Genomic DNA, 57,671 nt, shown 5'->3' with positions numbered 1-57,671 from the left:
CGTCCGGGTCATAGTGACGGAACGCCAGCGGGTTCCGACTGTCTACGCCTTCGTACCGGACCTTTTCGATACCCTCGAAGAAACCGCTTGTCATACCTGCCCCCTATTCCGAGTTTTGACCGGGCTGCTTGCCCAGAATAATCATCGACAGCAGATCGTCGTCGGTCACGTCCGCGATATCGACCGTGCCGACCAGCTTGCCGTTCTTCATGACCGAGGCCCGATCGCACAAATCCATGACCGCATGGACATCATGGTCGATCAGGAAAATTCCGATCCCCTGCGCCTTGAGCTGGTGGATCAGATCGGCCACCATCTGCGTCTCGTGCGGGCCCAAGGCGGCGGTCGGTTCGTCCATGATCAGGATGCGGGCGTTGAAATAGACAGCCCGCGCGATGGCCACCGACTGTCTCTGGCCACCTGACAGAGCCGAAACCGGATCGTTGAACTTCTGAAAGTTGGGGTTCAGCTGCGCCATGATTTTACGGCATTCGGCCTCCATTGCCGCGTCGTTGACCAGACCGAAAGGCGTAGTCATTTCGCGTCCCAGGAACAGGTTCGAGGTGGCGTCCAGATTGTCGGCCAAGGCCAAGGTCTGGTAGATTGTCTCGATATTGTTGGCCCGCGCGTCGCGCGGATTGTTGATCTCGACCGGTTTGCCGTCGATCAGGATCTGCCCGTGGTCCATCTGATAGGCTCCGGACAGGACCTTGATCAGCGTCGATTTGCCAGCCCCGTTGTGCCCAAGCAATCCCACCACCTCGCCGGGATACAGATCGACCGAGACCTGGTCGACGGCCTTGATCCCGCCGAACGAGATCGAAATGTCTCGCATCTCGACCAGAGGTGGTTGCCCGGATCCGCGACCGGATGCCGGCGGCGTTTTCTGAGTTTCCTGCGCTTGCGTCATTTTCCACCCAATCGCTTGCGATAGACGATGTCGATATAGACGGCCAGAACCAGCACGCTTCCGACGACGATGTTCTGGAACGGCGCATCCACGCCGACCATGGCCATGCCCGATTGCAGCGCCTGCATGATCAGCGCACCAAGGATCGCGCCATAGATGGTGCCGATCCCGCCGGACAGGGCGGTTCCACCAATGACCGCAGCCGCGATCACTCGCAGTTCGTCCAGTGTTCCGATGTCGTTGGAATGGTTGGCCAGCCGCGCCGAGGCGACCACTGCCGAAACCGCACACAGGAAGCCCATCAGCGCAAAGATCTTGACGGTCAGCAGGCGGGTATTGATACCCGACAGCTCGGCTGCGTCCGGGTTGCCGCCGGTCGCGAAGATATAGCGCCCAAAACGGGTTTTGCGGGCCACGACCGTCAGGGTCACAGCGACGATGATCAGGATCAGGACCGAGATCGGGATGCCGTACCCGACGATCAGGCCCTCGGGCATCGTCTCGCCGCGGGCTTCGAACATACGCTGCAACCGGCGCGTCGGAATGGCATAGCTGTTCAGGATGTACACATATCCCAGGATGCTTGCGGCAATGATACCGGCGAGCGTTGCCTCGGCCCAGACGGGTTTGACCGGGAAGCCATGCGCCGCCTTGGCCCGGCGGCTGCCCCACAGCGCCCAGATCGCAATGGCCGCCGCAAACAACCCGAACAGCCAGCTTGCCGTTGTTCCCAACGTTCCGTTCGTTCCCCCGAACATCATGAAATTACTGTCCAGCGGCCCGATTGTCTGCCCGCTTGTCAGATACCAGGCGACGTTGCGCCAGACCAGAAAGCCACCCAAAGTCACGATGAACGCCGGAATGGTCAGGTAGCCGACCATCCAGCCATGAAACGCTCCGATCAGCGTTCCGATGGCAAGACCGACCAGAATGGTGATGATCCAGGTGGCGGGATGGTCCAGACCCATCCCCAACACGCGCGGCAACAACTCGGTCTGCGTCATGGCCATTACCGCCGAGGTGGTCGCCAGCAAAGCGCCAACGGACAGGTCGATGTGCCGGGTTACGATGATGAACACCATACCGCAGGCCATGATCGCCACCGAAACCGATTGGATCGACAGGTTGAACAGGTTGCGGGGCGTCAGGAACCGCCCGTCAGTGACGATATTGAACCCGATGCACAGGATCACGAATGCGCCGATCATGCCCAAAAGCCGCATGTCCAGTTCCAGCTGCTGGAACAGGCTTGGCTTGGTTTTCTGAGGTATCGGCTGAGACGAAGTTTCGGTCATTTCCGATCTTTCATATTCAGCAAGGGTCCCCGGCCCGCCCATGCAGGCCGGGGACTTTGGAGTTTAGTTGCAGGGTGCGGGGCCGTTCTCGACGCCTTGGCACAGATCTTCCAGCGCGATCCATCCGGCATCCACAACAACCGACAGATTGTCCTTGGTGATCGGAACCGGAGCCAGGAAGACAGAATTCATCGTCGTTCCACCCGGCGAGGTCCAGCTGACCACTCCGTCGATTTCCGACGGGTCGGTGCCACTGCTGAGTGCGACGGCAATCTCGCCGGCGGCCTTGCCCAGTTCGCGTGCGTCCTTCCAGACGGAAACGGTCTGCGTACCCAAGGCTACGCGGTTCAGCGCGGCGTGATCGCCATCCTGACCCGACACTGGGATACCTTCCATGCCCTGCGCGGTCAGCGCCGCGACAACGCCACCTGCGGTCCCGTCATTCGACGCGACAACCGCATCGACCTTGTTTTCATTGGCGGTCAGGATCTGTTCCATGTTCCGCTGCGCATTGGCGGGCAACCAGCCATCGGTATAGGCTTCACCGACGATCACGATGTCACCGCTGTCCAGCGCCGCCTGAAGGATTTCCTGCTGACCACCGCGCAGGAAGTCCGCGTTCGGATCCGTAGGCGAACCCTTGATCATGACGTAGTTGCCCTTGGGCATCGCCTCGTACACGGCGCGCGCCTGCATGCGTCCCACTTCGACATTGTCGAAGGTCAGGTAGAAGGCGCGATCGTCCTCGATCAGGCGGTCGTAGGCGATGACGGGAATGCCCTCATCCGCGGCGGCCTGTACGGCCGGACCGATGGCCTGCGCGTCCTGCGCCAGAATGATCAGAGCGTCCACACCCTGTGCGATCAGGCTTTCGATGTCCGACAGCTGCTTGGCCGCGGACGACTGGGCGTCCGCCGAGATATATTCGGCCCCACCGGCCTCAAGCGCAGACTTGATTGCCGCTTCGTCCGTCTTCCAGCGCTCTTCCTGAAAGTTGGACCAGCTTACACCGACGACCGGCTCGGCAAAGACAGCCGAGCCAACCATGGCAACAGCAGCTGAAAAGCTGAGAATTCGTTTCATGATTTCCTCCCGTTGATGGGGCCATCGCGTCATGATTCGCGGCCCTCGTATTTCTGCGTATCATATTTATTTCAGCGGGTAAAATATTTACTCTGTTCGTGGACCTCAAATCCCAATAGATTGAGGCCAACAGAAGATTCGCGGAGACAAGATGCTGAAAAGCAAGGCTTCTCAAAACTCGCTGGACCAACGGAATGCCACGCGCCTGCGGGTGTTGGAGCATATCCGGACCAAGGGATCGATTTCGCGGATCGACATCGCATCGGCCCTGCAGACCAGCCCGGCGACCGTCACCGCTGCAACCGCTGACCTGATTTCCGCCGGCCTGGTCCGAGAGACCGAAGGCGAGGCGCATTCCAAATCTGCCAAACGCGGGCGGCCGCGGGTTCTTCTGCAACTGGACGGGCCCTCCTATCTTGTGGCGGGCCTCAAGGTCGCGCGCCAGGTCATCTCGGTCATCCTGGTCGATTTCGAAGGCAACGAAGTCACCTCGCACATGTACGCCTTGCAAGATGCCAGAATGTCTCCGCGCGATTTCGTCCGCACTGTGCGCCTTGCGCTTGAGGAGACCTGCGCAAAGATCGACCGTACGATCGACGGGCTTTCAGGTGTTTCCATAGGCATCGCCGGTTTGGTCGATGCCGAGAGGAATTTCGTGCATTGGTCATCTTCGATCACCGAGCGCAATGTGAACTTCGCCGCGTTTCTGGACGAAGGCCTGCCGTGCCCGGCCTTCATCGAAAACGATGCGAACCTGGTGGCCAAGGCCGAACAGCTGTTCGGGCTGGGCAAGGGCCTGTCGAACTTTCTTGTCGTCACGATCGAGCACGGTGTCGGACTGGGCATCGTTCTGGACGGCAAGCTGTTCCGGGGCAACCACGGCTGCGGGGCCGAATTCGGGCACGCCAAGGTCCAGTTGGACGGGGCGCTGTGCCAATGCGGGCAACGGGGATGCCTCGAGGCCTATGTCGGCGACTATGCTTTGATCCGAGAAATGACGGTCGCCGGGCAAAGCAGCGCGCTGGAAACCGTTTCCGACATTCACGACCGTGCGCACGCCGGAGACCAACGGGCGATTTCCGTTCTGGCCCGCGCCGGCCAGATGTTCGGCTTGGGCCTGTCCAACCTCATCAATCTGTTTGCCCCCGATTGCATCATTCTGTCCGGAGCCCAGGTCAGCTTTGAGCACCTATGTTCGGACGACGTGATGGCGCGCATTCGAAACGGAGTTGTGAATGTCGACACCGCCCTGCCCGAGATCAAGGTGCATCATTGGGGCGACCTCATGTGGGCCAAGGGCGCGGCGGCCTACGGGATCGAACAAGTGTCGATCCTAAAGGTGCAGGAGATCGCAGCCCATGCGAGCTGAACTCGCCTTGGTGGCGGCCCTCGCCACGACCGCCAGTGCCGATCCTGCCGTTCCCCGGTATCAACCGATCGACATTCCCTCTCATGTCTACGACGGCGGTTGGGAGCATTTCGTGGGTGGCGGCGTCGCGGTTTTCGACTGCAGCGGGGACGACTTGCCGGAACTCTTCCTTGCTGGTGGGGCGAACCCATCGCAGCTGTTCCGAAACACCTCTCGGGCGCAAATCTCCTTTCAGGCAAGCACGCCAGAGTCGCTGTCGCTGACAGGTGTGACCGGCGCCTACCCAATGGACATCGACGGCGACGCCATCTTGGACCTTGTGGTTCTGCGCGTTGGGGCGGACCTGTTGCTCAAAGGTGGGCCCGATTGCCAGTTCAGCCCATTCGCGGGGCTTGGGTTTGAGCCCGATGACCACTGGACCACAGCCTTCTCGGCCACGTGGGAACCCGGGCAGGCACTGCCCACTCTGGCCTTCGGAACCTATGTGGACCGCGACAATCCGAATGGCCCATTCGAGGCCTGCGGCCCCACTCTGCTGTACCGCCCCTTTGGTGAAACCTATGGCCCGCCCGTTCGGCTGGAACCCGGATACTGTGCGCTGTCGGCTTTGTTCTCGGATTGGGGCCGGACCGGGCGCGCGGATCTGCGGATCAGCAACGATCGGCACTACTATGTCCGTGACGGACAGGAACAGATGTGGGCGATGGAAGACACTCCGCGCCTGTATGATCAGGCCGAAGGCTGGTTGCCTTATTCGATCTGGGGCATGGGCATTGCGTCGCGTGATCTGACGGGGGATGGCTATCCCGATGTCTACCTGACCTCGATGGGAGATCAGAAATTCCAGATTTTCGACCCCGAGGCCGGCGGTCCCACATGGCGTGATGCGACCTATGACAAGGGCACGACCGCACATCGGCCGCACATCGGCGCGGACGGGCGACCATCGACCGGTTGGCACGCGCAATTCGCGGATGTGAACAACGATGGGCGTGACGACATTTTCGTCGCGAAGGGCAATGTCGAGCAGATGCCGGATGCGGCTCAGGACGATCCCAACAGCCTGTTGCTGCAGCTGGAATCCGGTCAGTTTTTCGAATCCGCGGCTGGGGTCGGTGTGGCATCGATGGCAAAATCTCGCGGCGCCGCGCTGCATGATCTGAACAATGACGGCTGGTTGGACTTGGTTGTGGTCAATCGCGGATCACCCGCCGAAATCTATCAGAACCAGCCCGCAACAGGGAACTGGGTCATGGTGGATCTGGGCCAGCTCGACGTCAATTCGCAGGCCATCGGCGCCTTTGTCGAAGTCCGGACCGCTGCCGGAATTCAGACCCGCGAGATCACGATCGGCGGAGGCCATGCCAGCGGGATGGCAGGGCCGCATCATTTCGGTCTGGGCGACGCCAGGACCGTGGACATTCGTGTCGTCTGGCCCGGCGGAGACCGCTCGGACTGGGAGACATACGACACCAACCGGATCATCCGACTGCGGCGCTGATCACTTGTCGACTGGCAGCCCACTGGGCACCCGCTCTGGTACACCCAGCCGTTCGGCGGGATCCTCCAGTGCAGCCAGAAAGCTCAGGATGTCGTCAATCTCTGCATCTGACAGGGCAATCGGTTGCAGTTCGTTGGCCGCGGCGATGGCATCGACCAAGGCCGGATCCTGTAGCGGCCGTTGATCATCGGCTCCGGGAAAGACAGGCAGCTCTGCCATTTCGATCGAGTAGCGCCGCAACGCGCCTTCGGGGTCAAGGTGGTGCCTAACCACGTCCTCGAGCCGAGCATAGGCGCCATCGTGGCCATAGGGCGCAGTCAGCGTCACATTGCGCAGCGACGGTGTCCGGAACGCAAACGCATCTTCGGCTGCTCCGGTTACGCGCAGTCGACCATCATCCCGGACGTGGTTTTCAAAACGAGCAGCTTTTCCCGGGCCGATCTGCGGCATCGCGATCGCATGAAACCCGTGGTCAGTCTGAAACCACCCCGAATGGCACGATCCGCAACCGGCCTTGCCGTAAAACAGCTGCATGCCGCGCGCCGCGTCGGGCGGCAGAGGTTCCTCTCCGCGCATCGCGCGATCAAAGGCGCTATTGTCGGCGCGCCATTCAAAGGCGATGAAATCGGCAATCGCGTTGGCGATGGCTACGAACGAGACCTCCTTTTCGGGGGTCACGTCGCGGAACATCCTTTGATAATCCGGAACCGCAGCCACACGACCGGCGATCAGGTCCCATGCACCACCCTGTTGCGTCAGAAAGCCCAGCCGTACCGCCTTGCTGATCGGGTTTTCCGAATAATGTCCGGCCATTTCATCCGGCGACAGAACCGGGAACATGGCCTGAGCCGCCAATGCCGAGCGGAACCCCGGCCGCATATGCTGCCCCAACGGTGTTCTGATGCCGAAAGGTTGCTCTGGATCATCCTCGAGCCTGCCGTCGTGAAAGAACGTCGTGAACTCGGTCGCGCCAAGGTTCCAGAGGGCCGGGGAATTGCGCGGGATGCGCTGTTCGGGCCGGTTGTCAGACCCAAGCCCGCGGGCGCTGCCCAGCCCAATCCCGCCTTCGCCGATGCCCAGCGACATCCCGTCCGAGGTCCCAAACCTTGGGTGGTGGCAGGTGGCGCAACTGATATTTTCGTTTCCCGACAGGATCGGGTCGTAGAACAGCATTTGGCCCAGTTCCACGATGGCAAGGTCGGGCTCGATGAACTCGGGAGCCGGGCCCAGGTTCTGGGCCGCTGTCCCGGTGGCAAAGCTGGCAAGAACAGCCAAGGCCGATAAGGAACGGAACACGCTCATGCCCCTGCCTCGGATATCTCAAGCATCAGCGTCTGGTGATACGGTTTTTCGGGCGTACATATGATCGATGGAAACGCGGGGACGTTCGGCGCATTCGGATAGCCCGATGGCTCGATACAGAGCCCGGCATGCGGTGCAAATGGCGCGGACAAATGGGCGGCAGAGTAGACCTGCGCCCCGGGCTGATCGGAATGGACCGTCATCGTCAGACCCGACGGCGCCGCAAAGGTGGCAACCGGTTGGGTCACCATGCCGCGGGTGCCGAACAGGAAGAAGTGATCGAGGTCCGTAGCGACCTGTCCGATCGGCTGGGGGGCCGCGAAATCCAGCCCGACCGATGCAGAGTCGACGATCCCGCCAGACGGTATCCCCTGATCGTCCAGCTCCAAGTGACGATCCGACACCAACTGCAATCGGTGCTCCGAGATGCCTAGAGCAGACTCCAACGTGTAGTAGTTGTGTTGCGCAATGCTGATCGGGGTCGGCCTGTCCGGCCAGGCAGAGATCGAATATGTCAGGCGAGGGAAATCCAACCGGACCCTGACCTCGAAGCGCACAGCCCCCGGAAATCCGCCCGCGCCGTGGGGCGAGACATGGACCAGCACCGCCTCGCACGGCGAAAGCTGCTCGACCTGCCAGAACTGGCGCGAGAGCCCTTCTGCCCCCCCATGCAGCGTATTCGACCCTTCGTTCGCAATCAGCGCATGATGGGTGCCGTCCAGATCGAACCCTGCGCCGCCGATCCGGTTGGCAACCCGCCCGACGAGCGCGCCCAGATAGAACGGGTCGTTCAGGTATTCGGTCGGGTCGTCATAGCCAAGGATCAGCGTTTGGCCCTTGTACCACCACCCTTGCGTGATCGCTCCATAGCCCAGCAATGACACCCGCATGTCCCCGTCTTGCAGGACGATAACCGGGATATCAGTGCAATCATTGCGACTTTTGTTCATCATCCAGCCAATGGCGCCAGCGCCTTGTAATACGCTCTGTATCGTCTGTAGGCGCTGTCATAGGCTTCGGTCAAATCACTCTGCGGCTCGATGACGGCGTCGATCTCTGGTGGGGTCATGACCTGTTCGGGTGTTGCGTCCCCGGCAGCGCACATGGCCAGCCGCGCGGCACCAGTCGCAGCCCCGAACGCGCTCCCCTTGGGCAGGGCCAGCGGCACATTCAGCGTGGTGGCGATGGTCTGAAGCCAATATCGGGACCGCGCACCGCCGCCTACGGCAATCAACTGCGACGGTTCGGTGCCTGTGCTCCTCAGAGCCTCAAGGCAATCCCGCATTGCAAAACCGACGCCCTCCATCACCGCCTGCACCAGATCCGCCGACCCCGAGGCGATGTCGAGGCCCAGAAAAGCCCCTCGGATGGCGCTGTCATTGTGCGGCGTCCGCTCGCCGGACAGGTAGGGCAGAAAGGTCAGCGCCGACGGCCCGCTTGGCTGGGCGGGAAGCGCCCCTGCCAGCGCCTCGACCGACTGGCCGAGGTTGCGCGACAGCCAGTTCAGGCTGTTGGTCGCCGACAGGATGACGCCCATCTGTATCCACCGGTGAGGCACCGCATGGCAAAAGCAATGAACCGCCGTCTCGGGTGCCGGTGCATAGCTGTTCCGGGCCATCAGCAGCACACCCGAGGTGCCAAGAGACAAAAACCCGGACCCTTCGTCGATGCTGCCGATACCGCAAGCGGCCGCGGCGTTGTCGCCAGCACTGCCAGCGACCACAACCGGGCCGGACAGCCCCCATTCCCGAAGCAGTTCCTCCCGCAGCTCGCCACCATGGTCAGTGCCCTCGACCAGTCGCGGCATCTGATCGGGCCTCATGTGACCCAACTCCAGCGCCCTGTCCGACCAGTCTCGCGCGCCGACATCCAGCCAGGACGTTCCCGCGCTGTCGGACATGTCACTGACATATTCCCCGGTCAGCCAGAACCGCAGAAAATCCTTCGGCAACAACACCATGGCCGTTCGGGCGAACAGGTCGGGTTCATGGGCACGGACCCATTCCAGCTTGGGCGCGGTGAACCCGGGGAACACGATATTGCCCGTGATCTCGCGCATCCCGGGGGTCTGGTCCAACTCTTTGGCCTCTTGCGCCGATCTGGTGTCATTCCACAGAATGCACGGCCGCAGGACGGTGCCGTCCCGATCCAACAGCGTTGCGCCGTGCATGTGGCCACTCAGTCCGATCGCCCGCAGTTGCGCCAGTGCATCGCCGTTCGTCTCACGCAGCCGGCCCATGACGGTCGCGCAGGCGTCGATCCAGTCCTGCGGGGCTTGTTCGGACCATCCCGATTGCGGGTTCGACGTAGCGATCTCAGCCTCAGCCTCGGCCAGAACCTGCCCGGCCTCGTCCACAAGAATTCCCCTGAGACCAGAGGTCCCCAGATCCAAACCCAGATACACGAGACGCGCCCTCACCAACATTATTTTAGTTGGTAAAATTATTAACCGAGATCAGAAAATGTCAACACCGGAATCCGCCGCGCAAATTCATACGAGACAAATAGGGCGGAACGTTCGGCCCCACCAGGCTTCTTTGATCGGCAGCGGATCAGCCAGTACTCTGCCAATAGGCTGTTTGCGCGCTGAAGACGTAGTTCGCTGTAGTTTGCCAACTCTTGCGCATGCTGCCCTATATCTCCGAGATCAAGGCGGGAGTCTCATTGCATGACGACCGCAGCATGGGGCATGGCTGCAATTCAACCTGCAGGGAAAACGCGCGCGTTCTTTGGGTTACCCCCATCAGGTTTGATGGATGGCGACATCCCTTTTCCGGCAAACGGGCCTCAGGGATCCGGGCGCAGGCACAGCCAGATCAGAAAGCCCAGGTACAGAAAGACGGTGACGTTCAAAACGGTATCCAGAAACTCACCTGTCATGGTCTTTCCTCTCGCGCCAGCACCCGGAACAGACAGACCACCAGAACCGGGACGATGAAAACAAAGGCGATCGCCGAAATTGCGATCACAGATCTCACCAGCCCGATATCTCCGACAAAGACCATGGCAAGCCCCAACGCACCCAGAATTGTCCCCCACACCGTGCGGATCCGGGGAGACGGGTTTTCATCACCACCGGTTCCGATCATCGCAAGGGTAAATCCGGCGCTGACAACGCTGGTGACCACAAACAGAAACGCCGCGACGATGGTCGCTGTCTGCGTTAGCCCCGACAGTGGAAACCGCTGAAGCAAAGCGAATGTGGTCGCATCCAGGTTCTGCTGATTGACCACGGACAGGGAGCCTTGCTGCCGCAGCGCATCAAAAAACCCAAGCCCGCCAAACACGCCAAACCAAAGGATCGAGAACAAGGTTGGTGCGACGATCACACCCAGAAGAAACGCCCGGATCGTTCGGCCCCGGGAAATCCGGGCGATGAAGATGCCGACGAACGGCGACCAGGCCAGCCACCAGATCATGTAGTTCAGAGTCCAATCCTGGAACCAGTTGACGAGATCGTCACCAAAGAACTCGGCCGTGGCAAACCCGGCTGGCAGAACGTGGAACACGTATCTCCCGAAGCCGCTCACGATACCGTTCATCAGGTATGAGGTGGGGCCAAGGATCAACAGATAGATCATCATTGCCACGGCAATCAGCATCGCAGCATTGGACAGTTTGGCCATGCCGTCCCCCAAATCCCGGCGCAGAGGGATGACAAAGGCCACACACATGGCGAAAAAGACCGGAAGCGTCAGAGCCCCCGAATCCGCCACGCCGAGCAATCCGGCCAGCCCGGTTTGAACCTGAAACACTCCCATTGCCAGCGAGCCAGCCAACCCCACGGCAATGGCAACGATTGACAGAAGATCAAAGCCCCAGCCCATCGCCCGAACCCACTGGGCCGACCCAAGAGCGTCGTTCAACGGCGCGCTCAGCAGCAGAGTGCCCCCACGGCGGAAGGCGAAATAGGCAATGATCAGACCGACCACCCCGTAGATTGCCCAGGCATGAAAGCCCCAATTCAGGTAGGTTACGAACAGAGCGTTTCCGGCGGCCCTCGGATCTGGCTCGTATTTTCTGAGCTCTTCGAAATGAGTCAGCGGCTCGGCCGCACCATAAAACAGCAGCCCAACCCCCATCCCGGCCGCAAACAGCATGGCGATCCATGCGGGGGTCGAAAACTCGGGCTCGGCACCATCCGGCCCCAACCGGATGCGCCCAAAGCGCGAAAAGGCCAGAAACAGCGCGACGAACAACAGGCCGCTGGCCTCGAGCATGATGAACCAACCCCGGCTTACGAACTGCGTCGCAACCGCGGCAGACGCCAACCGGCCCAGCCCCGCCGGGTCGACAAGGCCCCAAATCGCAATGCCTGCGCTGATCGCAAGCGCGATGACAAGCAGCGAATTGGTTGATGTGCGGCGCATGGGCTTTGGTCCTTGGATTTGATCCAAAGCCGAGCGTAGAGACCCGCTTGCAACCTGTCCAGAAATCAACTCTTTCGAGAATTTTGTTTGAGAACAGCCAAATATCTGTGCCTAATGGCGGAACCGACCAACGGTGGCGGGCCGCAATGGTGCTGAGCCCGCAGGAGACGTGCATGGCAACTCAACCCAAGGCCGACAACCAGCGCGTGGGCAAGCCTGGGCTGACCTTCTGGTATCAGCTGGTTGTTCTGCTGTTTCTGACCATCGCGTCATTGGTGCTGGCGTCCTCGGTTCTGATACCGCTTTCTTTCGCCATACTGTTGTTTGTGCTGCTTACTGCAACATCTGACCGGATCCACCGGATCGTCATTCTGGGCCATTCCGTACCGAAATGGATGGCGCATCTTGGGGCCTTGTGCCTGATCCTGTTTGGATTGCTGATCATCCTGTCGATCCTGTCCAGCCAGGCCGGTCTGGTGTCCGAGGCTTTCCCGAAATACGAAGAGCGCCTGTCCGGTATCCTGGCAAAACTTGTCGCCCTCGTCGGCAACGAGAACTATGCCGCGGCCCAGAAGGCGCTGAGCCAGATCAACCTGTCGGGTTTTGCCGGCAGCATCATCGGATCCGCTGGCGCCTTCCTCAGCGCCTTCTTCCTTGTGCTGCTCTACGTGCCGTTCATGCTGGTTGAACGCCTGCCGATGCAGACCAAGATTGACCTCGCGATCTCGGATCCAAGGCTTGCCAACAAAGTTCGCAACGTGCTGCACAGCACGTCCGCCAGCATCCAGCGCTATGTCGGGATCAAGACTTTCGTCAGCGCGCTAACCGGGTTCGGCAGCTTTCTTGTCATGTGGGCGGTTGGGTTGGATTTCGCCGAGACCTGGGCGGTTCTGGCCTTTCTGTTGAATTTCATCCCCACGGTCGGCTCGATCATCGGTGTCGCCCTGCCCTCTCTGGTCGCTCTTGTCCAGTTCGAGGAACTAAGCCCGTTCCTGATGGTGCTGTTGGGATGCGGGGCCGTGCAATTCTCGGTCGGAAATATTCTTGAGCCGACCTTGCTGGGCAAAAGTCTGAACTTGTCCCCTCTCATGGTCATACTGGCCCTGACATTCTGGACCGCGATCTGGGGCATTCCCGGTGCGCTGATGAGCGTGCCGATCACTGTCTGCATCATGATCATTCTGACCCACATTCCGGCCACGCGCCCCATCGCCATACTGATGTCGGGCGATGGCCGCGTGGGTCCCAAAGACTGATCTCGATGCCGCCAAACTGGATTATCGGCCCATCGCCCGCGCGACTGGCCGCTTCACGAAAGGACAACGCCAATGGTTACCAAAGCGGAACTTGAACAGCAGGTCGCTGAGTTGAAGCGGCAGCTTGAGGAGCAGGCCGAGGACAAAAAATCGGGCGCGCGCAAGGCGGGCGAAAAGGTGAAAGAGGCCGTCCAGGACATTCCCGATAAGTTGTCGGCCGAGTTCGAAGACTGGTCCGGTGAGATCGAGACCGCGCTGGCCGAGTTGGATGCCATGCCACACAAGAAAGCCATCCTGTTCGCCCTGGGCGTTTTTGCTCTGGGCTACGTGATCGGTCGGTCCAGGTAGGAGACAGTCAGATGAGCCGCATTTCCCGAAACATTTCCATCATCCTGCGCACCGAACGGCTGATCGCTCAGCGGAACATGACCGTCTTGGCCAAACGCGCAGGCTTTTTCGCCGCAGCCGGATTGGCGGGCGGGTTGGCCATCATCATGCTGAATGTCGCGGGCTATCTTGCTCTGGCGTCAGTGATGTCCAAGCCGTTGGCTGCACTGGTCATCGCCCTGATCAACCTGATCGTGGCGCTGATACTCGCGGCTATCGCCAACTCGGTCAGCGCCGAGGCCGACACTGCGCCAGTAGCAGAACTGCGCGACATGGCGATCGGCGATATCGAGGCCGAGGTTCAGGACATGATGTCAGAGGCTCGCGAGACGGTCCGCGACCTTAGAACCGTCTCACGCGACCCTCTGGGAACGCTTGCCCCCGGGGTGGTGACCATGATCGCAAGCGCCGTTCTGAAACACCTGAAGAACCGCAAAGAGTAAGCGGCGACTGTCGCCCTAGACGGTCGCCCCTTTCTGGCGGATCAGACAGCCAATGCTGCTGGCGCACACACCGACCAGCACGCCGATGATCAGCTCCATGGGCTCGACCTTGGCAAAGGCCCAATGGGCGAAAGCCAGGGTTTCCAGTATGCCGATCACCGCGCCCATGGTCGCGGCCAACCACAGTTGGCGGGTCATCATGCCCACCGCAAGGCCCAGAATGCCGGGCAGGCTCAGGATGTTGCCGCCGATTGTTCCAAGAATCTCAAGCATGTCGTGCCACTCCTAGTCGGATGTGCTGTTCAGGAATGATCGGATCTCGGCCGCGCCGGTACTCTGCGCAATTTCGGTGCCGGTCACCGGATCCAGCGAGGCGACCACTTTCTGATACTCCTCCAGATAGCCCGGCGGCAGGCTGTGCGCGATGCCCTGGTGGCAGTCGATGCAGGTCATGTTCTCGTCGATCGCACGCTGGTGTTCGTTGGCGGCGCGCGTCTCCTGAATGGTGAAGTCCATGTATTCGAAATTGTGACAGTTTCGGCATTCGCGGCTGTCCGAGGCCTTCATCTTTTTCCACACGGCCGAGGCCATCTGCAGGCGGTGATCCTCGTATTTCTCGGGCGTGCTGATGGTGCCGACCAGCTCGTGATAGACGTCTTTCACCGCCATGATCTTGGCTTCGATCTTGAAGCTCCATTCCTTGGGCACGTGGCAATCGGAACAGATGGCCCGTACGCCCGAGTGGTTGTTGTAGTGGATCGTCTCCCGGTATTCGCCAAGGTTGGTTTCCATCGTGTGGCACGAGACGCAGAATTCTTCGGTATTCGTCATCTCAAGGGTCCAGTGGAACCCACCCCAGAACAGGATGCCGGCAAGAAAGCCCGCCAGAACCAGAAAGCCTGCGCTGAACGCGGCGGCCGGAGTCCAGATCCACGCCCAGATGCGGCCGATCAAGCCGCGCTTTTCAGGAGAGTCTGCCATATTCGGTGCTCCTTTCAGTCCAAAGCTGGATCAGTTTCCGGCCGAGGGCTGGAACAGGTTGTCGACCAGGGCCGGCGCATCCGCCTGCGGCACATGGCACTGGTTGCAGAAATACCGGGTGCCCGCGATCTGATCGAGCTCGTTGCCTTCGCGATCCAGATAGTGGGTCATCGACAGGGTCGGCGCGTTGCGCTCACCGGCCTTGGTCCAGTCGTGGCAGGACAGGCACTGATTGGTGCGGATGTCGATCTGGTACTGGTCGATCTTGTGCGGGATCAGCGGCGGCTGCTGGCGATAGTTGCGCTGCATTCGCCCTTCGATGTTGCGGTGCACATCATCTAGGATGGCCGGATCATCGATATCCACGCCTCGCAACGTGGTCACGGACGCGGATTGCGCAAAGGCAAGCCCGGTCACAAGAAGAACAGGGATCAGGGCTATTGCGCCTGTCGCTATTGATTTTTTCATCTTGGCACTCCCTTAAGCAGGTCTGGCGGCGCGCGGTTCTGGCGCGGCGGCTGGATCGGGTGGCGCGACGACGGCGTCATCGAACCGGTGGGTAAGCTTGAAGACATCGACCGAGCACACGTCGATGCAGCGGCCGCATGTTGTGCAGCCGGGTGACAGGATCAGCGGGCTGGATCCCGGCTTGCCCTTCAGTGCGGGCGAGATCACCTGGTTTTCCGGGCAGACCGCATAGCAATCCATGCAGTCGTCACAGGCGGCGCGGTTGGTGGCGCTGACCCTCAGCAGGCTTTTGGTGCCGATCAGGCCATAGAAGGCCCCGACCGGGCAGATATGGCCACACCAGCCATGCCGGGCCACGAACAGGTCAAAGACAAAGATCGCCACGACCATCGCCCAAACAAAACCCATACCAAAGACCAGCCCGCGGTGCAGCATGGTGATGGGGTTCACCAGTTCCCATGCAATCACGCCGGTCAGGGCGGACACGATCAAAACGGTCGCCAATATCCACAATCGGGTGCTGCGTTTGGGCTGCCAGCCTTTGGGCAGGTCCAGCCGGCGGTGCAGCCAATGCGCGGCATCCGTGACCGGGTTGATCGGGCACACCCACGAGCAATAGACCCGCCCTCCGATCAGCGCATAGGCCACCAGAACGATCAGCCCGCCGATCAGCGCGGTCATTTCCGGCCAGTGGCCGGCCACCAGCCCCTGCAGCAGGATGAACGGATCGGTTAGCGGCAGCACGTCCAGCGTCAACGATCCGGCCAGCGTGCCCTTGACGATCCAGATGCCGAACCACGGTCCCAACAGGAACAGCGCCAGAAAGAACACTTGACTGAACCGCCGCAGCAGCAGGAACCGATGGGCGCCGACCCATCCCTTGACCTCGCGGGCCTCGTGCCCGACGGGCATATGTGTCCGCGCCGTCATTGGCCTGCCCCCGGAAGGTTGTAGCCCGGTTCGTACCCGCCCGGCGCGGCAAGGTTGTCCGCGCCCGGTCCGGGCAGGCGATCGGGCAGGTCGATGATGCCTTCGACCAGCGGCCCGCCCTTTTCAGCCTTTTCTTCCCATCCCTTGCGGTAATGCTCGGCCGAACTGCCGCGCGCCAGCCGTGCGGGCAAAACCTTGATCGCCGCCTCGGGCAGAACGCAGCTTTTCTCGCAGACGCCACAGCCGGTGCAGCGGTCGGCATGAACCGTCGGCGCAAAGATCGCGTGGTGGCCGGACCGGTCGTTGTGCGACAGTTCCAGCGTGATCGCCTCGTCGATCACGGGGCACACGCGATAGCACACGTCGCAGCGCAGCCCCAGGAAGTTCAGGCAGTTCTCCTGATCGACCAGAACCGCAACACCCATCTTGGCGCCGTCGATATCCTGCAACCCCTTGTCCAGCGCCCCAGTCGGGCAGGCCGCAACACAGGGGATGTCTTCGCACATCTCGCAGGGCACGTCGCGGGCGATGAAATACGGCGTACCGGTCGCCACCGCATCGACGCCCAACTCGGCCAGCTTCAGCGTGTCATAGGGGCAACCGCGGACGCACAGCCCGCAGCGGATGCAGGCCCCCAGAAAGCCATCTTCGGGCAATGCCCCCGGCGGTCGCAAGGCCTCGGCCGGCAGGGCGCGGGCGTCGCGGGCCAGATAGGCCAGCACCGACCCGGCGACCAGACAGCCACCCGCCGCGCGCGCCGAGTCCTGCAGGAACCGGCGCCGTTGCGGCGAAAGAGGTTTGCCGACCAGAGACATTACACGCGACCTTTGCGATCCCTGCCCTTACGCCCGCTCGACCTTGCAGGCGCATTTCTTGAAGTCCGTCTCTTTCGACAGCGGACATGTCGCATCCAGCGTCAGCTTGTTGGTCAGTTGGCCCTCGTCGAACCACGGCATGAACACGAGGCCACGCGGCACCTTGTTGCGGCCACGGGTCTCGACACGGCTGATCACCTCGCCGCGGCGGGTGGACAGCACGATCTCCTGCCCGCGGCGCACGCCGCGTTCCTTGGCGTCCTCGGGGTGCATGAACACCACGGCGGCGGGGAAGGCGCGGTGCAGCTCGGGCACGCGGCGGGTCATCGACCCGGAATGCCAGTGCTCCAGCACCCGGCCGGTGCACAGCCAAAGATCGAACTCTTCGTCCGGCTCCTCTGCTGCCGGTTCGTAGGGCGCGAAGATGATCTTGGCCTTTCCGTCCTTGTGGCCATAGAATTTGACGCCAGCACCCTCAGGCACATAGGAATCGTAGCCCTCGCGGAAGCGATAGAGCGTCTCTTTCCCGTCCACGACCGGCCAGCGCAAACCGCGGGCCTGGTGATAGGTTTCGAACGGTGCCAGATCGTGCCCGTGGCCGCGGCCAAAGCTGGCATATTCCTCGAACAGGCCCTTTTGGACGTAGAAGCCGAAATGCTCGGATTCGTCGTTGTGGAAGCCTTCGGCGGTTTCCGACAGCGGATACTGGTCGATCTTGCCGTTGGCATACAGTACGTCGAACAGGGTCTTGCCGCGATGCTCGGGCATCTTGGCCAGCAACTCTTCGTCCCAGACCTCCTCGACGGTGAAGCGTTTCGAGAACTCCATCAGCTGCCACAGGTCCGACTTGGCCTCGCCCGGGGCCTTGACCTGCTGGCGCCAGAACTGGGTGCGGCGTTCGGCGTTGCCATAGGCCCCTTCTTTCTCGACCCACATGGCGGTCGGCAGGATCAGGTCGGCCGCAACGGCAGTCACCGTTGGGTACGGATCTGATACGACGATGAAGTTTTCGGGGTTGCGATAGCCGGGATAGCCTTCCTCGTTGATATTGGGGGCGGCCTGCATGTTGTTGTTGCACTGCACCCAATAGACGTTCAGGTCACCATCCTTCAGCTTGCGGTTCTGCAGAACCGCGTGGTAGCCTGGCTTGGGCGGAATGGTGCCTTCGGGAATGTTCCACTTGGTCTCGGTGATCTTGCGGTGTTCATCATTGGTCACCACCATGTCGGCGGGCAGCCGGTGGGCAAAAGTGCCAACCTCGCGCGCGGTGCCACAGGCCGAGGGCTGACCGGTCAGCGAGAACGGCGAGTTGCCCGGCTCGGAGATTTTGCCCACCAGTAGGTGCACGTTGTACATCAACGAGTTCACCCAGGACCCGCGGGTGTGCTGGTTGAAGCCCATGGTCCACAGGCTCATGACCTTGCGGTTCGGGTCTGCATATTCCTTAGCCAGTTGCTCAAGCTGGTTCGCCGGTACGCCCGACAGCTCAGACACGTACTCCAGCGTGTAGTCGGCAACCGAGGCGGCGTATTCCTCGAACGAGATCGGCTCCAGCTTGCCCGAGTCAGGGTTCGCCGCGGCCTGTTGCAGCGGGTTGGTCTCGCGTAGGCCGTAACCGATGTCGGTAGCGGTCTTGGTGATGTTGACGTGGTTCTTGACGAACTCCTCGTTCACCGCGCCGGTCTGGATGATGTGGTTTGCGATGTAGTTCAGGATGGCCAGATCGGTCTGCGGCTTGAAGATGATGCCGTTGTCGGCCAGTTCGAACGAGCGGTGCTCGAAGGTCGACAGCACATGCACCTGCGCGCCCGGCTTGGTCAGGCGCGTATCGGTCAAGCGCGACCACAGGATCGGGTGCATCTCGGCCATGTTCGAGCCCCACAGCACGAAGGTGTCGGCATGCTCGAGGTCGTCATAGCAGCCCATCGGCTCATCAATGCCGAAGGTCCGCATGAAGCCCACCACGGCCGAGGCCATGCAGTGCCGCGCGTTCGGGTCGATGTTGTTCGTGCGGAACCCGGCCTTCATCAACTTGGCCGCGGCATAGCCCTCCCACACGGTCCACTGTCCCGAGCCGAACATGCCCACGCTGGTCGGGCCTTTCTTGGCCAGCGCCTCTTTCCACTTCTCGGCCATCACGTCGAAGGCTTCGTCCCAGCTGACGGGTTCGAAGTCACCGTTCTTGTCATAGACGCCGTTCGATTTGCGCAGCAGCGGGGTGGTCAGACGGTCCTTGCCGTACATGATCTTGGACAGGAAATAGCCCTTGATGCAGTTCAGCCCCCGGTTCACCGGAGCGTCCGGGTCGCCTTGCGTTGCAACCACGCGGTCGTCCTTGGTGCCGACCAGAACCGAGCAGCCCGTGCCGCAGAATCGGCAAGGTGCCTTGTCCCATCGGATGTCGGCATTGGCGACTTGGGCGGCAGCTTGGCCCGTCGCCAGCGGGATACCGGCCGCAGATGCTGTCGCGGCGGCGGCGGTTGCTTTCAGAAACGTACGGCGAGATTCGGAAATGGTCATGACAAGGGCCTCCGGCTGGAATCTTGGCTGGGAGTTTCAGGACGCGGACGGGTCTCCGCGAGATCTTCGAAATGGTGATAGGTCAGGGTCAGCGAGACGACCCCGGGGATCTGATGCAGGTCCATGATGATCTCGGACGCCAGCCGTGTCGGCGTGTCCTCGACAACGACAACGAACCGGCTGTCGTCGGATTCGGCATGGACTTCGACCCCATCGAACGCGGTCATCGCCGACCGTGCCGCCGAGGCTTGGTCCGGCGCGACATGCACGAGGCATCCACAGATATTCATTCACGCACCTCCACTGTGGCGGGCTGGTATCTTTCAAGGGAAACGGCACCGGTCGGGCATGCGGCCGAGCAGGCCCCGCAACCGACACATGATGCCAGGTCCAGGTTCACTTCGGCGCGGCCTCCGGTTTTCAGGCGGAATCGGATGGCCCCTTGATCGCAGCTGTCCTGGCACACCCGGCAACTGACACCGTTTGCCGAAAGGCAGGTGTCGGACACTTTCGCGCGCCACGGCCACTCGGCGAACCGGTCCAGGCTCAATGCGTCGGTCTTGCACGCATCGGCGCAGTCTCCGCAAAAGGTGCAGCCACCCTGTTGCGGCTGAAACACCGGCAAGCCCGCGTCGTCCATCGCCAGAACATCCTCGGGACAAACCGAGACACAGTCGCCGCATCGAGTGCAGAGATCATGGAAGTTTTCGCGCGCCGCTCCTGGCGGCCGCTTCACGCTGTCGTCTTCGCGAGGCAGGCGTCCCGTCAGGAACGCGCGCCTGCTGGCTACCGCAGACATGTGCCGCCCACCTGTTCTAGAAACATTTGTGGTACTCCGTTCATGCTGCGTGGATAGCGGATACGAGTCAACTCTGACTTGATCTTGATCAGATTCGCTCATGGATTGAGCAAACGAATCCTTCCTGAAATCCAACTCTGGAAAGGCGCGGCACAAAGCTGATCCGAAATACCGGAAACGGCGGATTGCGCAGTCATAATCGAATATTACTATAAAAAATGCAGACTCGACCCGGTGGTCTGTACTAGGCTGCCTGCGGGTGGATACTTCTGAGGGCACCAATGTCTGGCGACCTACGGGAATGGCTGAGCGCCCTTGGGTTGTCCGATTACACCCAAGCGTTCGCGGAAAACAAAATCGACTTTGCAATTCTTCCGGAACTTACGGGCGAGGATTTGCGCGAGATCGGAGTGACTGCCGTCGGCGACCGTCGCCGGTTGCTGCGCGCGATATCCGAGCTGGACGTCCCGGAAACCGTCGGCGCGTTTGAACCCGAGGTTGAACTGGAACCGGCAAAACGTCAGGTCACGGTTCTGTTCGCGGACCTGACCGGCTTTACCAAATTGTCCAGCGAACACGACGCCGAAGACATGCACGCGCTGCTGAATGCATTCTTCGGCAAGGTCGACCGCGCCGTCGAGAAATTTGGAGGCCGGATCGACAAGCATATCGGAGACGCCGTCATGGCGGTGTTCGGGGCGCCGATCTCGCACACCAATGACACCGAACGGGCGGCCCGAGCCGCGCTGGAGATTCACGCCGCGCTGCCCACACTTGACCCGCCCCTGTCGTGCCATATCGGCATCGCCTCGGGGCAGGTCATCGCCAGCACCACCGGAAGCGAGGCCCATACCGAATACACCGTGACCGGGGACGGCGTGAATCTTGCGTCCCGCCTGACCGACATTTCTGCGCCGGGTCAAACGCTGGTGTCGGACGACATCCAGCGCGCGCTTGGCCCACTGTTCGTGGGCGAGGCGATCGGCACCAAGGCAATCAAGGGCCTTAACAAGGAGGTCGGAATCTGGCGTCTGGACCGTCTGGCCCGGAACATTCGCACGCGGCGCCACAAATTCATCGGGCGGGAACGCGAGATGTCGTTGTTCTCGGCGACATTCGACCGGTGCCAGCGCCACGGAAAGGGTGAGGTTCACATCATTCTTGGCGAACCCGGTATCGGCAAGACCCACTTTTCGGAACAGGTGGCCGAGCTGGCCGCAAACCGGTCCTATTCGATCCACGGGGGCGTGGTGATGGATTTCGGCACACGCGAAGGGCATTCGGCCATCCAGTCCATCGCCCGCAGCCTTCTGGGCCTCGACCCGACCGACGACTCCGATGCCAGCACCGCGGCCGCTCATGACGCGATCGACCGGGGGTGGATCAACCCCGCCAGTTCAGCCCATCTGAGTGCTTTGCTCGAACTTGAACAGGATCCCGGGCTGGCCGAAGTCTATGCCGCGATGGACAACGCCGCACGCATGCGGGGTCGGCGACAGGTCATCGACGAACTGCTGCAGGCCCGCAGCCGCGAGGCCCCCCTTCTGCTCCAGGTCGAGGACATCCATTGGGCGCCACCGGACATTCTGACCATGTGCTCTTACATGGCTGCCGCGACGCGGGACCTGCCTTGCGTTCTGATGATGACCAGCCGGGTCGAAGGCGACCCGATCGATCGGGAATGGCAGATGGGAACGGATGGTGCGCTGGTGTCCAAGCTTGAGCTGTCGCCTATGGGTGACGAACAGGCGCGGAAACTGGTCGAGGAATTCACCGCCATCGACCCAGAGCTGTTGGAAACCTGCGTGCAACGCGCCGGAGGCAATCCGCTGTTTCTCGAGCAACTGCTGCGTAATATCGACGGCCTGACCCGCGACACTGTCCCCGGCAGCATCCAAGGCATCGTGCAATCCCGTCTGGACGGGTTGGATCGTCGTAGCAGAACGGCGATTCAGGCAGCATCGGTTCTGGGGCAGCGGTTCTCGCCCGAAGTTCTGAATTATCTGCTGGGTGAAGGCCATCTGGACACGTCCGACCTGATCCGCTCGGCCCTGATCCGCGAGGCCGGGGCAGATCTGATGTTTGCGCATGCTCTGATCCGCGACGGATCCTACGCCACGTTGGTCAAGTCCGAGCGCGCCCGGCTGCACCGGCAGGCAGCAAGCTGGTACGAAGGCAAGGACGCCACCTTGCGCGCCCAACACCTGGACCGTGCCGACGCCTCCAACGCAGCCGAAGCCTATCTGGAGGCCGCTGAAAACCTGATCCAGGCCTTCCAGTTTGACGAGGCCAGCCCGCTGATCGAACGCGCGCTCGAGCTTTCGGCGCCGCCGGGTATCCGGTTTGACCTGATGTGTGCCCGCGCGGAAACCCACCGTCTTCAGGGCCTGTCGGACGAGGCCCTGAGCGAGTTCAACGAAGCCGCCGCCCTGGCCGAGACTGACGCGCAGAGCTGCCGCGTTCATATCGGTCTGGCACAGGCCGCGCGCCAGGCCAGCCTGTACCAGGATGCGCTGCACAGCCTCGACATCGCCGAGGCCGCCGCTGACCGCATTGGATCGGAACGGGATCTGGCCCAGATCAGCTATGTCCGCGGAAACATCTATTTCCCGCTGGGACGGGTCTCGGATGCTCTGCAAAGCAACGAAAAAGCGCTGACGCTGGCGCGCAAGCTGGAATCCGTCCGGCTGGAGGTCGGCGCGCTCAGCGGCTTTGGCGATGCAAATTTCATGAATGCCGCAATGCGCACCGCCGCAGGGTTCTACACTCAGGCCGTCGAAAGAGCGCGGGACAAAGGACTGGTCCGGGACCTGGCCGCCAACCTTCACAATCTCAGTGTTGCCCGCAGTTACTCAGGTGACGTGGCGCAGGGCCGGGCCGATGCGCAGGAAGCCATCGAAATCTCGCAGAAATACTTTGCCTTCGTGCCGGAATGTGTCGCGCAGACCTGCCTGGGCGTCGCATGCACCTTTCAGGATGACTTGGACGGTGCGCTGCAGGCCTTCATCCAATCCGCCGATATCGCCCAACGTGTCGGTGCCAAGCGACTCGAGGCTCAGGCGCTGGAACACTTGGCGCGGGCGCAGGTTTATGCCGGGCAAAGGCACGAGGCTGAACAGGTGGGGCGGCGCGCCGTGGAAATCGCGTTGGAACATGGCCGCAACTTTGTCGGCCCCAAAGCGCTGTCGGCATTGGCCTTGGCTCTGGACGATCCAGATGCCCAGGATGATCTGTTGGATCAGGGCGTCCGGATACTGGGCGAAGGCTGCGTTGGGCATAGCCACCTGCATTTCTACGCAGACGCCTGCGCCGTGATGCTGGCCCGCCAGAATTGGGACCGCGCGATCCGCTTTGCCGACGCCTTGTCTGAGTTCACCGCCTCGGAACCACTGCCGATGGCCGATCTGTCCATCCGTCACACCCGTCTTCTTGCTGCGGCCGGGCAACAGGGCCTCGCCCTGTCTGACCACGCCGAGTTTCCAGAACTTCGATCACAGTTCGATGATCTGGGCGTGGTGCGGTCGCTGATGGGGCATCTGGATTTTCCGGTGGCCGGGATGGCCGGTCAACCGACGGCATGAACCGCATGACGATGGAACAACAGGAAGAAACAGGGCGCGTAATGACGGTCGAGAAAAAGGTCTGGGGTCTGTCAGGCCTCGTGTCGCTGATACTGACGGCCGTATTGTTCTACCTTTGGGCATCGCTGAACCATTTCGAGCAGGACCCGACCCAATTGCCGGATCAAGCCTCGGTCGATTCCTACCTGGAGTCGCTGGAGAACGCGCCGGATTATCGGGTCAGGACGGGAATATTCCTCAAATCCTTCAGTTTCGTCGATGCAAGCGATATCCACGTCACGGGCTATGTCTGGCAACACTATCAAACCGGCGTCCATGACGCGATCAAACCCGAACCCGGTCAGGCCGGGTTCCTTCTGCCCGAGTCCGTGGATGTCGGGAGCGGCCTTATCGAAGAAGCCTACCGGATGCCAGAACCCGGTGGTGAAGTGATCGGCTGGTACTTTGAGCAGACCCTGCGCCAGTCCTTCGACTACACCAGCTATCCTTTCGACCACAAAACCGTCTGGGTGCGGTTCTGGCCGGGCCGGTTTGACGTGAACGTCGCCTTGGTTCCCGACTTCGACGCCTATCCCGCGACTGGGCCAAAGGACATCTTCGGGATCGACAACCGCATCGTCATGGGCACCTGGGAACGCGAAAATACCTATTTTGACTACAAGCTGTCTGATTTGGACACGACGCTGGGCATCAACCAGAACGAGTTTCAGACCAGACTGCCCGAGCTGCACTACAACTTTGTCATAAAACGCAATTTTGCGAACGCCTTCGTGGTGCACATGATCCCATTGATCGTGGTCACGATGCTTCTGTTCGGCGCCGTAATGACGGTGACGCGGAAGCCAAACCTGGTCGAACGGCACGATTTCAGCACCTCAAGCGTGATCGGCACCTGCTCGGTCCTGTTCTTCGTGATCCTGCTGGCGCATGTGCAATTGCGCGAGGGTTTTGCTGGGTCACCGGTGATCTACATGGAGTCGTTCTTTTTCCTGATGTATTTCATGCTGCTTGTGGTGTCGGTGAACACCTATCTGTTCGTCTCCGAGTCCGCGCCGTCGCTGCGCTTGATCCACTACCGTGACAACCTGATTCCAAAGGCCGCGTTCTGGCCATTTGTCCTGAGCTGCATGATCGCGATCACCGCCTACAACCTCAGCCTCAAGTCACCTCCGTCAAGGGATGCCCCCGAGGCCATCACGCATCAGGACGGCTAGCGGCCGCCTCATACCCGGGCTTGAGCGTCCCGGTGGCCATGTCGATCGAGTATTCGTCGACCAACTCGGACGCACCACTTTCCAGTTCGGCAAGATATTTTTCCGGATTGGCGATGACGTAGACATAGGCCGGTTTTTTCACCCCATCCATCAGAACGTTGATCCGCTTGCGCACATAGACGTTGTCGGCCGCGCCCGGTCCGTGAAAGCCCTCGAGCTTGTCCAACTCCTTCAGCCCGCCCGAGGTGACCCGGTAGACCTCGCCCTTGATCGGACGCCCAGTGCCCTTGCGATCCACCAGTGTGGCCATGCGGTGCAGATAGGCACAGTTCGGGTTGTCGCAAAACGGCTCTTTCGGAACGATCAGGGGCATGGGCTGCCGAGTGACCGCCTGTCCAACGAAATCATCCAGAACGTCCGCATGAGCGTCGTGGTTGGGGAATCCTTTCTTGAGCGATCCGTAGGTGAAATACAGATAGGTCTTTTCGCGTTCATCGATCAGGTCGTCTTCGTCTTCCACCGCTTCCGGTTCTGAAAGGGCGTGCGTGTTGGCCCATTCGTCCAACATCGCGCGGATCTCGTCCGACACCCTGACGCCCCTGGACCGCACCGGATCCTGAAGGAAGTGGATCAGAGGGCTTGCATCGATGCTCTCCGCCGCCAGCAGTGTTTCTACCATCTCGGCCGAGTTGTTCATCGCGGCGACATGCAGGCTGGTAAATCCGTGGTCATTGACCGCGTTCACGTTGATACCCCTTGCGATGAGGGCTTTGGCCGCCTCGATGTCCGGTTTTCCCAGATCTTGCCCGTTCTCGGTCAGCTCGCCCTCGCCGCCCGCCGCATAGTGCAGCAGCGTGTCGCCATTATGGTCATCGACAATGTCGATACCGGCGACCCCATCATCTATGGCCTGAAACACCGGCTCCCATTGGGCGAAGTCATCCGAGGCCGCAGCATCCTGCGCCCATTTGCAGATATTGTGTTCGTGGTTTTCCAGCTCTTCGAAGGCTTCTTCCAGCACCTCCATGATCTGGTCGGGAGTGGCCATCATGCCGACGCCCATCATCCCGTTCGACAAGCGCCCCTTGCGGGGACCCACAAGATCAATCCCCAGATCGCGCAGCTTTTCGACATTGTTCTGGGTGGTGACATTGTTCCACATGTTGGTGTTGCAAGCTGGGCAAAGGATCGCCGGCTTGTTGCGGTACTGCCAGGCCACAAAAACCGAGGTCAGCAGGTTGTCGGCAATGCCGTTGGCGATCTTGCCCATCGTGTTGCAGGTGACCGGCGCGACAATGACGCAATCGGCCCAGTCGCACAGCGCAAGATGCGAGGCGCGCAAGGGCATTCCGAACTCGGTATAGCGAAAGTTCCACTCGTCATCGTCGCGGTAGTAGTCATTGTGGGTGATGTAGTCGTCGACTGTCTTGCTTTTCTTCCCGGTCTTTTTTGCCTTGCGGGCCTCGCTGGCCTTGTCGGTCCCGATATCGCGAAAGAACTTTTCGGCCGAAACCGAAGGTATCAGTTTCACATTGTGACCTGCCTCGGTGATCCGGGCGACCAACTGAGGCACCTTGTCCGCAGCCGACGAGCCGCAGGCGCATAGCAGAACGTTCCGGCGCCCGTTTGGCGGGGCTGTCAACCCGCCCTTGGGATACCCGAAGATGTTCTTGTCGAGGCTCGGCGACTCGTGGCGCAGCAAGACAGGCAGACCGGCTTTCTTCATGTCTTCCTGCAGGCCGCCTTCCAGGATCATGTCAACGATATCGCTGCGCTTGCCCAGGCATTTCCCATGGAAGAAGAGATAAGGCACCTTTTCCTTGCCGCTTTCCGCCACCAGTTGCCGGCGCATTTTCATGGCGTTGGCCCCGTGTCCGGCGACATCGACCAATTTCAGACCGGTCGCGCCGATATTGGCCAGAATGTTCTTCAGCATGTTCGACCACGGGTCCTCATCCTCGTAGAACAGAACCAGCGGGTTTTCCCGGACGATCCGAGCCACGTCGCTGGGGTCTTCCGGGGGCTGGGTCTCTTCGATCACCAGCATGGCCGGGCTTTTCAGGTCGCGCAGCCCGCGAAAGATATGCCCGCGCGGCGCCTGCCAAACCTGCGAAGTCGCCGGGCTCATATCTACGACCGTTACAAGATCGGCCTTTTCGTCATAGGCCACGCACAAGCACCAGAACTCTTCCAGCAGCGCCGTCTCGCGGAACACGTTTTCGGGCGGCCGGATCACCTCGAACCCCAACACGCGGTTGAAGTCGATGTTGATCATCAGGTGGCGCCCCTCATGTTCGTTCAGGCTGCGCAGCTGATCCCGGAACCAGTCTTGCGGCGACCTTTTGTCCTTCCCGGATCGTTCGGCATAACTGCGGAACGTGCTGCCGATATGCACCTCGGACGTTCCAGCCAGATACCGCTGGGCCATCTCGCTCATCTTCTTGGCGGTCGATACCCGGCTCAGCGCCTCGGTGTACGAGGTCTGGGTCGCAATAAGCAGCTTGTCTTCGGTGACCTGGACATCGCCCAAGATCTGCAGGCTTTCGGCCAGAACGCCCAGGCTGTTCATGTTCGGGCTGGCCCGCCGGAACAGGTTGCGGCGCTTCTTGGGATCGCGGGCCAGATACCTGGTGCTGTCCACATAGTTGCAGTCCTGCCGGAAGGTCTGCAGCGTGGTCTGTACCGCTTCGCGTGCAGAGAACCGCAGCAGGCCGCGCGCCCGCATCGAAGTGCCGTCGCGGTCGGACATGGCAGCGTACAGGCGGTCGATCGTGGTGACCCACAGCTTGCCGTATTTTTCGGGATGCACGTCCATCATGTGCACCAACCCGGTGCTGGGGTTGCACTTGGCGATCACCGCGAAATGGCCGCCGGGCATGGTGGGCTTGCCATGCGCGACCCCAACCTGAAAATTCGCCACCAGAATGTCGTTGTCTCCGCCCAGTCGATTGGATTCGTCAATCGCCTCAAGCAGCAGCGGCACCGAGGTCGTGGCCTCGTCCATGAAATAGGCCTGGACCTGCACCAGGTCGCGCAGACCCTGCGAATGGATATAGGTGCACGCCACGTCGAACAGTTCACCCAGCGAGATGCCGTCATTGACGACAAAGCTGGTGGGCAGTTCGCAGACGCGGAAGATGTCGTTCACCTCGCAGCTGAAGCCCAGCGCCGACATGCTCAGCGCGGCCGCGGTCACGCTGCAGCAGTTGATGGGTTGCTGGAAATTCTGAAGATGCACACTGACCAAATCGCCGAACAGCGTGGCGTAGCATTCGCGTCGAATTTCCGCGGGGATATCCAGCCACTCGTTACTGGCCAGAAAGGCCAGCCGAGTGCCGGGCAAGGCCACGGCCTGCAGGCTGACCGGTATGTCGCGGATCTCCAGATGCTCCTCGTAGAAATAGTCCCCGGTATCGGCGGTCGCCAGATCAACGTCGTTCTGGCGCAGCTTCACGATGCCGTCCAAAACCACATACATCCCGCGCGGCGGCAGAACCGTGTCCTCAAGAACTTCGAACAGATCGAAATGCTGCCTGAGCCGCTCGGCGCTCTGCCGCACCTTTTCGCCGGGCAGAACGGCGAATATCTTCTCCCAATCGGCAGATGTGGCTTCAATCGGTTTTGAATTGGAAATCGTCTGTGTGGTCACGGCCAGTTCCTCCCCCAAAAAGTCAGTGGCGCAATGGTTTCGTATTTCGTGGTCACTTTCCTGAAATCAGCATTTGTATTTTGCAGTCTCCCCCGCCGGACAAACGGCAGACCGCCCGACGCGTGGCGCCATTCAATGCTGGCTCCACCCCTCAATTTGCGCAGGCAATACGAGCGATACTTGCATTCTTAGTACAGATTTGCAGAAAAATCACCGGGATTGTGGGGTTTACCCAGCTTCGCAACCTGATGCACCGCTGGGGCAGAGCGGCCTTGATTGATCGGGTGATAGACGCCAACGTGCAAGCAACCCGCCAGACCCGCGGCCGGTTCAAAGCAACGGAGCCCCCAATGTCAAAACATGGATATGAATCCGGCCGCCTGAATCTGCCGTTCGTCGGCATCGCCACATTCGGCAAGAAGCCATATGTGCAGGACTGGGACCAGATCGATGCCGATGTCGCCATCCTGGGCGCCCCGTTCGACTTCGGCTGCCAATACCGGTCCGGAGCCCGGTTCGGCCCGCGTGCGGTGCGCGAGGCATCGACTCTGTTCAGCTTTGGTCATGCAGGTGCTTATGATCACGAGGACGATGCCACCTACTTGGGCGAAGAGGTGCGCATCGTCGATCTGGGGGATGCCGATATCATCCACACCAAGACCGAAGCCAGCCACGCGAATATCGAATACGGGGTACGCAAGATCCTTGAGGCCGGCGCTCTGCCCGTGACGATCGGTGGTGACCATTCCATCAACATTCCATGCATCAACGCCTTTGGTCAGGACTGCGCCCGAAATGGTCCCATTCACGTGGTCCAGATCGACGCGCATCTGGATTTCGTGGACGAGCGACATGGCGTTACGGCGGGCCATGGAAGCCCGATGCGGCGGGCGATCGAGAAGGACTATGTCTCGGGTATGACCCAACTGGGCATCCGCAATGTCTCATCGACCGCGAAAGAAGGTTACGAGGATGCACGCGCGCGCGGCTCCGACATCTTGTCGGTACGGCAGGTCCGCAACCTGGGGACCCAGGGGGTATTGGACCGCATCCCCTCGGGCGTCCGATACTACGTGACCATCGACATTGACGCGTTTTGCCCATCCATTGCACCGGGCACCGGAACACCAAGCCACGGCGGTTTTTTGTACTACGACGTTCTGGAAATCCTGCAGGGCCTTGCCCGGAAAGGGCAGGTCGCCGGCATCGACCTTGTAGAAGTTGCACCGGCCTATGACCCGACTGAAAGCACGCAGATCCTTGCCGCGCAGCTGTTGCTGAACTTCATCGGCTTCATCTTTCACCACAAGGAATGAAAGAAACCCCGGTCACATCAACTCGGAGAGATCAACCAACGGGGTCTCTCGTGTGACCGCGACGGCGTGACTACCACCGGGGGACTGAACCCGCACGTCCACACGTTCAGCCTGCGAAAACCGGTCGAAGTAATCAAATCTCATTTCACCAAGCGCCTGAAGGTTGCTGCACCTGATCGTGTATTCGGCCTGAAATTCGGGCCGGTGATCGTCAGACCCCAAGGCCGAACCGGCTTCGCCGCCGACCAGCGCCACGTTCGCCGTGGCCGTGGCACAACCCGCCTCGGCCGTGACCGCGAACAGGGTCATGGGCTGTGACAGGTCCGAAATGGCGACCGCGACCTTCGCCTTTTCCTCTGCGCTCGAAGCGGGAAGTTCAAAGCCAACGATTTCTGACGCGGGAACAGACAGAGACAGCGTGTACCCCGAATCCAAAAACGCGATCTTCAGTGCTGCGGGTTTTGGCGCCCTTTCCTGCTGCGCGTCCAACGCAAGGGGAAACATGCAAAGGGCAAACGCCAGGGATCTCATCACGCAAACACCACCAACTCAAGAATCACACCATCATTGTATCTGCGCGCCATCCGCAGGCAACGGCGCGCAACCCCGTCTGACCCCGCTGGAAATGGCTAGGCAGATCCAGAGAACCCATCCAGCCAAACCGTATTTGGCCAAAACAACGGCGTGTTTCACAATTAATTCCCGACTTAAAGACTCGGGTTGACATAACTTACAATTTCACTCAGTTAATATTCATCTCAGCACCCGCACCGGGTGCTCTTGCCCATTCATTTCGACAGGAAGGCCTGAACTTCATGACCCGCGTATTTTCGACGACCAGCCTGGCAGCTTTGCTGATGGCAACGGCGGCAGCCGCCGGCGACGCGCCCGCAAAGGTCGACATTCTGGAAACCTATGCTGACATTGCCGAAGCAAAATATGACGACAGCCTGCGTGCTGCCCGCAAGTTGCAGGCCGCCGTTGCCGCGCTGGTTGACCAGCCTTCTGCTGAAAACCTGACCGCCGCACGCCAGGCCTGGGTTGCCGCGCGCGTTCCGTATCAACAGACCGAGGTCTATCGCTTCGGCAATCCCATCGTCGACGAATGGGAAGGCAAGGTGAACGCGTGGCCTCTGGACGAGGGTCTGATCGACTATGTGGATGCGGCCTATGGCGGCGCGACGGACGAAAACGAGCTTGCGGTTCTGAACGTGATTGCCTCGCCCAGCTTTGAGCTGTCTGGCCAGCCGGTCGACGCCACCGAGATCACGCCCGAGCTGCTGTCTGAGACCCTGCACGAGGCCGACGGGATCGAGGCCAATGTGGCAACGGGTTATCACGCCATCGAGTTCCTGCTGTGGGGCCAGGATCTGAACGGTCACGGCGAGGGCGCCGGCAACCGTCCGTGGACCGACTATGCGCAGGACGAGTCCTGCACCGGCGGCAACTGCGATCGCCGGGCCCAGTATCTGGTGGCGGCGACCGACCTGCTGGTCTCGGACCTGGAATGGATGGCCGCGCAATGGCTGGAGGACGGTGCCGCGCGGGCGGCCCTGACCAACGACGCCGACTCGGGCATCAGTGCAATTCTGACGGGCATGGGATCCCTGTCCTATGGCGAACAGGCCGGTGAGCGCATGCGCCTTGGACTGATGCTGAACGACCCGGAAGAAGAGCATGACTGTTTCTCGGACAACACGCACAACAGCCACTACTATGACGGGTTGGGGATTCAGAACGTCTATCTGGGTCGGTATGTCCGGATTGACGGCACTCCGGTTTCGGGTCCGTCCCTGTCGGATTTGGTTGCGGCCTCGGACCCGGCTTTGGACACCGAGATGAAGACAAAGCTGGCCAACACAATGTACGCGCTAGGCCAGATCAAAACCGCAGCCGAGGCCGGATTAGCCTACGATCAGATGCTCGAGCGCGGGAACGTCGGTGGCGAAACGCTGATCATGGGCGGTGTCGAAGGTCTGATCGATCAGACCAAGACGATCGAACGTATCGTGTCCGTGCTGGGCTTGGGCAATGTCGCATTCGAAGGGTCCGACAGCCTCGACAACCCCGACGCCGTTTTCCACTGATGAACCAAAGCAGCCGGGCGCAGCGACCGCTTGCGCCCGACCCTGCGACAAGCTGTGTCTGGACCCGAAGCAAATACCCTACTATTTGACTAGGAATTACGAAAGGCCGAGTCGCCATGATCATCTGCCACTGCACCAACATCACGGATCACGAGATCCGCGCGGCAATCGACTGGATGCGCGCGGCAGATCCTCAAACCATCATCACGCCGGGCAAGATTTACCATGCTTTGGGAAAATCGGCGGATTGTGGCGGGTGTATGCCGCTGTTTCTGGACACGATGCGCGCAACCGATAACCTCGAAGTACCCATGCAACTCCGCGCCCTGCGCGTGGATGATACACAGGAGAGTGCAGATGAAGGGCGACCCCAAAGTCATCGAATACTTAAACAAGTCCCTGCGGCATGAACTGACGGCGGTCAGCCAGTACTGGCTGCATTACCGCCTGCAGGAGGACTGGGGCCTGGGCCACATGGCCAAGAAAAGCCGCGAGGAAAGCATCGAAGAGATGCAGCACGCGGACAAGCTGATCGAGCGGATCATCTTCCTCGGCGGCCACCCCAACCTGCAAAAGCTCGACCCGCTGCGCATCGGCCAGACGCCCAAGGAAACCCTGGAATGCGACCTGGCGGCCGAGATCGACGCCCGGGCCCTGTACAAGGAAGCGCGCGAATACTGCCAACAGGCAGGCGACTTCGTGTCGATGGCGCTGTTCGAACAACTGATGGCCGATGAAGAAGGCCATATCGATTTCCTCGAAACCCAGCTCGATCTGTACGAAAGACTCGGCGAAGCAAATTATGCGCAACTCAATGCATCGAAAATGGACGAGGCCGAATAAGACGGGCCTCTTCGTGGTGGCCGTTTTTGCGGCCACCCCTTCCCTGTCTCAGGATCTGCGGGACAGTCATTTGAACCCCCTCCCCCGAACCGACGCTGAACGGGCACGGATCGCCACAGTCACCGCAGCGCCGTCGGATTTCACGCAGCCCCAGCGCTATGAGGACCTGCCGGCAGGCGCCGCGACGGTGCGCGCCCGGACCGATGCGGATGCGTTCTCGCGACCCTCGGCCAACCTGAGCTTTGAGCAGGAGCTGGATTTCAAGGTCGGCAACGGGCTGTTCAAGAAGGTCTGGGTGTCGTCTCCGTCCTCGACTCTGGCCTCGGATGGGCTAGGGCCGCTGTTCAACGCCCGGTCGTGCCAGCGCTGCCACATCAAGGACGGGCGTGGCCACACCCCGGCCGGACCCGAAGACAACGCCATTTCGATGTTCCTGCGCGTTTCCATCCCCGGAACGCCCGCGGACGCGCCGGAAGGGATCGAAGGGTATCTCGCCACCCTGCCCGAACCCACCTATGGCGGCCAGATGCAGGATTTCGCCCTGCCCGGCCACAAGGCTGAATACCGGCTGGACATCACCTACGAGGAAATCCCGGTGGCTCTGTCCGACGGCGAAACCGTGTCGCTGCGCAAGCCCACCTACAGGGCGGCCGATCTGGGCTATGGGCCGTTGCACCCCGACGCGATGCTCAGCCCGCGCGTGGCGCCGCAGATGATCGGTCTGGGCCTGCTCGAGGCGATCCCGGTCGAGGACATCCTGGCCAAGGCCGACCCCGACGACGCCGATGGGGACGGGATCTCGGGGCGGCCCAACATCGTGTGGTCGACGGAATTCGGCGAACCCATGCTGGGCCGGTTCGGGCTGAAGGCGGGCATGCCGACGATCATGGAGCAGTCGGCCGCGGCCTTCGCCGGCGATATCGGCATTTCCAGCCCGCTCTACCCCGCGCCTTTTGGCGACTGCACCCCTGCGCAGGCCGATTGCCAGGCCGCCCCGCATGGTGACGGCGACGAACGCGGCTTCGAGATCGACCAGCAAGGCATGGATCTGGTGGCCTTCTACAGCCGCAACCTGGGCGTTCCCGCCCGCCGCGATGTGGATGACCCGCAGGTTCTGCGCGGGAAAGAGGTGTTCCTCACCATTGGCTGCGCGTCCTGTCACACGCCTGCTTTCGTCACCCACCGTCTGCCCGACCGGCCCGAGCACAGTTTCCAGCTGATCTGGCCCTACACGGACCTGCTGCTGCACGACATGGGCGAGGGACTGGCCGACAACCGCCCCGAGGCCCGCGCCACGGGCCGCGAATGGCGTACCGCGCCACTGTGGGGCATCGGCCTGACCGAACGGGTCTCGGGGCATACCCAGTTCCTGCATGATGGCCGGGCGCGCTCGCTTCTCGAAGCGGTCCTGTGGCACGGCGGCGAGGCCCAGGCCGCGCGCGATGCAGTCGTTTCCATGCCCAAACCCGACCGCGATGCGTTGATCCGGTTCCTGGAGAGTCTCTGACCCATGCGCCTGATTGCCGTGATCCTTTCCGCATTGATCCCGCTCTGCGCGGTGGCACAAAGCCGCGATGCGATCCTGACCGACGTGACCCAGGCCCATATCCTGCCGCGTTTCGAGCAACTTGTCGAAATGACCGCCACGCTGGATGCTGCCGCACGAGCCGACTGCGCGCCGGGGTCCGCCGATCTGCGCGCGGCCTATCACGCCGCCTTTGACGCCTGGATATCCGCAAGCCACCTGCGGTTCGGTCCGACCGAGGTCGGAGATCGTGCCTTTGCCCTGGCCTTCTGGCCCGACAGCAAAGGGTTCACGCCCAAGGCGCTGTCGGCGAAGATCGCGGCCGAAGACCCGGCCATTGCCGACCCCGATGCCTTTGCAGAAACCTCGATCGCGGGGCGCGGCTTCCTCGCGCTCGAGAGGATGCTGTACGAACCGGCCTTTGCCGATCAGGGCGATGCGGCCTATCGCTGCGGGTTGATCCGCGCCATCGCCGCCGACATCCATCGCACGGCCGGGGCCATCGACCGGGACTGGCACGGCTATGCCCGCATCATGACCCAACCCGGGCCGGACAGCCCCTATCGGTCCTCCGACGAAGCCCTGCAGGAGCTCTACAAGGCCCTGACCACTGGGCTCGAATTCACGGCCGATACGCGCTTGGGCCGCCCGATGGGCAGTTTCGACCGCCCCCGCCCCAACCGGGCCGAGGCCCGCCGGTCGCTGCGGTCGCTGCGGCATGTGGAACTGTCGCTGGTGGCGCTGCGCGATCTGGCGGCGCGGTTGGCGGCCGACCACCCGCAGATTGCCGCCGCGCTGGACGATGCCTTTGCCCGCAGCATCGCCCGGGCGCAGGCGCTGGACGATCCCGCGCTGGCTGGCGTGGCCGAGCCACAGGGGCGACTGCGGATCGAGGCGCTGCAGCAGTCGATCAACGACATCCGCAGCCTGGCCGCCGCACAGCTGGGCCCGACCCTCGGCATCAGTGCCGGGTTCAATTCGCTGGACGGAGACTGACCCATGACTAGCCGCCGAGGATTCCTGGCCGGTTTGGCAGCGGCCACTCTTGCCCCCCTGCCGGGCTGGGCTGAGGTCGGTTCGCCCGATTTCCTGTCGGCTGCGCTGTTCGACGATGGGTCGTACCGCCTGGTCGGGCTGACCGGTTCAGGAGAGTTTCGGTTCTCGGTCCCCCTGCCCGGCCGCGGGCATGCCGCCGCCGCCCATCCCCATCTGGCGCGGGCCGTTGCATTCGCGCGCCGTCCGGGGCGATTTGCGCTTGTGATCGATTGCGCGACCGGGGACCAGCTGACCCGGCTCGAGGCGCCGGCCGGGCGTCATTTCTATGGCCACGGCGCATTTTCGCCCGACGGCCGCCGGTTGTTCACCACCGAAAACGACTATGAGGCTGGCACCGGGGTCATCGGCGTCTGGGACGCGGCCGAGGGCTATGCCCGAATGGGCGAGTTTTCTTCGGCGGGGGTCGGCCCCCATGACGTAGTGTTGATGCCCGACGGCAAATCTCTTGCCATCGCCAACGGCGGCATCGAAACCCACCCGGATACCGGGCGCAGCAAGTTGAACCTGCCGACCATGCGCCCGAACCTGACCTATGTCAGCCTCGACGGATCGGTTCTGGAGCAGGTCGAGCTGCCCGCGGCGCTGCACAAAAACTCGATCCGGCATCTGGCCGTTCGTGCGGATGGCCTGCTGGCCTTCGCGATGCAGTGGCAGGGCGACCTGTCCCACAAGCCGGCCCTGCTGGGGCTGAATCGGCGGGGTGGCCGTTACCACCTTCTGTCCGCGCCGGATGACATTCAGGCGACGCTGGCCGGCTATGCAGGCAGTGTCGCCTTTTCCGCCGAGGGGCGTCAGGTCGCCATCACCTGCCCACGCGGCAACGCGCTGCACGTCTTTGATGCCGAGGCAGCTCGTTTTGACAGCGCCCATTCGCTCGGCGACGTGTGCGGGTTGGGCCCCGGGCCATCCGGCTTTGTCTTTACCACCGGGCATGGCGATGTGGGGCATCTGGTTGGGTCAAACCCGGCGGTATCGCCCCATCCTCGGGTCCGTTGGGACAACCATCTGGTTCCCATTCGCCCTGCGATCTGAATTGGGCTAACCTCCGATACAGATTACACTTGGAAGAATCGAACGGCTGCCGTATTGGCGGGCGAAATTTCCACGCCTGCAACGCAAGGACTGACTTGATTGAAACAAACGCCCGTCGCACCGCATTCCATCTACGGGGTTGAAAAATGGGGCAAGGGTCTCATCGAGGTGACGGAGGACGGCGAGATCAGTCTGCGCAATCCCATGGCACCCGATGCGGCGGCCATCAGCCTGCCCGGTATTCTGCACGACCTTGATCAGCGCGGGATCAAGGCGCCGATGATCCTGCGCATCAGCTCGTATCTGGAACGCGAGATCGCGCATATCAACGAAAGCTTCCGCGATGCGATCGCGCGTACTGGCTACAAGGGGTCCTATCGCGGCGTATTCCCGATCAAGGTGAACCAGCAGGCGCAGGTCGTCGACCGGATCGTCGAATTCGGCAAGCAATACAATTACGGGCTCGAGGCCGGATCGAAGCCCGAGCTGGTAATCGCACTGGCGCACCGTCTTGCCCCCGAGGCGCTGATCGTGTGCAACGGCGTCAAGGACGCGGAATTCATCGAACTGGCCATCCTCAGCCGCAAGATCGGGTTCAACACGGTCATCGTTCTGGAAAGCCCGAAAGAGGCCGACACGGTCATCGAGGTCTACGAACGGCTGGGCATCGAACCACTGCTGGGCGTGCGGGTGAAACTGACCAACCAGATCAGCGGCAAATGGCAGGAAAGCTCGGGGGATCGGTCGACCTTCGGCATGAACACCGATCAGCTGGTCGCGGTCGTCGACAAGCTGCGCGATGCCGGCCTGCTGCATTGCCTGAAGCTGCAGCATTCGCATCTGGGCAGCCAGGTGCCCGACGTGAACGACGTACGCCGCGCCGTGGGCGAGGCCTGCCGTTATTACACCGAACTGACCCGCGAGGGCGTGCCGCTGACGCACCTGGATCTGGGCGGCGGCATGGGCGTCGATTACACGGGCGAGAAGAAGGCGACCGAGAACTCGATCAACTACACGGTCGAGGAATACTGCGCCAATGTGGTGGAAACCGTGGCCTATGCCATGGACGAGGCCGAAGTGGACCACCCCACGCTGGTGACCGAGAGTGGCCGCGCGGTGGTGGCGACCTCGTCGATGCTGGTGTTCAACGTGCTGGAAAGCACGCTCTATGACGCGCCCAACGGCCCCGAGGTGGAAACCGGCGACCACCACCTCGTGTCAGATCTGGCGGCGGTGAACGGTTATCTCAGCCAAGACCGCCTGCAGGAATGCTGGAACGACGCCACCTTCTACCGCAACGAGCTGCGCGCCCTGTTCCGCCGCGGTTACGTGGACCTGCGCCAGATGGCCCGGGCCGAGCGCATCTACCTGTCGCTGATGGCGCGGATCAAGGCGCTGGCGGCCTCGGACGATGTCGAAACCGATGTGGACGACCAGTTGGAAAAGCTGGCCGACATCTATCACTGCAACTTTTCGCTGTTCCAGTCGCTGCCCGATGTCTGGGCGATCGACCAGCTGCACCCGATCGTGCCGCTGCAGATGCTGGACCAGGCCCCCGACCGCCGCGCGGTACTGTCCGACATCACCTGCGACAGCGACGGCAAGATCGACCGGTTCATTCTGGCCGACGGCGTCTCGCCCAGCCTGCCGGTGCATTCCCTGCCCGAAGATCGCGATTATTACATGGGCGTGTTCTTCGTCGGCGCCTACCAGGAAACCCTTGGCGACCTGCACAACCTGTTCGGCGACACGAACGTGGTCACCATAGACCTGCGCGCCGATGGCGGGTTCGACCTGCTGCATGAGCAAGAGGGCGACACGATCAGCGAAGTCCTGTCCTATGTCGAGTTCGACCCAAGCGACTGCATCGCTGCCTTCCGCAAGATGGTCGACGAGGCGATCTCGACCGGCACACTCAAGGCGAATGAACGCAAAACCCTGATGACTGCCTATCGCGACAGCATCAACGGCTATACCTACTACGAATAACCCCGGCGAAAGGAGAATTTCCCATGGGCAAGACACTGGTTGTTGGCGCAGGTGGCGTCAGCCACGCCGCCGTGCACAAAATGGCGATGAATTCCGACATCTTCACCGAGATCACGCTGGCCAGCCGCACCAAGGCGAAATGCGATGCCATCGCCAAATCGGTCAAGGAGCGCACCGGCGTCGACATCAAGACTGCCGAGCTTGACGCCTACAAGGTCGCCGACACCGTCAAGCTGATCAAGGACACCGGGGCCGAGCTTCTGGTGAACCTTGCCTTGCCCTATCAGGACCTTGTGCTGATGGATGCCTGCCTCGAGGCCGGGTGCCACTATCTCGACACCGCCAACTACGAGCCCGAGGACGAAGCCAAGTTCGAATATCACTGGCAATGGGCCTATCAGGACAAGTTCAAGCAGGCCGGCCTGACCGCGATCCTCGGCTCGGGCTTCGATCCCGGCGTGACCAGCGTCTTTGCCAAGTGGCTCAAGAAACACAAGCTGGACTCGATCCGCCAGATCGACGTGCTGGACGCCAATGGCGGCCAGAACGATCAGGAATTCGCCACCAACTTCAACCCCGAGATCAACCTGCGCGAAGTGCTGGCCGACGCCCGCCACTGGGAAGGCGGCGAGTGGAAAGTGACGCCTGCCATGACCCACAAGGTCGAGTTCGACTTCCCCGGCATCGGCCCGAAGAACATGTACCTGATGTATCACGAGGAGCTGGAGTCGCTCTCGACCCACTTCCCCGAGATCGAGCGCGCCCGCTTCTGGATGACCTTCGGCGATGCCTACATCACCCATGCCAAGGTGCTGCAGAATGTCGGCATGACCCGCATCGACCCGGTGGTGCACAACGGGGTCGAGATCATCCCGATCCAGTTCCTGAAGACCCTGCTGCCCGATCCCGGCGATCTGGGTGCCGAAACCAAAGGCAAGGCCTGCATCGGCGACATCGCCACCGGCCAGGCCAAGGACGGCTCGGGCGAGAAAACGTACTACATCTACAACATCTGCGACCACGAGGAATGCTACCGCGAGGTCGGCAGCCAGGCCGTCAGCTACACCACCGGCGTCCCCGCCATGATCGGCGCGGCTCAGGTACTGAAGGGCAACTGGCGCGAGCCGGGCGTGTGGAACATGGAACAGCTGGACCCGGATGACTTCATGGACATGCTCAACAAGCACGGCCTGCCCTGGCAGGTCCACGAACTCGACGGCCCGGTCGAGTTCTGAACCCTCGGGGCGGTCCGCGCGACCGCCCTACTTCATCTGGCCCAAAATATCCGGGGGGGCGCCATTGGTCCGAGCGACAATGGAGACGGGCGGCGCCCCCGGCCTCTAGAGTTCAGGAGACGCTGGTTATGTCCGACATGATGACCACACAAGCCGGCGACGCCGGAGCCTTCCGCACCTTCGACCTCAATCGCGTTCCTACGCCTTGCTTCGTCGTCGACGAAAAAGCGGTCGAGCGAAACCTAGCGGTTCTGGCCGATATCGGAGAGCGGTCCGGCGCGCATATCCTGTCGGCGCTCAAGGCATTCTCGATGTTCGCGCTGGCCCCGCTGGTGCGCCAGTACTTGGGCGGCACCTGCGCCAGCGGCATCTACGAGGCCCGGCTGGGCCGCGAGGAATATGGCGGCGAGGTCGCAACCTTCTGCGCGGGCTACAAGGATTCCGACATTGACGAAATCTTGGCGCTTTCGGATCACATCATCTTCAACAGTCCGGCGCAGAAAGACCGCTTTCTGGCCGAGGCACAAGCCGCCGGGCGGCAGGTCGGGCTGCGCATCAACCCCGAACACTCCGAAGGCGAGGTTGCGAAATACGACCCCTGCGCCCCGTGCTCGCGCCTCGGCACCCCGGTCAGCCAACTAGACGCCAAGGCGCTGGAGGGCGTGGATGGCCTGCACATGCACACGCTCTGCGAACAGGGGTTCGAGCCGCTGGCGCGCACATGGGCGGCGATCGAACCGAAGCTCGCGCCATTCCTGAACAGCCTGAAATGGCTGAATTTCGGCGGCGGCCACCACATCACCCGCAACGACTATGACCGCGACGGGCTGGTGGAGTTTGTCAAACACATCCGCGCCAAATACGGCGTCGAGGTCTATCTGGAACCCGGCGAAGCCGTGGCACTGGACGCGGGCATCCTGGTGGGTGAAATACTCGACCTGCCGCACAACGGCATGGATCTGGCGATCACCGACATCTCGGCCACCTGCCACATGCCCGACGTGATCGAGGCCCCCTACCGCCCCGCCCTGATGGACGAAGCCGAAACCGGCCACACCTATCGCCTGGGCGGCCCCTCGTGCCTGGCGGGAGACGTGATCGGCGACTACATTTGGGCCGAGCCGCTGCGGATCGGGCAGCGCTTCGCCTTTCTCGATCAGGCGCATTACTCGATGGTCAAGACCAACACGTTCAACGGCGTGCCCCTGCCCACCATCGCCCTGTGGAACAGCGAAACCGATGACCTGAAGATCATCAGGGAATTCGGCTACGACGACTTCAAAGAGAGGCTTTCATGAGCATTTTCCTCGACAGCGAACTGACCGAGGCCGAACGCAGCGAAGACGCCCGGTTCCGTGTCATCCCGGTGCCGTTGGAACGGACGGTCTCCTACGGTTCGGGTACTGCAGGCGGCCCCGCCGCGATCATCGCAGCCAGCAATGAACTCGAACGCATTACTGGACATTCCGAACCCTGTGTCGATGGCATCTTCACCGAACCTTCGCTGGATTGCACCGGCCCGCTGCCGGACGTCATGGAGCGTCTGGCCCAGCGCACCGAGGCCGCGATCCGCGCCGGCACGGTGCCGGTCACGCTGGGCGGTGAACACTCGCTGAGCTATGGCGCGGTGATGGGCGTGGCCCGCGCATTGGGTCAGCCCCTCGGCATCGTGCAGATCGACGCCCATGCCGATCTGCGCAACGCCTATCAGGGCGAGAAACACAGCCACGCCTCGGTCATGCATCTGCTGGCCGAGGAAGGCGTCCGTCTGGCGCAATTCGGCGTACGCGCCTTCTCGACCGAAGAAGCCAAAAGCCGTCTGAGGAACCGTGTCTTCCATGTGGATGCCGAAGAGCTGGTCACCGGCAACATTCATGCCGTCGACCTGCCCGAGGACTTTCCCGAACTGGTCTATGTCAGCTTTGACGTCGACGGGCTGGACCCGTCATTGATGCCCGCAACCGGCACGCCGGTTCCGGGCGGGCTGGGATACTATCAGGCGCTGCATCTGGTCGAACACGCCTTGAAAGGCCGCCGCTGCGTGGGCTTCGACGTGGTCGAACTGGCCCCGGACGGCAACGCGGCGTGGGATTTCACCACGGCACAGATCGTCTATCGCCTGATGGCCTCCTGCTAGTCCTCGGCGGTTTCGTTGAGTTCCATGTGCCCCTCGCCCTTGTTCAACACGCGGCGCAGCATGGGCTCGAAGAACTCCAGCGGCCTGGTCGGATAGTCCGGGTCGAACGCCTTTTGATCGTATTCGTGGCAGAAATAGCGGCAGTCCTCCCAATAGGGGCTGTCGCGGTATTTGTCCCGCGCGTTGCGGTCTCCACCCAGATGGTGGTTGTAGTAATAGCCCTGGAACACGCAGTGATGTTTCAGGATCCAATGGGTGCGTTCGCTGACATAGGGCTTCATCATCGCCGCTGACAGCTCACCGTGGTTGTAGGGTGACAGGATGTCCCCGGTGTCATGGATCAGAGCAGCCACGACCAGTTCCTCATCCGCGCCATCCTCGTAGGCCCGCGTCGCGGCCTGCAGGCTGTGCTGATACCGGTTGACCGGATAGGGTGTCCATTCCTCGTCCAAGGACCGGATCGCGTCCAGAATCCGGTCGGGCAAAGCCGCGTTATAGGCCTCTTCATATTCCATGACGGCGTCCCAATCCGCCTTGGTGGCCTCTTCGAAACTGGTCCAGGTGGGTTTGCGGCTTTTGTCCAGCATGGCAGGTCCTTTGGCTGCGGGTCACTGCCAGACTAGCCGCGACCAGCCAATAGAAAAAATGAATTGATTTTATCACGTCGATCAAAAAATAGTCTCACATGCAGATGCGTGAGCTCGAAACGTTTTTATGCGTGGCGGAAACCGGTGGGTTCCATGCTGCGGCCCGACGGATGAACGTGACACAGACGGCTGTCAGTGCACGGATCCGCCAGCTTGAGGCCGCCACGGGCAAAGCCCTGTTTTCACGTGGTGCCGGCGGTACCAGCCTCACCGACTTCGGGGCGCAGTTCAAACCCTATGCCGAACAGATGCTGTCGCTTTGGTCCTTCGCCTCGCAGGACCTGCCGGCCCAAAGTCAGGGTCGTGTGGCCCTTCGCCTGGGCGCTCAGCTCAGCATCTGGGACCCGCTTCTGGTCGATCTGGCCATCCGGTTCGAGCAGAGGTTTGGCAAACTTCTGTTGACGCTCAACTATGACCACACGCTGAACATGGCCGAGGCCGTTGCTTCGCACGTTCTGGACGTGGCCTTGACACATGAGAGGCCATCGCGGTCCGGGGTTTCGTGCCAGGACTTGCCGCCCGAGCACTTGATCCTTGTCGAGACGCCCCATCTGGCTGAGTCCGGTACCGATCCTGTTTTCATCAATCTCGAACTTGGTGAAGGCTATCAGGAGCATGTACGCGGTCTTGCCCGGCTGTCTGCTGGGCAAACCGTGTTTCTGGGCAATTGCATGATGGCACTACGCTATATCCTGCAACGCGGCGGGCGCGGTTTTTTCCCGCACAGCGTTATCGCCCCGCACCTTGAGAATGGCGCGCTGCGCATGGTCGAGGAAGCCGCACCGCTAATTCTACCGGTCCACTTGGTCTCGCGCGCAGAGGACGACCACCAAAAATTGTTGGGTGAATTACACCAGTGCCTGTCAGAGCTGCGGGGCTGACCTCAGGCTGGGGATGGCGCGGGTGCGGCAGTTCTTACCCGCCGGCGGATGATCGGTCTTCCGGCGAAAGCCAGGAACACGGCCGATATTGCGAACCCGACAACAGCCGGACCATAGAGCAGCGGCCAAAGCTTCGCATCCTTGATCACCACCGGAGATACGAACCCACGCACGCCTTCCAACAAGACAAGAATCGTGAATGCCGCGAATATCTGAGGCCAAAGGCCGAACCGGGAAAAACTGCCCAGCATCAGCGTCGAATACCCAACCAGCGCCACAGTGATGCAGATCGCGATCCAGGAAAACCGCTGGTGCAGCTCTTCCACCAATTCCCCCAACGGGTAGCCATCCGCCGCGGCGACAGCGTCAAGATCGCCCAACAACTCGATCGTCGGAATCGCCTCAAGACTGCGGCGTCCATTGTCGGTGCTTCGGGACAGCTCCGAAATGTCGTATGATGCGTCGTCGAAAAGGGTCGACGACAGCGTCTTGCCTTCCTTGTTCAGCCGCAGTGCAACCCCATCCACCATGACCAGATGAACGCCGGATCCGTTGTTCACCAGATAGGCGGACGTGCTGGAGTATGTGGCGGGGTTTTCCTGATCGCGACGGTCGGACACGAACACCTCGTGCAATGTGCCATCCAGATCAATCCGACCGATATAGACGGTCACGCCCCGAGCCGGGTGCATGAACTCCCCTTCCTTGAGCAACTGCGCGGTGATGTCACCTGCCACCTCAGCCTGGCGCAATTCCAGCTGTTCTACGGATGCGGGCCGCAGAATGACGCTGACGATCGCCATCATTAGCCCCGCCACCAGGCCAAACAACAACACCGCTCGGCCCAGCCGCCATGGGCTGGACCCGGTGGCCAGCATCACGGTCAGCTCGCTTTCCCGGCTCAGCCGGTTGGTGGCATAGACTGCGGCGGCAAAGACCGCCATCGGCATGACCGTTCGGACAAGCGTCGGCAGTGTCAGCGCCGTGAATTCCAGAAACACCATAGCCGACTGGCCGCCACTGATGACGTGTTCGAACAGGCTGACCGAGCGGGTGATCCAGAACACGCCCACCAGAACAAGCGTGAAAAAGCCGAAAAGAACCAATAGCTGCCGCAGGAAATACCCATCAAAGCGCGACATGTGACCTCTTTCGGCTGTTTTATCCTGGCGGGACATTAGGCCATTCGCCAGTCAAGGGGAACCGCGATTGCGCCACAGCTCACCGGCCGGCACAAGGATTTTGGTGTGCCACAGCCACCGCAGGACCTGTGCCGCCGAGGTGGGTCCGATGCGGCTCGACCATCGCTGCAGAATATCGGGCACAGAGCGTGGGTCGCGCAGATCGGATATCAACGGCGCCAGCTCGGCCCCCGCCAGCGAGTGGACCGCGCGCGGCAGATTGGGGTGGGTCAGAATCTCTGACCGCACAACATACGCGTCGCCTTGCACACCGCCCTGTATCAGCTTCGCCTCCGGCGACCGGCGAAGCACCTCGCCCTTGGACAGCTCCGCATTCTGCAGGTCTGCAGGCGGGCGGCGAAGCCAGTCCAGCGGCCGCGCGCGCTGGCTCCAGAACGGCCCAGAGGAGACCTCGTGGTGACGTGCATAGAATGCCGCCGCCAGTTCGGCGTGGGTTTCGACGCGTTCGCGCTGTCGTTCCGAATAGAACCCCAGCGCGATGTTGGTGTCGCTGGGCCGAGTCAGAAGCGTGTTTGCAACCACTGCGGCCTGCATGGCCTGCGCCATAGCCAGTTGCACCCCTTGCGATGACAGCGCATCTACCGAGAAACTCGCTTCGCCCACGCGCAGCAGATCATCGGCGGGCGGGGTCAATTCACATTGGCTGCTGGCATCACACCGGCGCACCGGGCCCATTCGCGCCTGCTCCAGACAGCCGGCCAGAAGAGTCGATCGTGCTAGAAGGTTCAGATACAGATCACGCCGGGCCGCCGGCGACAAACCAGTGCAATCCGACGGGTCAATGAAAATGCAAGCGTTGACCGTACCATCCGGCTGTGCTGCGCCCCAGTACCAATGGGCATCACCAGCCTCCACGCGGGCCTGCGCGCCAAAACCCGGAGGGGCTTGCCAATAGGCATAGAGCGCCATCAATGGCGCTGAGGCCGGGCGGAATCTCCGGCCCAGTCCCGCATGCTTGCCCGCCGCATCCACCAAAAGGTCAGCGCGCAGCCGGCTTTTTCCCTGCGCCGTCAGGACCGGAACCTCCCAACCGGCGCCGGTGCGCCGTGGTCGATAGGCGCGTGCTGGTTGCAACACACGAACACCCGACTGGCGTGCAGCGTCCAGCAGGATGGCATCAAACTGGCCGCGATCCACCAGAAGGCCCGGATCGTCAACTGGTTCACCCCGCCTTTCAAACGTCCCGCCCCACATAAGGACGGAACCCGACGATTGCAGGAATCCCGCAGCTTTCATCGCCTCGTCCACACCCAGAAACCGCAGAATGGGCCAGATGGAGGAAGGAAGTGACTCGCCGATGTGTGGGCGTGGGAAGATGGCGCGTTCCAGCAGACAGACCCGTCGCCCCAGCTGTGCCAGCCGCATCGCTGTCACGGCCCCGGCCGGGCCACCGCCGATCACGCAGATCTCGGCTTCAATCTCGGCCGCCATCCGCTGCGCCCTCAGGCCGAACGGCGGGCAGCGTCGCCGAAGAAATCCGGGCGGGCAGCCGACAGCCTGACATAGGCCTGCAGGCAATAATCCAGCCAGCCGCGGATATAATCACATGCCGGGCGGCCACGATGAATGACCTCGTGATGGCAACCGCCACCGCACATGTACCGTGCCCAACAGGTGTTGCACGGCGATTGGTTGTGCACGTGGCGCTCGGCCAGCCAGGCTTCTCGCCGCGCATCCGGGCCGTCATGGACATTGCCCATCGCGGCCAAGTCATCCTCGACGAAGCGGTGGCAGGCGAACAGATCGCCATCCGCCGAAACCCCGAAATATCCGCCACCGGCTCCGCAAGCGTAGGGCCGGTGCGTGCCACGGTGGATCTCGTGCATTGCGGCGGCCATGTTCGAGAAGGGAAAGCGGCGGCCCTGCAGCACTGCGTCTTCGAAAACGCGTCCGCAGCGGATCATCTGCGAAAGCATTTCGGCCATGTCCTTGCTGCTCATTTCTTCGCGCCCGGTTGGCGAAGCCAGCATGGGTGAGAACCCGACCGAGTGGAAACCCATGCCTATGAAATGGCTCAGGGTCTCAGGCAACTCGAGGTTGCGCGGTGTCACGGTGACCCGAGCGCCCACCTGCATGCGATGCTGTTTGTCCAGCAACGGCAGCACCTTGCGCAGAATGGTGTCGTAGCTGCCGCGCCCACCCTGGTTGGGGCGCAACCGGTCATGTGCCTTGCCAACGCCATCCAGACTGATGGTGACGGCAAAGGCGTGGTCTTCGAAAAACTCAGCGTCTTCCGGGCGCAGCAACGTGCCATTCGTCGTGATCGAAAATCCCACATCCACTTTGTTGCGTTGCGCGTGTTCAGCAGCATAAACCGTCGTTTTTCGGATCAGGTTGCGATTGATCAACGGCTCGCCTCCCAGGAAGGCAAGATTGATCCGGGTGCCGGGTTCCGAGTCCATGATCAGCCGATCGACCGAGGCTTTCGCGACCTCCCATTCCATACTGCGGGCAGGACCACCAAAGCTGCCCTGCGAGGCATAGCAATAGGTGCACGCCAAGTTGCATTTCTGCGCGACCGCCAGCGACAAAGACCTGACCGGCATGCGACGCGGCGGCGCGTCGTCAATGAACGGCACACCATCAAGACCCATCTGCGTCAGAAACTCTCGCTGACTTTCGGCGGCCATACGGGCGAAGTGATCCGCCGTTCCTTCGGCCACATCGAACACGCGCGAGCCATCTACGGCGAGCATGTGCTCGCCCAATGTCGTTTCGAAAAAATGCACCTCGGCAGATGGGTCGGTCATGTCTCGACCTCGGGCCAGAACGGGATACCGACACCCTTTTCCGCCAAGGCTTCACCGGCGACCCGGAAGCTTTTCATCGTGTCGCGCACCTGCTGGATATACTTCTGCGCTTCGGTAAATCGGTTCTGAGCCTCGTTTTGATAGGCCTGTTCGAGCCCATCGGTGATGCGGCGGAACAGATCCAGTGCCTCTTTCGCCTGCGTTTCCGAGCCCACTTGGATCGGGCGCAGATAGGCAGGTGTGCCGCGGCCCGTTTGGTATTTGGCCAGAACGTCCTTCATCTGGCGGAACCGCAGAAAATGCTCGTCGCCGTCGGTGTCGATCCGCACGGCCAAAGCATACAGACGCCGATCGGTGAACGCCTTGTGTTCCAGTGTCGCCACGCACTGGGCATAAGCACGGTCGATGAACCCGTCGGGGCGTTCGATCTCGATGAAGTCGTCGATGGCCTCAGGCGTCAAAGGGCGCAACGACCGTGGGATGATCCGCTTGGGTCCGATGGGCAGGGCAAGCGCGGGCGTCAGCACCGGTTCGTAATCCTTGCCCTGCAACGACCACAGCAACTGGTTTGCCCAGCGCATGTGGGTCATCTCGCCGATCGCAACTTCAAGCAGGGCGCGCCGCGCAAAGATCAGATCATCCTTCAGCGTTGGCCAGCGCTCGGAACCGGCGGTTTCGGGATCGGCCAGCGAAAAATAGGCATAGAGGTATTGCAGGCTGAGCGTCATCTCCATCGGCGCCAGACGGGTCTGCAGGTCCTGGACCATCGCCGCTACGCTTTCATACGGTTCGACACCGGGCAGGTCCGTGTCGGCCTCGTAGACTTCGCCGGTCTCGCGTCCCTCGACGACGATCGGCAGGTCGCTCCACATCTGGTTGACCTCGTAGTGGTCAATCTGGAACGGGCGGTTCTGTTCGACGGTATTCAACGCCGCCACATTGCCCGAGGGCGATTTGTCCGAACGCAGCCAATCCAGATAGGTTTCGGCCACGACCGGATCGTCGGGCGCACCAGTCGGCAGGCGGGTGTCATGCGGTACTTCGGCAGTGACCACATCCGGGTGGTTTGATGGCCAGTAGTGGCAGCCGCAATCCCGAAAGTCATGCGACCAGGGATTGCACAGGCTTTGGGTCAGCTCTCCGGGGTCGTAGGCCGTATCGAACACGCCGGCTTCGGTGCGGTACTGCCGGCGGTATCCGTGCAGGACGACCGGCGGTGCGTCGACGACACCGTCGTGATTGCGCCGCTCCAGTGCGATGGTCACCGGATGGTCGTCGCCGCATTCAAGGCTGCGGATGAACCGCCAGACCAGCATGCCGTCGTAGGGATTGCCCTTGTCATCACGGAACGAGATACGTCGCCCGCCTTGTTCGACCCAGGCCAGAAACCACCGGCCGCTGGACAGCTCGGCGCCGATGTCACCACGATAGGCGTCCAGCAAATCCTGCACCCAAGGTGCCGAACTGTCATCGGGCAACATCGGGTCATAGAAATAGTCGACATAGACCAGATGAAACCCTTGCGCGTTTTCGGGTGCTTCCGGAACCGGGTTCAGCGGGACACGTACGGCATTGAAAACCAATCCCGGAAAGAACCGGCGATCGAGGTCGCGTACGTCCATTTCCAGCCCCGGAAAACAATTGCCGACCGACCCGTCCAGCCGGGTGTTGTCAGGGTTGCCGGGCACCTTGTAGGCCGCACGGGCCGTCAGGTTGCGGGGTTTGATGCGGATCGGCGCTGGTTTGTCAGACATCCCGAGGCTCTCCTACCGGTTCGGTTTCGGGCGCGGGCGGGTGCGCCTCGAGGTAATCGATGAAAGACATCACCAGGTGGTACTGCCGCCGTGACAACGAGAGCGGAAAATAGTTTGAATCCCGCATGTAAGGCGGCATGCGGGCGTCGTGCATCATGTCGCGCACGATCCGTGGGTCGCGGAAGGCAGGATCGGGTGTCTGGTCAGGGTTCGGGTCCTCTTCGAACTGGGCCAGAACGCCAAAGGGCGGGCGCATCAATCGCCGCACGAAATCAGGCCTGCGGCGCAGAAAGTCCAAAAGGTTTTCCTCATCGATCAACTGCTCATGCACAAACTTGGTGGCGACCGTATAGGGCAGCTGTTCATTCGGGACCGAGTTCGAGAAAACCGACACCGGCTGTGGGCGGATCAACTCATCGATCTTGTCGAGAGGCACCGCGTCCTTTTCCGTCATCGATGCCGCATCGGTAGACGGCAGGCCCGGTGTGGGTGCGATATTGGTCTGCGCCTGAAGAGAGGCATTGTCCTTGAGGCCCTGTGCCCGGATGTCATCCAGATTGATCAGGCTGTTGGTCTCGAACGCCCTTCGGAAGATGTCGACCACTTCGGTTTTTGCATCAACATAGTTTTCGGCGGTGACCGAGATCAACGACATGTCGCGATCCGCCAGATCGTCTTCGAGGCTGTAGAAAGGCCGGCAATCCGGTGCGAAATCCGGCGGTCCGGTGAAGATGCGCGCCCGGGCGACCAAACGCTGACCGCGAACAGCCAGCGTGGCCTCGATCGTTCCATCACACGTGTCGTCAACCACCCCCCAGGACTGATCGTTGCCGACCCGGGCACCATCATAACTGTCATGCGGTTCAGGATCGTCAGACAACCCCGACATCATGATCCATTTCGACCAGGGCGTGTCCGGGTTAAGGATGCGGTTCTGCGCCGGCACGATCTCATGAATCCGGCCATATTCCGATTTGGGCGGGTCATTCTTGTATCCCGGCACAGCAAGGGTTGCAGGGCCGAAGGCGGCATCGGGCGGGCCGTATACTTCGCCCTTGGGCGGAGTGAACCGCAAACGCAGAAGACTGCGGTCCACCATCTCGCCGGGCACCGGCTCGTCCGTCCCGTGGACCGGGCGGACAACCCGCACCGAGCCCAGCGGGATCGGGTTGTGTTCATAGACCAGCGGCTGCTGTTCCGACGTGTGCGGACTGAAGGCCAGCACGGGTTTGGGAGTAAAATCCTCGGCCGCGATCTCGACCCGGGCGCGAAACCCGCAGGCTGCATCTCCGGTGCGACGGGCGGCTTTCTGGTTGCCTACAGCGACCGTGTAGCGGATGTTCTTCAGCGACAGCCCCTGCCCTTCAAGAAGGTTCAGAGTCACAGGAGTTTCATAGGCCTCGCCGGTTTCAGCATCGAACATCCGCGCCCACAGTTCAAAGAACGGCGCGACCGGGCGCAGGGCGCCGGTGCCTTCATCCCGAAATCGGATCTTCCGCGGGTCCGGCAGGTAGGCCGAGACACTCCCATCTTCGTTTTCCCGCAAAGTCACGTTCGAGCGTATGGCCGTCTTGTTGTTGCCATGCGCGTCCAGATCCTGCTGCCATTCGTAGCTTTCCAAAGGGGTCTCGCCCGGACCAAGCCTGGCAACGGCCATCGGCGGCAGAAAGAAGATTTCCTGTATCGTGTCCATGCCGGGCCCTCTCCAGTTTGGCAATGCCGGTCCGCAACCCGTTTTCAGGGGTACGAATAGCTTTGATAGGTGATCGTCGGGTCCGAGAAGAACGGAGTCGACTTGTCCCGAATGATGTCCGGCGGCGCTTCGTCCGGAACCGGAGAAATACTCTGCTGGTAGTGAAAGAAGTTATGGGGGTCGAATTTCTGCTTCACGAACATAAGTGAGTTGAAGTTGTCGCCCCAATACAGCCAACGATAGTTCAACTGAGTGCGCCGCGGATAATTCTGATAACAGCGGTCGATGAAGAACCCCTCGTCCGTCATCATCTGCATGAACCCATCCAGCCACGGGACCACGACGTCTTTCTCATCCTCGGACAACCAGAACACGTCAACGTAGAAATTCATCGACACGTCGCGGTGAATGAAGGCGTTTCCCTGTTTGCCAACCGGCATTCGGTTGATCGCCCCGCCATACGGCTCGATCGCCACCGCCCCGTAGGCGTTTGGCGTGCTGTCCAGATAATCGACGACCCTTTGCCATTCATCTTGCGACAACTGGCGGGCGATATACCCGCCCTGTTTGTCTTCGCGGGCTTGGTCCGGGACCACCGGGATGTCGTATTTCTCGTCATACAGCCAGGAATTGATCTGCTGGTAGGTTCCTGTCTTGCTGTTTTCCATGTGGCCGCCAATGGGTTCGTCCAGCAGCGGCTGAAGGACCCGGCGCCCTTCGTCTTCGGGCCCGTGATATAGGGCCGAGACCAAAAGAACCTTCTGGTCTCCTTGATACGCAAGAAAGATGTAGGCCCCAAATTTGTCCGAGAGACCGTCCTTCATGTAGTTGGCCTGCAGAAACTCCAAAGCCCTGGCAGCCCTGTCCAGCGGCCATTTGATATGAACGCCCCAAACTTCGTACAGGTTGTGCAGCTTGAACCGGATTTCCAGAAGCACCCCGAAATTGTTGCCGGTGCCTCCCCGGATCGCCCAGAAAAGATCGGGGTTGGTCGTGTCATCCGCGATCACGATACTGCCATCCCACAGCATCACCGTCACGCCCAGGACATTGTCGCAGGCCATTCCGAACAGGCGCGACGTGAACCCGTATCCTCCGCCCATCATGAATCCGGCCACGCAGACATCCTGACACGCGCCACCCGGCACATGCAGATGATAGGAATCCAGCACCGAGTTCAGGACTTTGAACGGGGTACCGGGGCCGACATAGGCCATCGGGGTATCTGGATCGACCGTCACGTAACACATCCTGCTGGTATCCAGCACCATCGCATTGTTGACCGAGTACCCCGCCGTACTGTGCCGGCCCGATCGGCTGACCACCCACAGATCATGGGCCCGCGCGAAGGCCAGACTGGCCCGCACGTCCTGAATGGTTTCGCAATAGACAATGATTTCCGGGTAGTCCTGAAAGGCCGGGTTCCAAAGTTGGCGATCCGTGTTGTAGTTCGGGTCCGTCGGCAAAACGACCGATCCAACCAGGCCTTTTTCAAACTCCCGTATCTGCTCGGGCGTAATCGGATGATAGCGCTGCAGCGACAGGTCCGTTCGGCTGGAAGCGACGCGATCCTTGGCCAGAATGTTCTTGCTTATCTTGCGCATGATGGACGCTCCCTTGGCATAACATGCAGAACGCGCAGGGAAAAACACTGCGCGCACGTTTTACGGTCTTTCCATCAACCCATTTCTGCCCGTCCCAAGCTGGCAGAAAGCTTCCGTACCGGTCAAGAGATCGTTTCAAGCAATGCCCGGGCTTCAAGCAATTCCGGGATGTCGGCCTTTGGGTCGAAACGATCCAAGGCATCCGACAGCCATGGCCCCGGCTTCCCCACGGTTTTGGAAACGTGGCGCGTCAGCGCCACGGCTGCGCGCAGTTCGAACAGGCTGGCCCCGCATTTGCGCGCCTCGGACACCGCCTGTTTGAGCATCGGTTCGGGATCTTTCCGCTCATGATCGTCAAGCAACGAGCGGACCCTGAAAACCTCGGCATCGGCCCAGCCTTCGTCGGTATCTTTGCGCCATAGTTCAGCCTGCGTCAGCGCCTGCTTGGCGGCCTTGAGCCCCCCGGCACGCACCAGAAGTTCCGCGATCAGCGACAGAAAGAAGCTTTTGTAGTTTCCGGCGCCACTGGACCACCAGTCATCCGACGCCTGCCGTAGGGCCGCGATGTGCTCGGCGTCCGGGGTCCGGTGCGCACGCGCCCAACCGAGCCACATGCGGGCCGTGATCGACATGAAGGCCAATCTGTGCTCGCGAGAGATCTCCTCCAGCGGTGCGACGGTCGCGATCAGTGCGTCGATATCACGGTGCAACAGATGGACCATGCACGTATAGGTCAGGACCTGGGCTACGCTGTGCGCGTGTTGCAATTCATTGGCCCAGTCCAAAGCCTGCGCCTGAACCTTTCGCGCACGGGCCGGCTCACCCATCAGGCTGTAACAGACCCCCAGGAAGCCAGCTGTGATGGCCGCATGGTCGGTGCCATAGACATAGGCCAGCTTCCCATGTGTTTTGAAATCGTAAAGGGTCCAGGCCTGCTCCAGGTGCGCCCGGGCATCCGTCAGATTGCCGATGTGCAGTTGTACGGCCCCCATGGCGCGGTGCCCTACCATCCGGTGCTCGGTCCGGCCGCTGACTTCGGCCAGGTCCAGGATCTGGTCCGCCACCTCACCGGCCAGGCGGTACTCGGCCCGAACAAGGTGAAACGCATAAAGCCCATTGAGAACCGGGAACAGGCGTTCCGTCTCGCGTGCCCGACGGCACAGCTCACGCAGCCGGCCATAGGCCTCGCCTGTCGCTTCGCCTGCAATCCCGTCAGTCGAGCGCAAGACACCGGCCCGAAGCACTTGCAGGTCAATCTCGCGCAAGTCGCGGTCGCGGCTTTTCGGCAGGTCTGAGACAAGACCGAGCGCCTTGGACAAATGGGTCAGTGCTTCGGACAGGGCCGACCGCTCGATCGCTCTCTGACCGGCGTTTTGCCAATGAGTAACGGCCTCTTCGGGGCGATTTGCCAGCGTATAGTGCTGGGCCAGAACTTCGGGCTGGGTCTGTGCAAGATAGGGTTGCTGGTCCAGCAATACACCCGCAGCCTGGTCGTGCAGGACCTGCCGCTCGGATCGCAGAAGGCTGTCATAGGCCATGTCCCGGATCAGGGCATGGCGAAACAGGTATTCGTCCTCGGCCCCGTCCGGTGGCCGCTGGATGATGCCCGCCATGGCCAATTGTTCCAGGCTGGCCTGCATCGACGCCGTCGGCAGCATGGAGACCGCCGCGACCAGAGCCACCGAAAAGCGTCGCCCGAACACGGCGCCGGTCTGCGCCACGTCCTTTGCCATACCCAGGCGGTCGAGGCGCTCCATCAGCGAATCCTTGAGCGTGCTGGGTACCGACAGCGACGGCAGCGGACCGCGCAGGACATAGCCATCCTCGGTCAGCCGCAACTGGCCGGATTCCAGAAGGCCGCGCGTCACCTCCTGTACAAAGAGCGGGATCCCATCGGTCTTGGCGGCAATCAGGTCGCAGACCGGTCCCGGCAAAGGCTTGCCCCCCGCGACATCCGTGACGATTTCCGCCACCTCGGCATTCGACAATCGGGTCAGGGGGATGTGCAACGTGTTGTGGTGGTGCCCCCAGCTGGGGTCGAACCCCTGCCGGGCCGTGACCACGATAAGAACCGGCAGGTCACGGATCCGCTCGATTACCCTATCCGTCAGCGAAAGCGTGGTCGGGTCCACCCAATGCGCGTCTTCGAACAGCAACAGAACGGGTTTGCTTCGGGCCATCGACACCAATTGCTGCGTTACGGCTTCCAGCGTCTTTTCCAACTTGACCTGCGGCGGCAGGTCCAAAGGCCCCAATGCATCATCGGCATCGATGCTCAACAGATCCGCAATAAGGCGCTGTTGTTCGGACGTCAGATACCGAAGCAGCGGCAGAAGCTTGTCCAGCTTTTGGGCGTCCGTATCCGCCGGCGCGAACCCGGCTGAACGTTCCAGTTGCTGCACGATCGGATACAGGGCACTGCTTGAGTGCAGCGGCGAACATTGGAAATTCAGACGCAGAATATCCTGCCCCTGCAACTCGTGCGCCAACCCTTCGATCAGCCGCGACTTTCCGATCCCCGCCTCACCTGAGATCAGAACGGATTGACCCGCCCCGTGACTGGCTTCGTTCCACTTGGCACACAGCTTGCGAAACTCAGAGCTGCGACCGATCAGTCGGCCGGAACCCGCTTCGGGATTGATCTCGAACCGCCGTTCGATCCGTGCGGTACCCTCCACGGTCCAGGCCTGAATCTCGTCCGCAAACCCCTTCAGAACATGCCTGCCTGAATCCTTCAGCCGGAAAGCGCCACCGATCAGGCGGCGCGTCGAGGGGCTGATGATCAGCGAATTTGGTTCGGCCAGACCCTGCAGGCGGGCGGCCAGATTCGGGGTCCGCCCCATGACCACGTCGTTTTCCCGCAACCCGTCCCCATAGATGGTGCCGACCACCACAAGTCCCGTGGCGATTCCGATCCGCGCCTGCAGCTCTTCCTTTCGGTCGATCGCGGGCAGTTCGTCCAAAATCTGCAACCCGGCCTCGATCGCGCGCGAGGCCGCATCCTCCTGCGCGTGCGGATAGCCGAAATAGATCATCGCACCATCCCCCATGAAACAGGCAATGTGACCACCGAATTTCGAGACGGCGGTTGTGCAAGTCTCTTTGAATCGCCGCACCAGCTCGCCCAGGTCTTCCGGATCCAGGCGCTCGGACATTGCCGTCGAGCCGACGAGATCAACGAACATGACCGTCAATTGCCGGCGCTCGGCCACGATTTTGCCCTGTCGGCGGGTGTGCACGGCGTCACCGGCCGTGTCCTGGGCAAAACGCGCGGTTGCGGCAAGCAGGCGACGCCGGGGACCCAGCGGTAGCCCGAGATCGATCAGATCATGCTCGGACAGATGAACGAGGTCGGACAAGGCCACTTCTGCCGCAGCGAAGGCGGGTGCGTATTTGGACAGCCCCAACTTCTCCAGAAAAGCGGCGATATCCGTCATTTCTCCCCCAACGGCCTGTCCAACGCCGGTTTGTTTTGGCACGGTCCAACCCGCGCAGATCGCGCGTCGAAAACCGTGGCCCGTTCATTATCCAACTGACTGAACAGCCTTTTCGTTCTTTACCCGCACGTCAAGAGGTTTGGCGCACCAAACCGGCGCAGCACGGTTGACCGTGGAGGCAGCATTGCTGAATTGTTTGGAGAATGGCAGGGGCAGCAGGGTTCGAACCCGCGACCTACGGTTTTGGAGACCGTCGCTCTACCAACTGAGCTATACCCCTGTGGTGCGCCATCAGATATGCCAGCGGCGCGACGGACTCAAGAGGCTTTTTCAGTTTCTCGGACACATATGCAATCGACAAAGAAGTTGCGTGCGTCGTGCAGTTCTATAAGACAAGGTTCGGCCCACCGAGAGGAAATTACCCTTGAGCCTTCGCAAGAAGATTGCCGACAGCGAGACAACCCTGAACTGGGCCGCGCGCCGCATCGCCAGCTACATCAGGATGGTCCATCGCAACACCAAATGGCAGCGGATCGGCTATGATGAGTTGGACAAGCTCGCGGAACAGGGCGAGCCGGTCATCGTCGTGCTGTGGCACCAGCGGCTGGTCCAGTCGCCCTATTTCTTTCCGCTGGACAAAGGGCGCATCTGCTCGATCACATCGGCCGCGCGCGCCGGCAGCATGGTGGGCCGGGTGCAGAAACTCTTCGGCATGGACACCATCGCCATGTCCAGCCACAAGCGTCACGTGGCCCTGTCGCGTGAAGTGTTGGGCAAGATGAAACAGGGGATCTCGATCGGCATAGCTGCCGACGGTCCGCGCGGCCCGGAACGGGTGTGCTCGACCGTCCCGCTGGTCTGGGCGCGCAGCTCGGGCAAACGCATTTTTGGCATCACCTATTCGGCCCGCCATGGCCGTGAGGCCGGCACCTGGGACCGGCTGCTGCTGCCACGCCCTTGGCTCAACGAAGGCGTCTTTCTGTGCCGCGAATGGACTGAGACCGTACCCCGCAAGGCCACGGACGAGCAGATCGAGCAACTGCGCCAAAGCCTCGAGAAGCACATGAATGATATCACCGCCGAGGCGGATCGTATGGTCGGTCGCACTCCTTGGGAACCAAAGCTCTAATCAGCCCGCCTGCTTTCCGCCAAAGTCACCGCGCAAGGCGCCGGTTTGCTTGCCCCCAAACCTTCTGCGTTCCCGACAAAAATCGCTGACGGTGCAGTCGACTTCGTGACCATCGTCGCTGAGAATGGCCTCGCGCATATCTTCAAGGTCCTTGTTGTGAAGGATTTGCGCCCCGTAATTCAGAAACTCAAAGCCAAACATCGCGTCCTCCTGCTGGTCGGGCATTCTGCCGAGCGTGCACAGGTCGCTGCCGGCGTTGCACATCAGGTAGACATTCAGCTTCTGGAGCAGATGGGCGGAAGGTTAAGATTTCTCAAGCCGAGGGTCGGGGGCACCATCAAATCGAAAACACTGGCCGACTTGGAACAGTCTGATCTGCTTCCCAATAAGAAAAGGCCGCCCCGGATTGGGACGGCCTTCTTTGGTTTCTCACCGAGTTGCTTTCGGCTGGCTTCGCTTTGGAAAACCGCCTGCCGCAACC

At 61.4% G+C, this 57,671-nt stretch carries 47 protein-coding genes and 1 tRNA gene (1 of these 48 running past the window's edge); 21 read left to right on the top strand and 27 right to left on the bottom strand.

Annotated elements, in window-relative coordinates:
• The 4 genes from xylA to xylF form a co-directional block, all read right to left on the bottom strand.
• A protein-coding gene (xylA, locus tag ACR0JC_RS07625; protein WP_170340197.1) for a xylose isomerase crosses the window boundary here: on the bottom strand, positions 1-94 show its start. Its footprint begins 1,214 nt before the window's first position; the window shows 94 of its 1,308 coding nt (coding positions 1-94); it begins with the start codon at positions 92-94; its stop codon lies off the left edge, out of view.
• 9 nt (positions 95-103) lie between these two features.
• A complete protein-coding gene (locus tag ACR0JC_RS07620; protein WP_093965003.1) occupies positions 104-835 on the bottom strand; it encodes an ATP-binding cassette domain-containing protein in 732 nt (243 codons plus the stop codon).
• 71 nt (positions 836-906) lie between these two features.
• Positions 907-2,205 carry a sugar ABC transporter permease gene (locus tag ACR0JC_RS07615; protein WP_170340195.1) on the bottom strand — a complete coding sequence of 433 codons (1,299 nt, stop codon included), beginning with the start codon at positions 2,203-2,205 and terminating at the stop codon, positions 907-909.
• Positions 2,206-2,268: 63 nt separating this feature from the next.
• Positions 2,269-3,288: a D-xylose ABC transporter substrate-binding protein gene (gene xylF / locus ACR0JC_RS07610; RefSeq protein WP_170340192.1), complete on the bottom strand. Its 1,020-nt coding sequence runs from the start codon at positions 3,286-3,288 to the stop codon at positions 2,269-2,271.
• 151 nt (positions 3,289-3,439) lie between these two features.
• On the opposite strand from xylF, the gene ACR0JC_RS07605 reads away from it, so the two are divergent.
• Both ACR0JC_RS07605 and ACR0JC_RS07600 read left to right on the top strand, forming a co-directional pair.
• Positions 3,440-4,657, top strand: coding sequence for an ROK family transcriptional regulator (locus ACR0JC_RS07605; RefSeq protein WP_170340190.1), 1,218 nt, complete (start codon positions 3,440-3,442; stop codon positions 4,655-4,657).
• Positions 4,647-6,158, top strand: a complete 1,512-nt coding sequence (locus ACR0JC_RS07600; protein ID WP_170340188.1) for a CRTAC1 family protein — start codon at positions 4,647-4,649, stop codon at positions 6,156-6,158. Before ACR0JC_RS07605 ends, ACR0JC_RS07600 begins: the two co-directional genes overlap by 11 nt.
• On the opposite strand, the gene ACR0JC_RS07595 is transcribed toward ACR0JC_RS07600, so the two are convergent.
• The 4 genes from ACR0JC_RS07595 to ACR0JC_RS07580 form a co-directional block, all read right to left on the bottom strand.
• Positions 6,159-7,460: a cytochrome-c peroxidase gene (locus tag ACR0JC_RS07595; protein WP_170340186.1), complete on the bottom strand. Its 1,302-nt coding sequence runs from the start codon at positions 7,458-7,460 to the stop codon at positions 6,159-6,161.
• The gene (locus tag ACR0JC_RS07590) at positions 7,457-8,413 is read right to left on the bottom strand and encodes an aldose epimerase family protein (protein WP_480763670.1); all 957 of its coding nucleotides are present in this window, start codon (positions 8,411-8,413) and stop codon (positions 7,457-7,459) included. The genes ACR0JC_RS07595 and ACR0JC_RS07590 overlap by 4 nt, the downstream gene beginning before the upstream one ends.
• A complete protein-coding gene (gene xylB / locus ACR0JC_RS07585) occupies positions 8,410-9,864 on the bottom strand; it encodes a xylulokinase (protein WP_170340181.1) in 1,455 nt (484 codons plus the stop codon). Before xylB ends, ACR0JC_RS07590 begins: the two co-directional genes overlap by 4 nt.
• Positions 9,865-10,336: 472 nt before the next feature.
• Positions 10,337-11,830 carry a BCCT family transporter gene (locus tag ACR0JC_RS07580; RefSeq protein ID WP_170340179.1) on the bottom strand — a complete coding sequence of 498 codons (1,494 nt, stop codon included), beginning with the start codon at positions 11,828-11,830 and terminating at the stop codon, positions 10,337-10,339.
• A 173-nt stretch (positions 11,831-12,003) separates the two neighbouring features.
• Here ACR0JC_RS07580 and ACR0JC_RS07575 point away from each other — a divergent pair, with 173 nt between their 5' ends.
• The 3 genes from ACR0JC_RS07575 (at position 12,004) to ACR0JC_RS07565 (ending at position 13,916) form a co-directional block, all read left to right on the top strand.
• Positions 12,004-13,086, top strand: a complete 1,083-nt coding sequence (locus tag ACR0JC_RS07575; RefSeq protein WP_170340177.1) for an AI-2E family transporter — start codon at positions 12,004-12,006, stop codon at positions 13,084-13,086.
• Between the two features lie 72 nt (positions 13,087-13,158).
• A complete protein-coding gene (locus ACR0JC_RS07570; RefSeq protein WP_170339561.1) occupies positions 13,159-13,434 on the top strand; it encodes a hypothetical protein in 276 nt (91 codons plus the stop codon).
• An 11-nt stretch (positions 13,435-13,445) separates the two neighbouring features.
• The gene (locus ACR0JC_RS07565) at positions 13,446-13,916 is read left to right on the top strand and encodes a phage holin family protein (protein WP_170340174.1); all 471 of its coding nucleotides are present in this window, start codon (positions 13,446-13,448) and stop codon (positions 13,914-13,916) included.
• Positions 13,917-13,931: 15 nt separating this feature from the next.
• Here the strand turns inward: ACR0JC_RS07565 and ACR0JC_RS07560 are convergent, their stop codons facing one another.
• Genes ACR0JC_RS07560 through napF form a run of 8 tightly spaced genes read right to left on the bottom strand, consistent with a single transcriptional unit; the run spans position 13,932 to position 20,429 of the window.
• Entirely contained in the window at positions 13,932-14,189 is a 258-nt protein-coding gene (locus ACR0JC_RS07560; protein WP_170340171.1) for a hypothetical protein, read from the bottom strand.
• A gap of 12 nt (positions 14,190-14,201) precedes the next feature.
• Positions 14,202-14,897: a NapC/NirT family cytochrome c gene (locus ACR0JC_RS07555; RefSeq protein WP_093964455.1), complete on the bottom strand. Its 696-nt coding sequence runs from the start codon at positions 14,895-14,897 to the stop codon at positions 14,202-14,204.
• Positions 14,898-14,927: 30 nt separating this feature from the next.
• Positions 14,928-15,365, bottom strand: a complete 438-nt coding sequence (locus ACR0JC_RS07550; protein ID WP_170339556.1) for a nitrate reductase cytochrome c-type subunit — start codon at positions 15,363-15,365, stop codon at positions 14,928-14,930.
• Between the two features lie 12 nt (positions 15,366-15,377).
• A complete protein-coding gene (gene napH / locus ACR0JC_RS07545) occupies positions 15,378-16,295 on the bottom strand; it encodes a quinol dehydrogenase ferredoxin subunit NapH (protein ID WP_170340169.1) in 918 nt (305 codons plus the stop codon).
• On the bottom strand, positions 16,292-17,110 hold the full coding sequence (gene napG, locus ACR0JC_RS07540) for a ferredoxin-type protein NapG (protein ID WP_170340167.1): 819 nt from the start codon (positions 17,108-17,110) through the stop codon (positions 16,292-16,294). The genes napH and napG overlap by 4 nt, the downstream gene beginning before the upstream one ends.
• A gap of 27 nt (positions 17,111-17,137) precedes the next feature.
• Positions 17,138-19,630: a nitrate reductase catalytic subunit NapA gene (gene napA / locus ACR0JC_RS07535; RefSeq protein WP_170340165.1), complete on the bottom strand. Its 2,493-nt coding sequence runs from the start codon at positions 19,628-19,630 to the stop codon at positions 17,138-17,140.
• Complete coding sequence (locus ACR0JC_RS07530) at positions 19,627-19,920, bottom strand: chaperone NapD (RefSeq protein ID WP_170340163.1); 294 nt, start codon at positions 19,918-19,920, stop codon at positions 19,627-19,629. Before ACR0JC_RS07530 ends, napA begins: the two co-directional genes overlap by 4 nt.
• Positions 19,917-20,429 carry a ferredoxin-type protein NapF gene (napF, locus tag ACR0JC_RS07525; RefSeq protein ID WP_170340161.1) on the bottom strand — a complete coding sequence of 171 codons (513 nt, stop codon included), beginning with the start codon at positions 20,427-20,429 and terminating at the stop codon, positions 19,917-19,919. Before napF ends, ACR0JC_RS07530 begins: the two co-directional genes overlap by 4 nt.
• A gap of 281 nt (positions 20,430-20,710) precedes the next feature.
• On the opposite strand from napF, the gene ACR0JC_RS07520 reads away from it, so the two are divergent.
• Positions 20,711-24,010 carry an adenylate/guanylate cyclase domain-containing protein gene (locus ACR0JC_RS07520; RefSeq protein ID WP_170340159.1) on the top strand — a complete coding sequence of 1,100 codons (3,300 nt, stop codon included), beginning with the start codon at positions 20,711-20,713 and terminating at the stop codon, positions 24,008-24,010.
• Positions 24,007-25,224: a hypothetical protein gene (locus ACR0JC_RS07515; RefSeq protein ID WP_254430744.1), complete on the top strand. Its 1,218-nt coding sequence runs from the start codon at positions 24,007-24,009 to the stop codon at positions 25,222-25,224. Before ACR0JC_RS07520 ends, ACR0JC_RS07515 begins: the two co-directional genes overlap by 4 nt.
• On the opposite strand, the gene ACR0JC_RS07510 is transcribed toward ACR0JC_RS07515, so the two are convergent.
• Complete coding sequence (locus ACR0JC_RS07510) at positions 25,205-28,873, bottom strand: flavoprotein (protein WP_480763660.1); 3,669 nt, start codon at positions 28,871-28,873, stop codon at positions 25,205-25,207. The genes ACR0JC_RS07515 and ACR0JC_RS07510 overlap by 20 nt on opposite strands.
• 350 nt (positions 28,874-29,223) lie before the next feature.
• On the opposite strand from ACR0JC_RS07510, the gene speB (ACR0JC_RS07505) reads away from it, so the two are divergent.
• Positions 29,224-30,189 (top strand): agmatinase, encoded by a 966-nt coding sequence (speB, locus tag ACR0JC_RS07505; protein ID WP_170340155.1) that lies wholly within the window; start codon positions 29,224-29,226, stop codon positions 30,187-30,189.
• Between the two features lie 12 nt (positions 30,190-30,201).
• Here speB (ACR0JC_RS07505) and ACR0JC_RS07500 read toward each other — a convergent pair whose 3' ends face one another.
• Complete coding sequence (locus ACR0JC_RS07500; RefSeq protein WP_170340153.1) at positions 30,202-30,693, bottom strand: ZrgA family zinc uptake protein; 492 nt, start codon at positions 30,691-30,693, stop codon at positions 30,202-30,204.
• Between the two features lie 311 nt (positions 30,694-31,004).
• On the opposite strand from ACR0JC_RS07500, the gene ACR0JC_RS07495 reads away from it, so the two are divergent.
• The 10 genes from ACR0JC_RS07495 to speB (ACR0JC_RS07450) all read left to right on the top strand — a co-directional run bounded on the left by ACR0JC_RS07495 (position 31,005) and on the right by speB (ACR0JC_RS07450) (position 42,093).
• Positions 31,005-32,276: an imelysin family protein gene (locus ACR0JC_RS07495; RefSeq protein WP_170340152.1), complete on the top strand. Its 1,272-nt coding sequence runs from the start codon at positions 31,005-31,007 to the stop codon at positions 32,274-32,276.
• 116 nt (positions 32,277-32,392) lie between these two features.
• Entirely contained in the window at positions 32,393-32,686 is a 294-nt protein-coding gene (locus ACR0JC_RS07490) for a (2Fe-2S)-binding protein (protein ID WP_170340150.1), read from the top strand.
• Positions 32,634-33,119: a bacterioferritin gene (bfr, locus tag ACR0JC_RS07485; protein WP_149776400.1), complete on the top strand. Its 486-nt coding sequence runs from the start codon at positions 32,634-32,636 to the stop codon at positions 33,117-33,119. Before ACR0JC_RS07490 ends, bfr begins: the two co-directional genes overlap by 53 nt.
• The gene (locus ACR0JC_RS07480) at positions 33,091-34,626 is read left to right on the top strand and encodes a di-heme oxidoreductase family protein (protein WP_174822068.1); all 1,536 of its coding nucleotides are present in this window, start codon (positions 33,091-33,093) and stop codon (positions 34,624-34,626) included. The genes bfr and ACR0JC_RS07480 overlap by 29 nt, the downstream gene beginning before the upstream one ends.
• Before the next feature lie 3 nt (positions 34,627-34,629).
• The gene (locus ACR0JC_RS07475) at positions 34,630-35,640 is read left to right on the top strand and encodes an imelysin family protein (RefSeq protein WP_170340146.1); all 1,011 of its coding nucleotides are present in this window, start codon (positions 34,630-34,632) and stop codon (positions 35,638-35,640) included.
• A 3-nt stretch (positions 35,641-35,643) separates the two neighbouring features.
• A complete protein-coding gene (locus tag ACR0JC_RS07470) occupies positions 35,644-36,732 on the top strand; it encodes a DUF1513 domain-containing protein (protein WP_170340143.1) in 1,089 nt (362 codons plus the stop codon).
• A 99-nt stretch (positions 36,733-36,831) separates the two neighbouring features.
• A complete protein-coding gene (gene speA / locus ACR0JC_RS07465) occupies positions 36,832-38,721 on the top strand; it encodes a biosynthetic arginine decarboxylase (RefSeq protein ID WP_170340141.1) in 1,890 nt (629 codons plus the stop codon).
• Between the two features lie 23 nt (positions 38,722-38,744).
• Positions 38,745-39,956, top strand: a complete 1,212-nt coding sequence (locus tag ACR0JC_RS07460; protein ID WP_170340139.1) for a saccharopine dehydrogenase family protein — start codon at positions 38,745-38,747, stop codon at positions 39,954-39,956.
• A 128-nt stretch (positions 39,957-40,084) separates the two neighbouring features.
• Complete coding sequence (nspC, locus tag ACR0JC_RS07455) at positions 40,085-41,254, top strand: carboxynorspermidine decarboxylase (RefSeq protein WP_170340137.1); 1,170 nt, start codon at positions 40,085-40,087, stop codon at positions 41,252-41,254.
• Complete coding sequence (gene speB, locus ACR0JC_RS07450) at positions 41,251-42,093, top strand: agmatinase (protein ID WP_170340135.1); 843 nt, start codon at positions 41,251-41,253, stop codon at positions 42,091-42,093. Before nspC ends, speB (ACR0JC_RS07450) begins: the two co-directional genes overlap by 4 nt.
• Here speB (ACR0JC_RS07450) and ACR0JC_RS07445 read toward each other — a convergent pair.
• Positions 42,090-42,680, bottom strand: a complete 591-nt coding sequence (locus ACR0JC_RS07445; RefSeq protein WP_170340133.1) for an HD domain-containing protein — start codon at positions 42,678-42,680, stop codon at positions 42,090-42,092. The genes speB (ACR0JC_RS07450) and ACR0JC_RS07445 overlap by 4 nt on opposite strands.
• Positions 42,681-42,784: 104 nt before the next feature.
• Here ACR0JC_RS07445 and ACR0JC_RS07440 point away from each other — a divergent pair, with 104 nt between their 5' ends.
• Positions 42,785-43,621, top strand: a complete 837-nt coding sequence (locus ACR0JC_RS07440) for a LysR family transcriptional regulator (protein ID WP_170340131.1) — start codon at positions 42,785-42,787, stop codon at positions 43,619-43,621.
• A gap of 2 nt (positions 43,622-43,623) precedes the next feature.
• Here the strand turns inward: ACR0JC_RS07440 and lptF are convergent, their stop codons facing one another.
• The 8 genes from lptF to ACR0JC_RS07400 all read right to left on the bottom strand — a co-directional run bounded on the left by lptF (position 43,624) and on the right by ACR0JC_RS07400 (position 56,341).
• On the bottom strand, positions 43,624-44,763 hold the full coding sequence (lptF, locus tag ACR0JC_RS07435) for an LPS export ABC transporter permease LptF (protein ID WP_170340129.1): 1,140 nt from the start codon (positions 44,761-44,763) through the stop codon (positions 43,624-43,626).
• Between the two features lie 51 nt (positions 44,764-44,814).
• Positions 44,815-46,254, bottom strand: coding sequence for a flavin-dependent monooxygenase QhpG (gene qhpG, locus ACR0JC_RS07430; RefSeq protein ID WP_170340127.1), 1,440 nt, complete (start codon positions 46,252-46,254; stop codon positions 44,815-44,817).
• 11 nt (positions 46,255-46,265) lie between these two features.
• The gene (locus tag ACR0JC_RS07425) at positions 46,266-47,573 is read right to left on the bottom strand and encodes a radical SAM/SPASM domain-containing protein (RefSeq protein WP_170340125.1); all 1,308 of its coding nucleotides are present in this window, start codon (positions 47,571-47,573) and stop codon (positions 46,266-46,268) included.
• Positions 47,570-49,327: a ferritin-like domain-containing protein gene (locus ACR0JC_RS07420; protein ID WP_170340123.1), complete on the bottom strand. Its 1,758-nt coding sequence runs from the start codon at positions 49,325-49,327 to the stop codon at positions 47,570-47,572. The genes ACR0JC_RS07425 and ACR0JC_RS07420 overlap by 4 nt, the downstream gene beginning before the upstream one ends.
• Entirely contained in the window at positions 49,320-51,020 is a 1,701-nt protein-coding gene (locus tag ACR0JC_RS07415) for a hypothetical protein (RefSeq protein WP_170340121.1), read from the bottom strand. The genes ACR0JC_RS07420 and ACR0JC_RS07415 overlap by 8 nt, the downstream gene beginning before the upstream one ends.
• A 44-nt stretch (positions 51,021-51,064) precedes the next feature.
• Complete coding sequence (locus ACR0JC_RS07410) at positions 51,065-52,624, bottom strand: FAD-binding oxidoreductase (RefSeq protein ID WP_170340119.1); 1,560 nt, start codon at positions 52,622-52,624, stop codon at positions 51,065-51,067.
• A 122-nt stretch (positions 52,625-52,746) separates the two neighbouring features.
• The gene (locus ACR0JC_RS07405; protein ID WP_170340117.1) at positions 52,747-56,061 is read right to left on the bottom strand and encodes an adenylate/guanylate cyclase domain-containing protein; all 3,315 of its coding nucleotides are present in this window, start codon (positions 56,059-56,061) and stop codon (positions 52,747-52,749) included.
• Between the two features lie 204 nt (positions 56,062-56,265).
• Positions 56,266-56,341, bottom strand: a tRNA-Trp gene (locus ACR0JC_RS07400).
• A 144-nt stretch (positions 56,342-56,485) separates the two neighbouring features.
• On the opposite strand from ACR0JC_RS07400, the gene ACR0JC_RS07395 reads away from it, so the two are divergent.
• Positions 56,486-57,190 carry a lysophospholipid acyltransferase family protein gene (locus ACR0JC_RS07395; RefSeq protein ID WP_170340115.1) on the top strand — a complete coding sequence of 235 codons (705 nt, stop codon included), beginning with the start codon at positions 56,486-56,488 and terminating at the stop codon, positions 57,188-57,190.
• Between the two features lie 105 nt (positions 57,191-57,295).
• A partial coding sequence (locus ACR0JC_RS07390; RefSeq protein ID WP_480763643.1) for a hypothetical protein occupies positions 57,296-57,671 on the top strand: 376 nt, incomplete at its 3' end.

Source organism: Ruegeria sp. CH5 (genome assembly GCF_056537025.1).
The sequence above is the reverse complement of the archived record's forward strand: the minus strand, read 5'-3'. Positions and strand labels throughout refer to the sequence as shown.

Bases quoted from the DNA above. Each gene is read 5' to 3' on its own strand.
- ACR0JC_RS07620 (WP_093965003.1), bottom strand. From the start codon at position 835: ATGCGAGACATTTCGATCTCGTTCGGCGGGATCAAGGCCGTCGACCAG.
- ACR0JC_RS07615 (WP_170340195.1), bottom strand. From the start codon at position 2,205: ATGACCGAAACTTCGTCTCAGCCGATACCTCAGAAAACCAAGCCAAGC.
- xylF (WP_170340192.1), bottom strand. From the start codon at position 3,288: ATGAAACGAATTCTCAGCTTTTCAGCTGCTGTTGCCATGGTTGGCTCG.
- ACR0JC_RS07605 (WP_170340190.1), top strand. From the start codon at position 3,440: ATGCTGAAAAGCAAGGCTTCTCAAAACTCGCTGGACCAACGGAATGCC.
- ACR0JC_RS07600 (WP_170340188.1), top strand. From the start codon at position 4,647: ATGCGAGCTGAACTCGCCTTGGTGGCGGCCCTCGCCACGACCGCCAGT.
- ACR0JC_RS07595 (WP_170340186.1), bottom strand. From the start codon at position 7,460: ATGAGCGTGTTCCGTTCCTTATCGGCCTTGGCTGTTCTTGCCAGCTTT.
- ACR0JC_RS07590 (WP_480763670.1), bottom strand. From the start codon at position 8,413: ATGATGAACAAAAGTCGCAATGATTGCACTGATATCCCGGTTATCGTC.
- ACR0JC_RS07580 (WP_170340179.1), bottom strand. From the start codon at position 11,830: ATGCGCCGCACATCAACCAATTCGCTGCTTGTCATCGCGCTTGCGATC.
- ACR0JC_RS07575 (WP_170340177.1), top strand. From the start codon at position 12,004: ATGGCAACTCAACCCAAGGCCGACAACCAGCGCGTGGGCAAGCCTGGG.
- ACR0JC_RS07570 (WP_170339561.1), top strand. From the start codon at position 13,159: ATGGTTACCAAAGCGGAACTTGAACAGCAGGTCGCTGAGTTGAAGCGG.
- ACR0JC_RS07565 (WP_170340174.1), top strand. From the start codon at position 13,446: ATGAGCCGCATTTCCCGAAACATTTCCATCATCCTGCGCACCGAACGG.
- ACR0JC_RS07560 (WP_170340171.1), bottom strand. From the start codon at position 14,189: ATGCTTGAGATTCTTGGAACAATCGGCGGCAACATCCTGAGCCTGCCC.
- ACR0JC_RS07555 (WP_093964455.1), bottom strand. From the start codon at position 14,897: ATGGCAGACTCTCCTGAAAAGCGCGGCTTGATCGGCCGCATCTGGGCG.
- ACR0JC_RS07550 (WP_170339556.1), bottom strand. From the start codon at position 15,365: ATGAAAAAATCAATAGCGACAGGCGCAATAGCCCTGATCCCTGTTCTT.
- napH (WP_170340169.1), bottom strand. From the start codon at position 16,295: ATGACGGCGCGGACACATATGCCCGTCGGGCACGAGGCCCGCGAGGTC.
- napG (WP_170340167.1), bottom strand. From the start codon at position 17,110: ATGTCTCTGGTCGGCAAACCTCTTTCGCCGCAACGGCGCCGGTTCCTG.
- napA (WP_170340165.1), bottom strand. From the start codon at position 19,630: ATGACCATTTCCGAATCTCGCCGTACGTTTCTGAAAGCAACCGCCGCC.
- ACR0JC_RS07530 (WP_170340163.1), bottom strand. From the start codon at position 19,920: ATGAATATCTGTGGATGCCTCGTGCATGTCGCGCCGGACCAAGCCTCG.
- napF (WP_170340161.1), bottom strand. From the start codon at position 20,429: ATGTCTGCGGTAGCCAGCAGGCGCGCGTTCCTGACGGGACGCCTGCCT.
- ACR0JC_RS07520 (WP_170340159.1), top strand. From the start codon at position 20,711: ATGTCTGGCGACCTACGGGAATGGCTGAGCGCCCTTGGGTTGTCCGAT.
- ACR0JC_RS07515 (WP_254430744.1), top strand. From the start codon at position 24,007: ATGAACCGCATGACGATGGAACAACAGGAAGAAACAGGGCGCGTAATG.
- speB (WP_170340155.1), top strand. From the start codon at position 29,224: ATGTCAAAACATGGATATGAATCCGGCCGCCTGAATCTGCCGTTCGTC.
- ACR0JC_RS07500 (WP_170340153.1), bottom strand. From the start codon at position 30,693: ATGTTTCCCCTTGCGTTGGACGCGCAGCAGGAAAGGGCGCCAAAACCC.
- ACR0JC_RS07495 (WP_170340152.1), top strand. From the start codon at position 31,005: ATGACCCGCGTATTTTCGACGACCAGCCTGGCAGCTTTGCTGATGGCA.
- ACR0JC_RS07490 (WP_170340150.1), top strand. From the start codon at position 32,393: ATGATCATCTGCCACTGCACCAACATCACGGATCACGAGATCCGCGCG.
- bfr (WP_149776400.1), top strand. From the start codon at position 32,634: ATGAAGGGCGACCCCAAAGTCATCGAATACTTAAACAAGTCCCTGCGG.
- ACR0JC_RS07480 (WP_174822068.1), top strand. From the start codon at position 33,091: ATGCATCGAAAATGGACGAGGCCGAATAAGACGGGCCTCTTCGTGGTG.
- ACR0JC_RS07475 (WP_170340146.1), top strand. From the start codon at position 34,630: ATGCGCCTGATTGCCGTGATCCTTTCCGCATTGATCCCGCTCTGCGCG.
- ACR0JC_RS07470 (WP_170340143.1), top strand. From the start codon at position 35,644: ATGACTAGCCGCCGAGGATTCCTGGCCGGTTTGGCAGCGGCCACTCTT.
- ACR0JC_RS07460 (WP_170340139.1), top strand. From the start codon at position 38,745: ATGGGCAAGACACTGGTTGTTGGCGCAGGTGGCGTCAGCCACGCCGCC.
- nspC (WP_170340137.1), top strand. From the start codon at position 40,085: ATGTCCGACATGATGACCACACAAGCCGGCGACGCCGGAGCCTTCCGC.
- speB (WP_170340135.1), top strand. From the start codon at position 41,251: ATGAGCATTTTCCTCGACAGCGAACTGACCGAGGCCGAACGCAGCGAA.
- ACR0JC_RS07445 (WP_170340133.1), bottom strand. From the start codon at position 42,680: ATGCTGGACAAAAGCCGCAAACCCACCTGGACCAGTTTCGAAGAGGCC.
- ACR0JC_RS07440 (WP_170340131.1), top strand. From the start codon at position 42,785: ATGCGTGAGCTCGAAACGTTTTTATGCGTGGCGGAAACCGGTGGGTTC.
- lptF (WP_170340129.1), bottom strand. From the start codon at position 44,763: ATGTCGCGCTTTGATGGGTATTTCCTGCGGCAGCTATTGGTTCTTTTC.
- qhpG (WP_170340127.1), bottom strand. From the start codon at position 46,254: ATGGCGGCCGAGATTGAAGCCGAGATCTGCGTGATCGGCGGTGGCCCG.
- ACR0JC_RS07425 (WP_170340125.1), bottom strand. From the start codon at position 47,573: ATGACCGACCCATCTGCCGAGGTGCATTTTTTCGAAACGACATTGGGC.
- ACR0JC_RS07420 (WP_170340123.1), bottom strand. From the start codon at position 49,327: ATGTCTGACAAACCAGCGCCGATCCGCATCAAACCCCGCAACCTGACG.
- ACR0JC_RS07415 (WP_170340121.1), bottom strand. From the start codon at position 51,020: ATGGACACGATACAGGAAATCTTCTTTCTGCCGCCGATGGCCGTTGCC.
- ACR0JC_RS07410 (WP_170340119.1), bottom strand. From the start codon at position 52,624: ATGCGCAAGATAAGCAAGAACATTCTGGCCAAGGATCGCGTCGCTTCC.
- ACR0JC_RS07405 (WP_170340117.1), bottom strand. From the start codon at position 56,061: ATGACGGATATCGCCGCTTTTCTGGAGAAGTTGGGGCTGTCCAAATAC.